This is a genomic window from Stenotrophomonas sp. MYb57, assembly GCF_002966815.1.
Lineage (GTDB): Bacteria > Pseudomonadota > Gammaproteobacteria > Xanthomonadales > Xanthomonadaceae > Stenotrophomonas > Stenotrophomonas indicatrix.
Map to the genome: position 1 here is coordinate 4,632,501 of NZ_CP023271.1, position 56,615 is coordinate 4,689,115.

A 56,615-nucleotide genomic window follows, 5' to 3' on the forward strand; every position below is an offset into this window, starting at 1 on the left:
TGGGCGTGACCTGCATCGGCCTGTCACTGCGCTACCGGGTGCCGGTGGTCACCGCATGGTCGACGCCTGGGGCGGCGATGCTGGTCGTCGGTGCGGGTGGCGCCTCTCTGTCCGAGGCCACCGGTGCGTTCCTGCTTGCGGCAGTGCTGGGCATGCTCGCCGGCTTCTCGGGAGTGTTCGCCCGGCTGATGAAACGCGTGCCCATGGCCCTGGCCGCCGGCATGCTGGCCGGTGTACTGCTGCGCTTCGGGCTGGACGTGTTCGTGGCGATGAACACCCAGCGCGTGCTGGCATTGGCCATGTTCGCTACGTGGCTGCTGGGCCGCCGCCTGTTCCCCCGCTATGCGGTGATCGCCACCCTGCTGGTCGGCATCGCCATCGCTGCGAGCCAGGGTCTGCTGCATGCACAACAGGTGCACCTGCAACTGGCGGTACCGCAATGGGTCACTCCCTCGCTGTCGTGGACGGCGATGGTCGGCATCGCCCTGCCCCTGTTCGTGGTCACCATGGCGTCGCAGAACATTCCCGGTGTGGCGGTGATGCGCGCCTCCGGCTACGACGCGCCGGTGTCACCGGTGATCGGCTGGATCGGCGTGGTCAACACGCTGCTGGCGCCCTTCGGTGCCTACGCATTGAACCTGGCCGCCATCACCGCGGCGATCTGCATGGGCCGTGATGCCCACGAAGACCCGGCACGGCGCTACACGGCGGCGATGGCGGCCGGCGCCTTCTATATCGTCATCGGCCTGTTCGGGGCCACCGTAGCGGCCCTGTTCGCTGCCTTTCCCAAGGAACTGGTGGCCTGTGTGGCCGGCATCGCCCTGTTCGGCACCATCGGCAACAGCCTGGCCAGCGCATTGGCGGTGGAGCGCGACCGCGAGGCCGCGCTGGTCACTTTCCTGGTGACCGCCTCGGGCATGACGCTGGCCGGTGTCGGTTCTGCGTTCTGGGGCCTGGTCGCCGGAACGCTCTGCCTGTGGGTGCTGCGGCCGCGTTCGCCGGCTCAGTGATAGGTCTGCAGGAGGCCCTGGGTGATGTAACGCAGCGCGTAGATCAGGCCCAGGCAGACCACCACGGCCGAGGCGCGGGTGCCACCACGGCGAAGCAGCTCGGCGCGGATGCGGTTCGGCTGGCCGGCGTGGGTCGCCTGCACCCTCGCCAGCAGACGGCTGCAATGGCGCAGGTACAGGGCGTTGGCGAAGATGGCCAAGGCGATACGCGGGAGCAGCATGCCAAAGGCGATCTGCGGTATGCCCGCGTCGGCCAGCAGCATCAGGATCGGCAGCAGCGTGGTGACCAGGTAGAAGCCGATGGCGGCCAGGTACATCCGGCGATGCACCATCCACAGGGTGCCGAACAGGAAGGCGGGCCAGTTCCAGCGGCGCGGAGGCTTCGGCAGTGCACTGTCCACATGCCAGAAACGTCGGTAGGCGGCGGCATTGGGCCCGACCACCAGCGTCAGGTAGTCGGCATCTTCCAGTGCAGTGCCTACATCGGCGTCAGCGCCGGGCGCCAGATAGGGGTTCTCGCTACCGGGCGAGGTCTGCGGATCGAGGGTGCTCATGCTGGCCATCCGTGCCAAGGGGGAAGCCCGCTATAGCGGCGCGCTGGACAGGATCTGAAGCAGAACATGACGCCCACCCGGTGCCACGGTGACCACATCGGGCCCGGCGTTGGCCGCTTCCAGGCAGACATAGTCGCGCCAGCCGTCACCGACATCGGCCATCCTGGCGGCACCTTCGGCGCCAGGGTTCCATGCCACCAGCGAGCGGCTGCCTTCGGTACGGAGGTCGATGCGGCGCTTGAGCACCGGGTCGCGCAGCACATAGTGCCCGCCGGCCTGGGTGTAGATGCGGTCGCTGCGGCCCGGGTCACGCGGATCGCGCAGCGACCAGGGGCCCTGCTGGCGGCGCGGCTGGGCGTAGTTCTCGAACTTGTCGAGGTAGTCCAGGCCGTCGACGCCGTCGACATCGACCTTGCTGGCATCACCGACACGGAAGTAGTTGTGCAGCGCCTGGGTGATGGTGGCCGGAGCCTTGCCGGTGTTCTCAGTGACCAGCTGCTGGCGCAGTTCACGGCCGACACGGACGGTCATGGTCAGGCGTAGGCCGAGGTTGTCCAACGCCGGCGGGGCCAGGGTCAGCTCGATGCTGCCATCGTCGAGCCGGCGCGCCTGCTGCAGTTCCCAGGGCAAGGTGCGCACGAAACCGTGGGCGGGCACGTCGTCGCCCTGCCCCTGGCGGCCGAAGTAGGGCCAGCACACCGGGCTGCCGCCACGGATCGGCGTGGGCAGCGCAGCACGCTTGGGCGAGAGCCACATCACATCGGGCTGGCCCTTGGGCACGAACGACAGGAGTTGGCCGCCGAACACGCTGATCGCGGCGGTGGCCTGGGGAGTTTCCACCAGCCAGGCGTCGAGTCCCTGGAACTGGCCACTGCTGACACCCTGGATCTGTTGCACGCTGGATCGACTCCGGATGGCCGGCGACTGCACGGCACTGTAGTTGTTGGGAAGGCTGAAGCGGGTCGGCGCGGCTGGCGCCTGTGCCTGCGGTTGTGCCTGCAGCGCGCGCAGGATGCGCTGGCCGGCGCGACCGTCTGCGTCGGCCCATCCGAGCCGACGCTGCTCGACCTGGATGGCACGACGACTGGCGGTACCGATCATGCCATCGGCGGCGCCGATGTCATGGCCGCGCGCGAGCAGCAGGGTCTGCAGCTGGCGGCGCTCGTCGCGGCCAAGGCCAGGATCATCGGTTGGCCAGGCGGTGACCAGGCCGTTGCTGCCACGCAGGCGGTCGGCCAGGGTGGCGATGGCCAGCGCATAGCTCTCGGCCGCGTTGTAACTGTAGATCGCGTCGTAATTGCGGAACACCAGCAGCGCCGGGCCTTTTGTCCCGGACGGCAGCAGCAGCGCGGCGCGGGCATCGGCGGGCAGGCCGGACGGTGCCAGCGCGCTGCCGTCCAGGCCGGTCACGCCCAGTGCGCGCCAGTCGGCCAGTGACCGGCGCTGGGTGCGTCCCGCCTGGCTGGCGTTGAAACCGGCGGGGACACGGACTTCCATGCCCCACGGTTCGCCGGTTCGCCAGCCGGCACGCTTCAGATAGTTCGCGGTGGAAGCCAATGCATCGGGAATGCTGCCGACCAGATCGCGGCGGCCATCGCCATCACCATCGACGGCAATGCGTGCGTAGGTGCTGGGCATGAACTGGGTGTGGCCGAAGGCACCGGCCCAGGAACCGGTCAGGCCCTGCGCCTGCAGGTCGCCCTGGTCGATGAGCTTGACCAGCGCCAGCAGCTCGCCGCGGAAGAAGGGCTGCCGGCGGCCGGCACAGGACAGCGTGGCCAGCGACTGCAGCAGTGGGCGTTTGCCGAACACGCGGCCGTAGTCGCTCTCCACACCCCATACGGCGACGATGGTGACTGGATCGACGCCGTACTGCGCCGATACGCGCTGAAGCAGGTCACGGTGCTGCTGCAGCATGGCGCGACCGTCGTCCACGCGCTGGCGATCGACCAGTGCGGCCAGGTAGTCCCAGATCGGCGTGGTGAACTCCGGCTGCGCGTCGAGCAGCGGCAGCACGGTAGGGTCGGGCTGCAGTCCGGCGGTGATCGCATTGAAGCGGTCAGCGGCAATGCCCTGGCTGGCGGCCGTCGCCTGCAGGCCCGCCATGCAGCGGGCAAACGCGGGATCAGCGGTTGCCGCTGCTGCCGGCGGCGCGGCCGCTGGCATGGCAAGCGCGGCGGCCAGGCCGAGCGTGGTCAGAATGGGCATGGCGTCCTCCGTGTTGCCGGTGCTGCAGCCATGGTAACGCGGAGGGAGAGCAAGGTTGGGCGAGATTGCCGGCCAGCGACCGGTACTACCTGTGCCTAGGGTGAGGGGCGCAGGAGGCGCAGGCCATAGGCGGGATCGTCCGCGTTCCAGGATGCCGCCACCTCCAGCCCTGCCTGCTGCAGTAGGTGGCCGAAGCTGGCATCGGTGTACTTGTGGCTGTACTCCACGCGGATCGGTTCGCCAGCGCTGAAGTGGAAGGTACGGCCGTCGAGATGCACGTCCTGCTCGCGCTGGCTGACCAGATCGGTTTCGATGCGCAGGCGCGCGGTGCTGTAACGGGCCTGGTGACGGAAGCCGTCGAGATCGAAATCGCTGCCGACCTCGCGGTTGAGACGCGCCAGCAGGTTCAGGGTGAAGGCGGCGGTGATGCCATCGGCGTCGTTGTAGGCGGCTTCGATCAGTGTCGGGTCCTTGTGCAGATCGATGCCGACCAGGGCCAGGCCGTGCTTGCCCATGGTCTGGCGCATCGCGCGCAGCAGCGTGATCGCGTCCTCATCGGCGAAGTTGCCCAGCGTGGAGCCCGGGAAGAACAGCAGCCGGCGCGCGGCAGGCCGCTCTGGCGCGGGGACCTGCACAGGGCGGGTGAAGTCGGCACACACCGGCAGCATTTCCACGTCCGGCAGCGCCGGGGCCAGGTGGTCGATGCTGGACAGCAACGCCGCGCGCGAGATCTCGATGGGCGTATAGGCCACCGGGTCCTGCAGGGCAGCCAGCAGGCGCGCGGTCTTGCGGCCGCTGCCGCTGCCCAGTTCGACCACATGCACGCGCGGCCCCACCGCCTGCGCGATCTCCGGCAACACCCGGTCCAGCAGGGCCAGCTCGGTGCGTGTGGGGTAGTACTCGCGGGTGTGGGTGATCTGCTCGAACAAGCGCGAGCCGCGTGCGTCGTAGAAGTACTTGGAAGGCAGCTGCCGTGAGGCGTGCGACAACCCCGCCACGGCGTCGGCAAGGATCTGCTGGCGGCCGGGGGTAAGGTCGGTCAGCGCCTGCAGCGCATCCTGGACGGTACTCATGAAAGATCCCTTGCCAGGCGCAGGCCTGAGAACTGCCAACGCGCCGGTGGCATGAAGAAGTTGCGGTAGCTGGCCCGTACATGGCCGCGCGGCGTGGCGCAGCTGCCACCGCGCAGGACCCACTGGCCACACATGAATTTGCCGTTGTATTCGCCGAGGTTGCCGGCGAAGGGACGGAAGCCGGGATAGGCGCCATAGGCGCTGCTGGTCCATTCCCACACGTCGCCGAACAACTGGCGCAGTCCATCGCCCTGCCCTGCCATCGGGTGCAGATGGTCGTCGTCGGCGAAGTGGCCTTCGACAGGCTGCGAGGCGGCGGCCGCTTCCCATTCGAATTCGGTGGGCAGGCGGGCGCCGGCCCAGCGGGCGCAGGCATCGGCTTCGTAGTAGCTGAGGTGACAGACCGGCGCATGCGGATCGAGCTCGCGCCAGCCACCCAGGGTGAACTCGCGCAGCAGGTCGTCATCCCAGTACAGCGGATGCTGCCACTGCTCGGCCTCGCGCAGCGCCCAGCCTTCGCTCAGCCACCAGCGCGGATCGCGGTAGCCGCCGGCGTCGATGAAGGCGCGGTACTCGGCGTTGCTGAGCGGGCGTTCGGCGATGGCATGCGCAGGAAGCAGCACGCGATGCACAGGCGATTCATTGTCATAGGCGAAGGCTGCGTGCTGCGGCCAGGCGGACGCACCGATGCTGACGATGCGCTCGCCCTGTTCGACCCAACCCTGCGTGCCGAGGGCGCTGACGGCGATGGGCACGTCTTCGCGGTACGGCGGCTGCAGCGGATTGCACCAGAAGGCGTGCTTGATGTCGGTGAGCAGCAGTTCCTGGTGTTGCTGTTCGTGCTGCAACCCCAGCTGCAGGTGCTGCAGGGCGTCGCTGCCGAGATCGCCATCGCGCAGTCCTGCCAGCACCTGCTCATCCACATGCTGGCGGTAGGCGTGGACCTGCTGCAGCGAGGGCCGCGACAGCAACCCGCGCTGAGGCCGTGCGTGGGCGGGGCCGAGACTCTTGTAGTAACTGTTGAACAGATAGTCCCAGGCCGGATCCCAGGGTGTGTAGCCGGGCTGGCTGGCCAGCACGAAGCGTTCGAAGAACCAGGTGGTGTGGGCCAGGTGCCACTTGGCCGGGCTGGCATCGGCCATGCTCTGCAGCAGGGCGTCTTCCGGGCTGAGGGGTGCGGCCAGCTGCACGCTGCGCCCCCGCACATGGGTGAAGTGGCGGGCGAGGTCACGCTGCGGGGCAGCGACGGCGGCGGGTACGCTGTCCATGCGACCAGCTTCGACCGCTGCCGGTGAGCGCAATGTCATGGCCCGGTGCCGTGGTGTTCACATCAGGGCGCGCGCATTCAAGAAGGGCACCGTTGCGCCGCTAACGGCAGTGCTGCGGCCGCGTCGTGACCGCGCTGGAATTCCGTGTGTCCCATCATCCGCTTCGACAGCCTGTGCACTATCTGTTCGTGCTGCCCGCCGTGCTGGTCGCGCTGGTGCTGTGGGCGAGCCTGGAAAGCGATGATGTCGGCCGCGCCGGGCAGCGCATCCTGCCGTGGTTGCTGGCCTGCCTGGGTGCAGGGCTGGCGCTGCTGTACAACCAGGTGCGCACGCTGTGCCTGTTGCTGCTGGTGGCGCTGGCCTTCGCGGTGCTGCACCAGGACCTTGGGCACTACCTGCGCGAGGGCCGGGTGACGGCGTTGACGCCACTGCGCTTCCACGCGATCTCGACCTGGCTGCCGTTGCTGTTCGCCGTCCATGCGTTGTGGCCCGAACGTGGCCGCCGCCGCCAGGACCTGCTGCTGAGGGCCACGACCAGTGGTGTTGCGGTGGCGATCTTCATCCTGCTTGCCGCACAACAGCCACAGGGCATGCACGACCTGCTGTCGAACCGGCACTTCCCCTGGATACCGAGTGACTGGAACGCGCTGGCGCAGCTGCCTGCCGTGCTGTTCCTGCTGGCCACCGCTGCGCTGGCATGGCAGGCGTGGCGCCAGCCGCGGCCGCTGCATACGGCGATGCTGCTGGCCCTGCTGTGCCTGTGGTGGATGCTGCCGCGGATCTTCCTGCAGCCGGCACTGCTGCCGGCGCTGAGCGTAGCGGCACTGCTGCTGATGCTGGGCGCGACCCTGCAGGAGTCCTTCCACATGGCCTTCGGCGACGAGCTGACCGGCCTGCCCGGTCGCCGTGCGTTCAACGAGACCCTCAAGCGCGCCACCGGCACTTACAGCATCGCGATGATCGACGTGGATCATTTCAAGAAATTCAACGACACCCACGGCCACGACACCGGCGATGACGTGCTGAAACTGGTGGCCTCACGGTTGTCGCGGGTGGGCGACGGCGGCCGTGCGTTCCGTTATGGCGGCGAGGAATTCGCCGTGGTTTTCCTCGACCGCCCGGCATCGGCCTGCGTGGATGCGGTGGAGGCGCTGCGACAGGGCATCGAGCAGAGCCGCATGCAACTGCGCGACCGCAGCACGCGCACCCGCGACGATACGCTCGGCCAGCAGCAGCGCGGGCGCGGCGGTGGCGGTGCGGTGGTGCAGGTAACCGTCAGCATCGGCCTGGCCGACAGCCGGGTCGATCGGCGCCCTGCCGGGGTGGTCAAAGCGGCCGACCAGGCGCTGTATGCGGCCAAGGAGGAAGGCCGCAACCGCGTGTGCGCGCATGGCGGCCAGCGCGTGCTGGCCGTGCGCGGCAGCCAGGCTCAGACGGCGTCGAGGTAGTACCAGCGACCCTCGACGCGCAGGAAGCGGCTGTGCTCGGTCATTTTCACCGCGCTGCCGCCACCGACGCGGTAACGGGCGGTGAAGCGGACCTCGGCGCTGTCGCTGCCGGTCACCTGATGGTCCTGCACGGTCAGGCCCAGCCATTGGGTACGCTGGCCGGGGGCATCATCGAGCGACAGTTCTGCCGGACGGGTGTCCGGGTGCCAGGTCGCACGCAGGTAGTCCGGCAGGTGGCGCACATAGGCGCTGTAACGCGAGCGCATCAGGCGCTCGGCATCCGGCGCGGCGTCGCCGGCATGGAAGCGCCCGCAGCAGGCGGCGTAGTCGGCGGCCAGGCCACAGGGACAGGGATCGGGGGCGGTTCGGCTCATGCGGGTATTGTCGCGTGGGCGGCGGCAATGTGACAGGCGTATGCTGTCGCGCCCCCACTTCGATCGATCGCCGTGCTGGAACTGATTCCTCCTGAGTTGTGGTGGCTGGTGGTGATCGCCTTCATTGCCGGCCTGGTCGATGCGGCCGTGGGCGGCGGCGGACTGGTGCAGCTGCCCGGCCTGTTCACGGTACTGCCGCAGCAGACCCCGGCGATGCTGTTTGGCACCAACAAGTTCAGCTCGATGTTCGGCACCGGCGCAGCGGCATGGCGCTATGCGCGCAACGTGCGCTTCCCGTGGAAGCCGGTGCTGTTCGCCGCCGGTACGGCCTTCGTGTTCTCCTTCCTGGGCGCTACGGCGGTCAGCCTGTTGCCCAAGGACGCAGTGCGGCCGCTGGTGCTGGTGCTGCTGGTGGCGATGCTGGCCTACACGCTGTGGAAGAAGGACTTCGGTGCGCTGCACCGGCCGCAGGACATCGGCCGCCGCGAGCTGGTGATCGCGCTGGCGATCGGTGCGGCGATCGGCTTCTACGATGGCTTCTTCGGGCCCGGCACCGGCAGCTTCCTGATCTTCCTGTTCGTGCGCTTCTTCGGGCTGGACTTCCTGCGTGCGTCGGCCGCGTCGAAGGTGGTGAACCTGGCGACGAACGTGGCGGCGATCTCGTTCTTCGTACCGACCGGCAACATCCTGTGGCTGTTCGCGCTGCCGATGGCGGCGGCCAACATCATCGGTTCGGTGGTGGGCACGCGGTTGGCGCTGAAGGGCGGCACGCCGTTCATCCGCAAACTGTTCGTGGGCCTGGTGGTGGTGCTGATTGCGCGGATGGCGTGGGATACGTTCCGCAGTGCGTAAACGCGGTTGCCGGCCAGCGGCCGGCACTACCACTATCGGGGTTCATGACCCGGTAGGTGCCAACCTTGGTTGGCACGGCGTTTCCAGAGCGGTCAGGCTTCGGCTTCTTCCGGTTCGTCGGCCTGCTGGCGGCTGCGCTCCGGCAGCTTCAGGCGCTTGCCTTCTTCGTCGTACTCGATGAGCAGCACGCCCGAATCGTGGCGGCCACTGATCTCGACGAAGCAGGCGCCACCGATGAACGGTTCCAGCGTCATCACCGATTTCAGCGGGGTGGCCACCACCATCTGGAAACCGAAGTTGTCGAAGATGTTCATCGCCAGCGCGGTGAACTCGTTGTCGGCCTTGTCGAAGGCTTCGTCGAGCACGACTGCGGCGTAGCTGGGCAGCTGGCTGTCAGCGCCGCCGAGCTGGTAGCGCAGCGCCGCCGCCAGGCAGGTGGTGGCCAGCTTCTGCCGCTGGCCACCGGATTTGCCGGCGCCGCTGCGGTAGATCTCGACCTGCTGGCGCGTTTCCACATCCAGCTCCACGCCGATGAACTCCACGTGCAGGCGCACGTCCAGCACCACTTCGCGCCAGCGCTTGTCTTCGCCTTCCTGCGAGCCGAGGCGGTTGACCAGCTGGCGCAGGACGGTGAACTGCGTTTCGGCCAGGTCGCGCTGCTCGGTCTGCTGCTGCGACAACACCTCGCGCAGCTGCTGGTGGAACTCCTGCACTTCCGGCAGGCGCCGGTCGTTCAGTTCGATGGTCAGCAGGGTGCCACGGTTGAAGGGCACCTGCTCCAGGCTGGCGTTGACTTCGTCCAGGCGCTGGCCGATCGACTTGCGGGCCTCGGCGCTGTGACGCTGCAGCGCGAGCAGGTTGTTCTTGCTCTGGTTCTGCAGCAGGTCGAAGAAGCGTTCTTCGTGCTGCGGCAGGCCATCGCGTTCAAGGCGTTCGAGGCGAGCGAGGAAATCCTCGGCCGAGGCCACCGACACGGTGAAGTCGCCCGATTCTTCCGGCCACTGCTGGATGAAGCGGCGGAAGCAGCCCAGCAGCAGGTTCTCGATGCGGTTGACGTCCTGCTGCGAAGACGAGAGCTGTTCGTTCAGCGCGTTGCTGACCTGGCGCATGTGCGCTTCCAGCGTTTCCAGGCTGAGCGGGCCCTGCTCCTGCAGGCGCTCGGCCAGGCCGGCTTCCTGGTCTTCGGCCAGCGCTGGCAGGACCAGTGCCCGGCTCTGCTGGCGGGCACGGTCCAGGCGGTCGCGTTCGCGCACCAGCTGGCCGCGCTCGACGCGGGTGTCTTCGTAAGTGCGGCGGGCCTGCTCGATATCGGCGCGGGTGGCGTCGATCTGCTGGGCGATCCTGGCCAGGTCGGCATTGCCTTCGCGCAGGGCGTGCAGGCTGGCCTCGATGTCGGCCAGGCGCTGCTGCGGCGCGGCGACGTCGATTTCGTTCCAGCTGATGCCGACCAGCTGATGGCAGGCCAGGCGACGTTCGTTGTCGCGGTCACGCTGGCTGCGCAGGCGCGCGATGTCGGTATCGCAGCTGGCGATACGGGCGGCCAGCTCCTGGGCTTCCTTCTCGAAGACGGCCAGCTTGTCGCGGTTGCTGAAGCCCAGCAGCCAGCGGCGGCGATCATTGACCGCACTGCGGTCGTCCTTCTCGAAGCGATCGCCCGGATGCTTGACCTGGCCTTCGCGGGTGATGCCGCGGTCGACGTTGCGCAGCTGCTTGGCGTCCACGCATTCGTAGTCGAAGCGCTTGCCCAGCTCGCGGCGCAGCCAGCTTTCGAACACGTGATCGCGCAGTTCCAGCTTGTGCAGCAGCGACTTGGCGGACGGTTCGCGGGCGAACGCATCATCGTTGCGACGCACGCGGTAGTAGGTGAAGCGCATCCCCAGGTGGGTGCGGTTCACCCACTCGGCGACGTCGTTGTAGTGCTTGTCATCGACCAGCAGCGATTGCGCGAAGCCGCCGAGCACGCGCTCGATCGCGCCCTGCCAGCTCTGCTCTTCCGAGCGGACCTGGATCAGCTCGCCGACGAACGGCAGGGCCGCTTCGGAGATGCCGGTTTCTTCGGCCAGGCGTGCGCGCAGCTTCTGCATCGGCGCAGGAATGCTGGAGGGTGTGCGCTGCATCGCCTCCAGTTCGCCACGCACTTCGGAGAAGCGCCGCTCGTCGTCGCGCTTGCCGCCCAACCGTTCGCTGATGGCGTCGTCCAGGGCGCTCGACGCACGCTGACGGTCTTCCAGTTCGGACTGCGCCTGCTCGACCAGCTCGGCGAAGCCATGTGCATCCTCGGGCAGCGCGGCCTGCAGCTTCTGTGCGGCGTCACGCGCCTGCGCCTGCTTGGCCAGGCGGCGATCACGTTCGGCTTCGGCGCGGCCCTGCTCGCGTTCCAGTTCCTCGATGCGCTCACCACCCTGCTGGCGGCGCTGCAGTTCCAGCTCGGCCAGTCGTTCGGTGTGGTTGTCCAGCGCCGCTCGACGCTGCGCTTCTTCGCCCAGCAGGCCACGATCGCGCGTGTCCATCTCGCGCAGGCGTGCTTCGATCAGCAACTGGCGGCGGCTTTCGCGGAAGCTGTCGATGCCGAGCTTGAGCGCTTCGTCGTCGCCGCGACGGCGACTCATCGCCTGCAGGTCACTGTAATGTTCGCGCGCGGGCTGCAGGGTTTCGACCTGGCGCCGCGCGGTGACCACGGCCTGGTGCGCGCCATCGAGTTCGGCGAAATCGCTGACCAGTCGTTCGGCAGCGTCGAAGGTCTTCGGCGTGTCGAGCATGAAGTCGCGCAGGAAGACGTTCAGGTCACCCAGGTTCTTCGCCGACTGCGTCTTGTGCAGCAGCCGCAGCGCCATCTCGTTGTCGATGCCGAGCAGGTGGCGGAAGCGTTCGGCATAGCCGGAGAACGTGTCGAAGTGATGGACGTCGGCCAACTTCTGCTTGAGCTTGCGCAGGTCCAGATCGAAGCCGCCCAGATCCTTGGCGATGTCGAACGGACGCTCGGCGATCATGTAGTGCTTGCGCACGTCACCGGCGGAGGTGCTGCTGCCGGCGATCCAGAGCAGGCGTACCAGGCTGACCACGCGGCCATCGCCGGCGCGGTACTCCAGCACCAGCGCGGTCCAGGTCGCGCCCTTGCGCAGGTACTGGGTGGCGATTTCACCGGTGCCACTGTCCTGCTGGTCGGCCCACGCGCCGCGCACGTAGGACACCAGGTTGCGGTCGCGGCCGCTGCGTTCGGCTTCACGCGCTGCGGCGTTGAAGTCGACGATGGCCGGCGGCGTCAGCAGGGCGGACATGGCATCGAGCAGGGTCGACTTGCCCGAACCGGAGCGGCCGACGAACAGGAAGCCGCGCTCGGCGATCGGCACTTCGGTCAGGCCGTTGAAGGTGCCCCAGTTGTGCACCTGCAGGCGGCGCATGCGGAACTGCTGCAGGCGCGGGTCCGGCAGGCCTTCGTTGAACAGGGCGGGAGTGTGCTTGGAAATGGCCATGCGGTGCTCGGGTCTCTCAGGCTTCAGCGGCCGGGGTTTCGCGCAGCTGGCGGTAAACCGCCGACAGCTGGGATACGTCTTCGGCGGAGAACAGCAGCTTCAACGCCGGCGAGACTTCGTGGCGGTCTTCCTGGCCGCCGAGGCGGGTCAGGATGTGGTTGTCCTTCATCTTCTGCACCGCCGAGGCGACACGGCGGTTGAAGCCGGCGCGGTCGGTGGACAGGTTCTTTTCGTAGATGGCCAGTGCTTCGGCCATTTCAGCATCGGCGACCACGGCGCGGTTGCCACGCGCATCGGCTTCGCCCAGCTGCTGGCGCAGGTACAGCAGCAGCACCGAATCGATGAAGGTCAGCGGCGAGGTGCGCAGCAGTACCGGTGCATCGACATCTTCGGTGTCGGCCTGGCGGGTGAACGCCACACCACTGTCACGGTCGAGCACCAGTTCCAGGAACAGGTCCGACAGCGCCGAGCGGATACCGGCTTCGCTGCGGATCAGTGCCGGCCACAGCTTGGCGTGACGCAGCTGGTCGATGCTGGGACCGATCAGCAGCTGGCACAGCGCGCGGCGCGCATCCAGCGGCAGGCGGCCGGTATCGCCCATGTAGTAGACGTCGTTGCCGCGCCGGGGCTGGGCCACGGTCGCCACCGGTTCGGCCTGGTACGCGTCTTCGGCCAGGTCGGCATGCGGTGCATCGATGGGGTCTTCATGCCAGCTCATGGCGTCTCTCCTGGGTAAACCAAACCAGCGGGATGCGGGCACGACGGATCTGTCCGTCGCCACCTCGCCATTCGGCAAGCTCCTGTTCGCCGGCGATCACGCTGCCAAAGCGCGTGCCCAGCGAGAGGTAACCGATGACACTGCCCAGCCCCTGCGGCGCTTCGCGCTGCGACAGGGCCTGGGCAATGCTGAGTTTCGGCTGCCTGTCGAGCAGGTCGTGCAGGTCGCGGCGCAGGGTGCGGAAATCGATTTCCGACGACGCCACCAGATCGCCCACGCTTTCCAGGCTGATGCTGGCTGCATCGTTGTATTCGACGTTGCCATCGACCTGCGCGCTGCGCGGGTCGTGCAGCTTCCACTGCGACCACGAACGCAGGCGGCTGGTGGTCAGCTGCAGGTCGCGGCCAATGGCGCGCTGCGCCGGGAAGTCATCGCGCAGTGCCAGTGCTTCGGACTGCGCCTGCTTCAACAGCTGGTTGAGGCGGCGCTGTTCCAGGTAGCCACGGCTCTGCACGAAACCACGCAGGCTGCGCGCGAAGTTCTGCAGCACGTCATGCACCTGGCCACCACGTTCGAGCATGGTGCTGGTGAAGCCGCGCAGGAAGTTGCGCTCGTTGCGATCCAGCCGCCGGGCGAAGCCACGGGCCAGCAGCGTTTCCAGCGCGGCATCGAGCTGGGCGCTCTGTTCGGCGTCGTTGAGCAGGCGCCAGAACGCCTGGAAACTACGCCCCGCGTCGCTCTCGCCGATCACGTCCACGCCTTCGAACAGCTTGGACAACACGTCGCCGCGCTCGCCTTCGTCATCGATGATGCGTTCACGGAACTCACGGTTGAGCTGTTCAAAGTCGTCGCGCACGCGGCGGAAGTCTTCGGTCAACTCGTCGGCCAGGCCGATGATCTGCCGCGTACGTTCCAGCGCGCGCTTGCCGTCCAGGGCCGTCACGCGACCAGCGCTGACACGGGCGATCTCGGCATCGATGCGATCGCGCTCGTCGCGTAGTGCGGACAGGCGTGCGTCCGGGTCGGCCTCGGTCTGCGCGGCCAGCTGCGACAGCTGTTCGATCACCAGTGCCAGACGGCTCTCGGTGGCGGCCACTCGGGCCTGCTCCATGCTGTCGGCGAAACGGATCGCCTGCAGCGCCTGGGTCGAGAGCTCGTATTGCTCCTGGTCGGCGCCTTCAGGCAGCCGGCGTTCCAGCCAGCCCTGCGCGAGCCAATGGGCAACGTAGGCCTGCGCGGTCCGCGGCAGCTCACGCGACAACTCGTCGCCGTTGAGCTGGTCCAGCGCACGCTGCAGGCGCTCGTTGAGGACCGATGCCGGCAACGTGCGATCGCCGTCCATCAGCAGGCCCTGCAGCAGGCCGATGATTTCCGGTGCGTGGTCGGCGGCGAGCAGCTTCCATTGCGGCTGTTCGCGCAGGTGGCGATAACGGGTGATGCGTTCGCGGTGCTTCATGCAGCGAGATCGGTCGGAAGGGCGCGGCGGCCAGCGCGCGCGCAAAGACGCGGCGCAGGCACGGCGAAAGCGGCGGCCACGCGCGGCCGCCACCGGGAGGCGACGGCGCTCAGCGCTTGCCGCCCACTTCGATGAAGCGCAGGAACTCGGCGCGGGTGCGGGCATCCTCGCGGAAGCTGCCCAGCATCTTCGAGGTGACCATGCTGACGCCGCGCTTGTGGATGCCGCGGGTGGTCATGCACTCATGGGCGCCTTCGACAACGACGCCGACACCGACCGGCTGCAGCACATCCTGGATGCACTGGGCGATCTGCGCGGTCATCTTTTCCTGGACCTGGAAGCGGCGGGCGTAGGCTTCGACCACGCGTGCCAGCTTGCTGATGCCCACCACCTTGCCGGCCGGCAGGTAGCCGACGTGCACGCGGCCGATGATCGGCGCCATGTGGTGCTCGCAGTGGCTTTCGTATTCGATGTCGCGCAGGACGATCAGCTCGTCGTAGCCGGCCACTTCCTCGAAGGTGCGTTCCATGTAGGCGCGCGGGTCGTCGCGGTAGCCGCTGAACCAGTCGCCATAGGCTTCGGCCACGCGGCGCGGGGTATCCAGCAGGCCTTCGCGGGTCGGGTCCTCACCGGCCCAACGCAGCAGGGTGCGCACGGCATCCTCGGCCTGGACCTGGGTCACTTCGCCCTGCGGGGCGGCCTTTTCGTTGTTCTTGCTCATTGCATACAGCGCCCGAACGGGGGGCGAGCATCGTACCCGACCGGGGGGTGGGTCGTCCTCTGGGGACGGTTCATCGGGGGGCCGCCCGGCGCCTCATGGCTGCTGAGCGAGAGGTGGAGGGGCAGGCAGGGCAGGACACGCCGCAAGTACGTCCTTGTAGGCTCGTCCACGTCATCCATGCCGTGGACGGTCCTGCCCTGCCTGCCCCTCCGCCTCTCCGACGGTTGCCTGCGGGCGCGGCCGGTCCGCCCGAAAGCGGGGGTCAAAAGCTGGGGTTCATGGCTTCGGAGAGTGCTCTGGTAGCGCCGGGCCATGCCCGGCGAGCGGAGCGGTGCCACCAGAAGCCGCCGGGCATGGCCCGGCGCTACCGCTCTTGTTCTTGAAGCGCCAACCCTCCGCGCCTGCGGGATGTGGGGTGGGTGGCGGAGGGCCGGGCGGGGTAGGACCGTGAGGCGCATGGATGCGCCGATCGAGCTTACAGGGACGTACTTGCAGCGTGTCCTACCCCGCCCGGCCCTCCGCCACCCCAACCGATAGCCAGCAGGCGCAACGCCTTCCTCAATACACCCCACCCATTCAGCAAAACCTATTGATAGGAATGAAATTAGTAGTATCCTATCTATTACTTATGGACCGACCCCTCGACGAGCGCACCGTGCTGCAGATGCAGCTCAGCTCCGGCCTGCTGTACGCAGGGCGGCAGTGGCAGCGCCTGGCCGACAGCCGGTTGGGCAGCTACGGCATCTCCACCGCCTGCACCATGCCCCTGCTGATGATCGGCCGCTCCGGCGGTGGCATCCGCCAGGTCGCGCTGGCGCAGCAGCTGGGCATGGAAGGCCCTTCCCTGGTGCGCCTGCTGGACAAGCTCTGCGCCAGTGGGCTGGTCCGCCGCGAATGCGATGCCAGCGACCGCCGCGCCAACCTGCTGTGGCTGACCGAGGAAGGCCAGGCATTGGTGCGCGAACTGGAAGACCAGTTGATCGGCCTGCGCCAGGACGTGTTCGGCGAGCTTTCCATGGATGAACTGCATGCCGTGCTGAAGGCATGGCGCCTGCTGGCCGAGGCTGCCGACCGCATCACGTAAGCCCGTTGTCGGTGAATACCGCCGCTGCCGTGCATGCGCCAGCGGCTTTTGCCCGTTGCCGTTGTCCTGTTCCACCTCCCCTTCCCCTACCGTCCCCGCCCCTACCGATGCCCGGTGAATTCAGTCTCCACGGAGTGTTCGTCCCGACCCTGCTCGGGTTGATGGTGTTGGCCTACCTGGTCAACAGCGGCCTGCACGCGCTGCTGCAGCGTGCCGGTGCCTATCGCCACGTATGGCACCCGGCGCTGTTCAACCTGGCCTTGTACGGGATCGTGCTGGGCCTGCTGTTCCACCTCCTGCGTTGGATGCAATCGTGAACAAGATCGTGAAGAAGACTCTGCCGGTGCTGCTTACCTGCGCAGCCGTGATCGTCGCCCTGCTGGTGCTGCGCCAGCTGTGGGTCTACTACATGGATGAGCCGTGGACCCGCGACGCCCACGTCGGCGCCGACGTGGTGCAGGTGGCGCCGGATGTGTCCGGCCTGGTCGAAACGGTGCAGGTAGCCGACAACCAGGCGGTGAAAAAGGGCGACCTGCTGTTCGTGATCGATCGCGCGCGCTACCGCATCGCGCTGGAGCAGAGCCGCGCCAGCCTGGCCGAACGCCAGGCATCGGTCGCGCAGCTGCGCCGTGAGATCGGACGCGACCGCAGCCTGCAGGATCTGGTCGCCGCCGAGGACGCCGAAGTGCGCCGTGCCAAGCTGCAGGCCGCACAGGCCGCATTGGCCACCGCACAGGCTGCGGTCGACCTGGCCGAACTCAACCTGGCCCGCACCGAAGTACGTGCACCGGCCAATGGCCGGGTCAACGACCGCACCATGCGCGTGGGCGACTACGTGGTGGCCGGCAAGCCGGTGCTTGCGCTGCTGGATACCGGTTCGTTCCGCATCGATGGCTACTTCGAGGAAACCCGCCTGCGCGGCGTGGCCCCGGGGCAGCGCGTGGACATCCGCCTGATGGGCGAGGACACCCCTCTGCACGGCCATGTCGAGAGCATCGCCGCCGGCATCGAGGATCGCTACCGCAGCAATGGCAGCACCCTGCTGCCGAACGTGACCCCGGCCTTCGACTGGGTGCGGCTGGCGCAGCGCATCCCGGTGCGCATCGCCATCGACGAGGTGCCTGCCGGCGTGGAGCTGATCGCCGGGCGCACCGCCACGGTGACCGTGGATACCGGCCGCCACGTGCAGAACAAGAAGGCCGGCGCTGCGCCGACACAGGCGGGCCTGTGAACGCCGCCCTGCCCCGCCTTGGCCTGATCGTCGCGCTGGCCAGCCTGGCCGCGTGCAGAACCGTCGGCCCGGATTACGCATTGCCCGAGGGCTCGGCGTTCAAGCGGCCGCAAGCGAATGCCGCGTTCATCGATACCCACAACCCCGAAGTGGCTGCCAACCAGGCACTGCCGGCACGCTGGTGGTCGCTGTACAACGACCCGATGCTGGATGGGCTGATCACCCAGGCGCTGCGCGACAATGTCGAACTGAAGGCTGCCGACGCGCATCTGCGCCGCGCTGCTGCGGTGTACGAGCAGGCGATGGACGCCGGTGGCTTCGAGTACGAGGCCGAAGCCGGCGTCAGCCGCGCACAGTTGTCGGCCGAGTCGTTCCTGCAGGAGCACGAGCTGCCGGTGATCAACCTGGCCGACGGCAAGTTCGCGGTGAGCTACCAGTTCGACCTGTTCGGCAAGCTCAAGCGCGGTGCCGAAGCAGCCCGCGCCGACGAACAGTCGGTGGCCGCTGCACGTGACCTGGCCCAGGTGAGCGTGGTGGCCGAGGTGGCCGACAGCTACCTGGAGATCTGCCATGCCAACCACGAACTGCACGTAGCCGAGCATTCCCTGCAGCTGCAGCAGCGCAGCCGTTCGGTCACCCAGCGGTTGATCAGCGCAGGCCGCGGCACGCCGCCGGAACTGGCGCGCGCCAATGCCCAGGTCGCGCTGCTGGAAGCCGCATTGCCCCCGCTGCAGGCGCAGCGTTCGGCCGCCGCCTATTCGCTGGCGGCACTGCTTGGGCAGACCCCGGGCCAGCTGCCGGCCGGAGTGATCGACTGCGCGCACGCACCCACCCTTGCCCAGCCGCTGCCGGTCGGTGATGGCCGCGCGCTGCTGCAGCGCCGTCCCGACATCCGCCAGGCCGAACGCAAGCTGGCCTCGGCCACCGCGCGGATTGGTGTCGCCACTGCCGAGCTGTACCCGGACATCCGCCTGGGCGCTTCGGTCGGCGCCGCCGGCCTGCTGGAAGACTTCGGCCAGCCGATGACCCAGCAGTGGTCGTTCGGCCCGCTGATCTCATGGACGCTGCCGTCCTCGGGCACGCATGCACGCATCCACGCCGCCGAGGCTGGCGCCGATGCCGCGCTGGCCGAGTTCGACCATGCCGTGCTGCAGGCACTGCGCGAAACACAGACCGCACTGGACCGCTATGCGCAGGATCTGCGCCGCCTGCAGTCGTTGCGCGTGGCGCAGGAGCAGGCTGCGATGGCCGCAGAGCAGAACCGCCGGCTGTACCAGGGTGGCCGCACGCCGTACCTGTCCAGCCTGGATGCCGACCGCAGCCTGGCCAGCAGCGATGCCACCCTGGCCGCGGCCGAAGCCCAGGTCTCGCGCGACCAGATCCACCTGTTCCTGGTACTGGGCGGTGGCTGGCAGGACAGTGCCGCGTCTGCGTCTGCGCCGACGACGGCGAGGTAAGCGATGAACGGGCTGACCGACCGCCAGGCCTGGCTGTTCTCGATCAAGACCTACCTGGCAGCGATCGTCGCGCTGTATATCGCCATGGCCGGCAACCTGTCGCGCCCGTACTGGGCGATGGGCACGGTGTACATCGTCAGCCAGCCGCTGCTGGGCCCGACCCGGGCCAAGGGCGTGTACCGCATCCTCGGCACCCTGGCCGCCGGCCTGGCCACCCTGCTGATGTTGCCCGCCCTGGTGGAAACACCGCTGGTGCTGAGCGCGGCGATGTCGATCTGGCTGGCCGGCTGCCTGTTCCTGGCCCTGCTCAACCGTGGCCCACGTGGCTACGCGTTCCTGCTGGCCGGCTACACCACTGCATTCATCGGTTTCCCGGCGGTGACCTCGCCGGAGACCATCTTCGACACCGTGGTGGCGCGCAGCGAGGAGATCATCCTCGGTACGGTGGTAGCGGTGCTGTTCGCCTCGCTGCTGTTCCCGGCCTCGGTGCGGCCGATGCTCGGCGCGCGCATCGGCAACTGGATGGAGGACGCGGCGCAGTGGTGCCGGCAGATCCTCGAGCGCGGCCGCGCGCATGCCCCACGCAACCGGCTGGCCGCCGACCTGGTGCAGTTCGAGGCGCTGATCGAGTTCCTGCGCCGCGATGACCCACGCCATGCCGGCGCGGCGGTGTCGATGGAGCGCCTGCGCGAACGCATGCTGTTGCTGCTGCCGGTGCTGTCATCGATCGCCGACCGCCTCAGTGCGCTGCGCAGCGATGGACAGACCCTGCCCGAGGGCCTGCCGACGCTGGTCGATGACATCCACGACTGGATCGATACGCCATCCAGTGCCAGCGACTACGCGCGCCTGCGCGCACGCATCAGTGCGCTGAAGCCACAGGTGGACCGCGATCTGCAGCACCTGCAGCTGGCCAGCCTGCTGCTGCGCCTGGAGGAGCTGGTGGACCTGTGGCAGGACTGCCGCACCCTGCAGCACGCGATCGACCAGGGCACCGCGCCGCTGGACCGCGCGCACTACCGCATCCGCACCGAACGCGCCGCCACCGACAAGCACGTCGACTACGGCATGGCACTGTTCTCCGCGCTCAGCGCCGGCGTGGCGCTGATGAGCTACTGCGTGCTGTGGATCGGCCTGGGCTGGGAGGGCGGTGGCAACGGCGCGATGATGGCCGCGGTGACCGCCGCGTTCTTCGCGGCACAGGACGACCCGGCGCCGAGCATGGTCTCGTTCCTGGTGTGGGCGATGGTGGCTTCGCTGGTCGCCGGCGTGTACCTGTTCGGCGTGTTCCCCGCCGTGCACGACTTCGGCCTGCTGGCGCTGGTGCTGGCAGTGGTGTTCCTGCCGTTGGGCCTGCTGCTGCACCACCCGAAGAGCGCGCTGTTCGCGCTGCCGCTGACGGTCAACCTGGCCGCGCTGCTCAGCCTGCAGAACACCTACAGTGCCAACGTGCAGACCTTCGCCAACTCGTCGATCGCGATGTTCATCGGCATTGGCTTTGCGGTGGTGATGACCCGGCTGTTCCGCTCGGTGGGTGCCGAATGGACCGCGCGCCGGCTGGTACGGCAGGGCTGGACCACGCTGGCCGAGGCGGCCGAAGGCCGTGGCCAACAGGACCGCCAGCGCTTCGCCGCGCGCATGCTGGATCTGCTCGGCCTGCTGGCACCGCGCCTGGCGGCGACCCCGGAAGGCAGCGACATCGCCTCGGTGGACATGCTCAACGAGGCGCGCATCGGCCTGAACATCCTGCAGCTGCGCCGCGCCCGCCTGGAGCTGCCGGAGCGCAGCCGCGAAGCGGTCGAGCACATCCTGGAGGAAGTGGCCGTGCACTATCGCCGGCAGATCGCCGCACGCAAGCCGATTGTGGCGGCCGAGGCGCTGCGCGAGCGGCTGGACACCTCATTGGGCCGGGTAGGCAGCGTGGCCGCCTGCAAGGCACGCGACGAGGCGCTGATGGGCCTGGTCGGCCTGCGGTTTGCGCTGTTCCCGGACGCGAAGGCGTTGGCGCCGGGATTGGCGGACGCCGCAGCGCCGTCCGTCTGATGCGATCCGCCGGGCATGGCCCGGCGCTACCATCGTCATCCGCTAGCGCCGGGCCATGCCCGGCGTCCTTACGCCACGGCAACAGGATGGTTCAATGAGTTACGACATGATGGTGTTCGAGGCCAGCGTCGCCCCGCGTGAAGCGGCGGCGTTCATCGCCTGGTTCGAGAAGCAGGCGCAGTGGGGCGAGAGCCACGAGTACGACGACCCGGCGGTCAGCAGCCCGGCGCTGCAGGCATGGTTCGCGGAGATGGCGCAGGAGTTTCCGCCGATGAACGGCCCGCTGAGCAATGACGATGATGATCGCGCCGAGGTGACCGAGTACAGCATCGGCCGCCATGTGATCTATGGCGCGTTCGCGTACTCGGTGGCCGAGCGCGCGCATGGGCGGGTGCAGGACCTGGCCGAGAAGCACGGCGTGGGGTTCTTCGATGTCAGTGCGGATGAAGCGGCGATCGTGTATCCGGATGGGTTGGTGTTGATGCCGGAATAGGTTTGGCGGCAGGGCTGCGCCCTGCACCTGCCGAATCAACGGCAACGGCAAAAGCGGGCGATCCGTGGGATGGCGGGGTGGGTCCGGTTGCGGGGGACGCTGCAAGTACGTCCCTGTAAGCTCGGTCGCCGCATCCATGCGGCTCACGCCCCCGCAACCGGCCCCACCCCGCCTTCGACAGATTTCCGCGATCTGTCGGAATGGCATGGCCTGCTTCTGGTGGGTGTCGACCTTGGTCGACACGGTAGATCCACGCCGTGCGTGGATGAAGGTGACCGACGTGATGGTAAGGCTGGCGTTTAGAACAACGTGCCTTGCACGGTGGGTTCTTCACCGCGCGCCGGTTCCTCGGTCACCTCTTCCGCACCCAGTCGCCACGCCAACCCACCAAGGCGGCTGGCATGTCGTTTCAATGCCGCCTCCAGCACCTCGGCGCTGCCGGCCACCTGCAGGCGCTGGCGGGCGCGGGTCAGGCCGGTGTAGACCAGTTCGCGCGACAACACGCGGCTGTCCTGCCTTGGCAGCTGCAACCACACTTCATCGAACTCCGAACCCTGCGCCTTGTGCACGGTCATCGCGAACGCGCTCTCGTGTGCGGGCAAGGCTGCCGGGTGGAAGGCGCGCGGCTGGTCGGCGGTCTCGCCGGGGAACCAGGCCACCATCGCACCGCTGCCATCGCGCAGGCAGATGCCGATATCGCCGTTGAACAGGCGGTGGCGGTAGCTGTTTTCGGTGATCAGCAGCAGCCGGCCCTGGAAGTAGCCCGGGGTGTTGCCAGCCAGCAGCTGTTCAATACGGCTGTTGAGGCCACGCGCGCCCTGCGGGCCTTCGCGCAGTGCGGTCAACACGCGCAGGCGGCCGGCCTGCTGCAGTGCCTGCGCCGGGTCCACTGCGTCGGCCAGTGCGCGCCAGTGGTCGAGCAGATGCTCGCGCTGGCCACGCAACGGGTCCGCCTCGCCTTCATGGAAGCGGACACCAGCCAGCCCGCCACTGCGCAGCAGGCGCAGGGCGGTACCACTGTCACCGCCACGCACGGCCTGCGCCAGCGGCGCCAGGTCCAGCGCATCACTCTGCCGGTAGCCACGCTGCAACTGCACGCGGCGACCTGCGAACGCGCGCGGCGGTGCCTGCGGCTGCAGCGTGGCCGCTGCCAGCAGTCCATGCAGCGCCTGCGCATCGTCGGCACGGGTGCCGATGCCATCGCCGCTGGCGCGCAGGATGGCGCTGAGCACATCACCGGCTTCCACTGACGGCAACTGGTCGGGATCGCCGAGCAGGATCAGGCGGGTACCGCTGGCGATCGCGTCGACCAGCTTGGCCATCAGCGGCAGGTCGATCATCGAAGCTTCGTCGACCACCACCACGTCCACCGGCAACGGGTTGTCGGCGTGATGGCGGAAGCGCGGTGAATCGGGAATCACCCCGAGCAGGCGATGCAGGGTGGTGCCTGTGCTGGGCAGCGCGGTGCACAGCGCCGGGTCCAGCCCCTGCTCCTGCAGCCGCTGTACGGCCAGGCGCAGGCTTTCGGCCATGCGCTCGGCAGCGCGGCCGGTGGGTGCGGCCAACGCCACCTTCGGCACGGGCAGGCCCTGGTGCTGCGCCTGTGCCGCCAACAGCAGCAGCAGGCGCGCGATGGTGGTGGTCTTGCCGGTACCGGGCCCACCGGTGACCAGGGCCAGCGGGTGGCGCAGGGTTACGCCAGCCGCACGGGCCTGGTGGTCCTCACCCGTTGCGGCGTGCGGGAACAGACGCGCGAACAGGGGCGCCACGGCGGCCATGTCCGGTGCAGGCAGCGGATGGCGGCCGATGCGTTGCAGGCCGACAGCCAACTGCCGCTCGTATTCGCGGTAGCGGCGCAGGTACAGCAGACCGTTCTCGAGCACCAGCGGCGCTTCCGCGGCGGCGGCGTTGGCATCCTGCGGGGTCGCCACCCAGGGTGAGGCCTGCAGCTGCGCCAGCCACTGCGCAGGTTCGGGCCATGCCGGAATGCCATCGATCACGCGCTGGGGCTGGCGCGGATCGAAGCCAGCGTGCCCCTGCGCCACGGCCAGCGAGGCCAGTGCGGCGGCCAGTGCCACGTCGTCCGGCGTGTCTTCGCGCAGGCGCTTGAGGCTGATGGCCAGGGCGTGGTCCAGGGTGCGCAGCTGGCCACTGCGATGCAGATCGCGCAGCAGGTTCATGCGGTTTCTCCGCGCGCGCGCGCCGCCATCTCGGCCTGGGCTGCTTGGCCGCCCGCAAACAAGGCATCCAGCGCATCCACCAGCTCAGGCGCGAAGCGCTGCACGTGCACGCCATTGCCGGCAATATCCAGGCCCCGGCAGAACAGGTAGCGGATACCGCCCATGTCGCGCGCGTAGTCGTATGCCGCGCCCAGGCGGAAGCGCAGCCAGCGATGCAGGGCCACGGTATAGATCAGCGCCTGCAGGTCGTACTCGCTGTGACGCATCGCGATCTCCAGCAGGTCCGGGCTGTAACCCGGCAGCCGGTTGGATTTGTAGTCCAGCACATACCAGCGGCCATCGCGCACGTAGGTCAGATCGATCTTGCCGGTCATCAGGCCTTCCAGCCTTCTGCGCAGGCCGAAACCGCGCCGCGCGCTGGAGATGCCGTGCTCGTGCAGCAGCTGCAGCAGCACCGGTACTGCGGTCGGCTCGATGGCGAAGTGGAACTCGATTTCGGCCCGGCGCTCATGCTCGGGCACGCTGCACAGCGCACCGCCTTCGGGCAGCGGTACGGTGAGGGTGTGGCCGACCAGCGGCACCAGCACCGCCACGCCATCGTCCAGATCCTCGTCGGCATAGCCTTCGTCGTGCAGCGAGCGGCGCAGCACGTCGGCCTGTCCCTCCGGTGCCGGTTGCTGCGGCTGCCAGTGCGACCACAGTGCGAAGTCGACGTTCTCCAGTGCATCGTGCAGCACATTGCCGAAGCGGCTGCCCATGAAGCGCGGATCCGGCGGCGCAGTGTCTTCTGCGGCAGCGTCCGGCAGCGCCGGTTCCAGCGGCAGCTCGGCACCGGCGGGTTCGTCGGCAGCCGGTGCCGGCAGTTCGGTGGCCGCCGCTTCGATATCGTCGCCGTTGCCAGCGTCGGCATGCGCCAGCTGGGTGAAGCTGTAGACCCACCAGTCATGTGGCACACGGCGGGTCAAGGCACGCACCGCAGGCAGCTCACCTTCGGTTTCGGCCAGCAGCTGCGGCAGGCGACCCGGCGGCGCACTGTCATCCAGGTCCACGTCCGCGTGCGCTCGCAGCGCCTGCAGGTCGCCCAGCAACGGCGCCAGGCGGGTCTTCGCATGGCCTGCCAGATCGCCGGTGGCGATCCACAAGGCATGCTCGGCGCGGGTCAGGCCCACGTACAGCAGGCGCGCGTCTTCTGCACGCTGTTCGCGCTCGCGCTGGCTGCTGGCCGCGTCCCAGGCATCGTCCCTGTCCAGCTTCCAATGCAGCTGGCGCTCACCCTGCAGGTGCACGGTGCAGTGCGTGGCGGTGTTCGGCGCGCCGCCATCGATGCCCACGAACGGCAGGAACACCAGCGGGTATTCCAGGCCTTTGCTCTTGTGCAGGGTGATGATCTGCACCCGTCGGGCGTCGGACTCCAGCCGCAGCAGCTGCTGCTCGTCATCCTGGTCGGCGTTGGCCATCTGCCCCTGCAGCCAGTCCAGCAGGCCGTGCATGCCCAGTGCCTGCGCGGAGGCTTCCTGCAGCAGTTCGCCCAGCTGCAGGTAATTGGTCAGGCGCCGCTCGCCGTCGATCAGTGCCAGCAGGCGCTCGCCCTGCGCGGCGCAGACATCAGCCACCACCGCGAACGGGCCGCCACGCTGCCAGCGCTCGCGCCAGTGCAGAAGCTGTGCCTGGAACCCGCGCTGCAGGTCCCCCTCACGCTCCATGCTGGCAATCGCGCTTGCGCGCTGCCCCAGCAGCACCGTTGCCAATGCAGTACGCAGTCGCCCTTCGTCGGCCGGTTGCAGCAACGCCAGCAGCAACGCACGCAGGTCACGGGCCTCGCTGGTGGCAAACAGGCTCTGCTTGCCGGCCGCCACCGCGGGAATGCCGACTGCGGCCAGCGCACGCTGCACCAGCGTGGCTTCGCGATGCGAGCGCACCAGCACGGCGATATCGCCGGGTTGCACCGGGCGCCCACGCAGCAGCGCGGTGCCGGCACGCGCCTCCAGCAGGATCTGGTGGATCGCGGCCACACAGGCCTGGGTCGCCGCGTCGCGCGACGCATCGGCGCCAAGGGCCTTTTCACCGTCGCTGCGCAGCAGGCGCAGGGTCAGCGCCGGTGCGGCCCGGCCATCGCGCAGGTAGTCCTCATCGACACGCACGCCACCGGGCCGCACCGGCTCGAACCGGATGTCGCGTTCGAGGAAGGCATCTTCGCCAGCGTTGTCGTACAGCGCCTGCAGCGCGCGCAGCACGGCCGGGCGCGAGCGGAAGTTCTGGTCCAGCGCCGGTGCCTGCTCGGCCACCTGCTTGGCTTTCAGGTAGGTATGGATGTCGCCGCCACGGAAGCCATAGATGGCCTGTTTGGGGTCACCGATCAGGAACAGCGCCGGCTGCAGCCCCAGTTCGTCCACCTCCGGCGAGGCGCCGAACACGGTATGGAAGATGCCCCACTGGCGGTCATCGGTATCCTGGAATTCATCGACCAGGGCGATGCGGTACTGCGCCCGCAGCTGCTTGACCAGGGCCAGCCGCTGCGGGCCTTCCAGCGCGCGGGCGACGCCGTCGATCAGATCGTCGTAGGTCTGCACGCGGCGCACGCGCTTCAGCACCGACAGGCGCTGGGTGGCTTCCTCGCGCAGGGCGTGCAGGAAGTTCAGTGCCGTGGCACGCAGCCATTGTTCGCGCTGGGCCAGCAGTGCCACGTAGCGCTCAAGCGGTGCCTGCAGCGGCGAGGACGGTGTGCGGTCGGCGAACTTCTTGTTGGTCTTGGCCACCAGCGCATCGGGCAGCAGCACCGGCAAGCGGTCGCTGGACAGCAGTTCGGCTGCGTCGCCGCGCTCGGCCCAGCCCAACAGCTGCCGGCCCAGCGGGTGCAGCCAGCCCAGCTTGTAGGAAACGCCGTTGATCCACTTGTTGTCGACCGCTTCGCACAGGTCCAGGAAGAAGCGCTCACCGTGCTCGCGCACGGCCATCGACAGTTCCGCCGCCGTGCCCTGCAGCGCCGGGCGCGGATCGTCCACGGCCGGCGGCTGCAGTGGCGGGTGCAGCGGTGGCGATGCCAGCAGCGCGCGCAGGTCAGCCGCCAGCGCATCCGGGTGGGACCACAACCAGGTCAGCGGTTCCAGCGTTGCCGGGTCGTTGGCATGCACACGCCAGAGATCGGCCGCCAGCTCTTCCAGCAGCTCGCGATCGCTGGCCAGCAGCTCGGGCGGGTCGAAGGTATGCCCGCTTTCGAGCGCATGTTCGCGCAGCACGCGGGTGCAGAAGCCGTGGATGGTGAAGATCGCAGCCAGGTCGATCTCGTCGGCGGCTACCTGCAGGCGCCGCTTCAACGCTTTTGCGGTTTCCGTGCCGTCCTGCAGATGACGTTGCAGCACCTGCCGGGTCAGCAGCGCATCGGGTGTTTCATCGTCGCCCGGCGGCAGATCGACCAAGCGCGCAGCCAGGGCCAGGCGCTCGCGGATGCGCTTGCGCAGTTCCTGGGTGGCGGCGTCAGTGAAGGTCACCGCCAGGATCTGGCCGATACGCAGGCCCTGCTCGACCACCAGACGGGTGAACAGCGTCGCCAGGGTAAAGGTCTTGCCGGTGCCGGCACTGGCTTCGATCAGTCGCGTGCCGTGCAGCGGCAACGCCAGGTAAGGGTCGGGGCAATGCGTGTTGATGGAAGCGCCCTCGGCACCGCTGCTCATGCGTGGCCCGCCTGTGGATCATTGCCGAAGCTGCGCCCTTCGCGCACGGCGCTGAAGACCACCTGGCTGTTGCGCAGCAGGTCGGCGTAACTGGCGTCGTCGGCGAACGGGTCGGCGCCACGCAGCAGCAGCTGCCAGGCATCACTGTTGGCTTCACCCCAGCTGCGGTCGCTGCCATGCCATTGTTTCCAGCCTTCGCTGCGCTGCTTTTCCACCGGCGCGTTGAACAGCACCCAGCCGGTATAGGGCGCAAAGCGCAGTGGTTCGCGCAGCCCACGCTGGCGCAGCTGCAGCAGCGCGCGCAATGCCGCGCGTGCTGCGGGCACGGTCAAGGCAGGCAATGCATGCGGACCGGGGCCGGCATCACCGCCGTCGTAGAACTGCACGAGCGGCAAGGCATCGCCGGCGGCGTTGGCCAGCAGCCAGTCCAGCCCCTGGCGGATCACCGCGTTGCCGTTCAGGGCGCCGGCGCGCAGGCGCACCAGGCCTTCGGGATGGCGATCACCGACCCGGCCATGCAGGCGAACGCCGTCGATCTCCACTTCATAGCGGCGGCTCTCCAGCGGCGTGTCCTGCAACCAGCCCAGCATGGCCGTGGCATACGGGCGGGTCTTGAGCCGCTCCACTTCAAACTGGCGCTCGCCGAGGATGCCCGACGGCAGCAGCCCGCGTGCGCGCAGCCGCGGGTACAGCGGCTCGCTGTCGCCGGCCAGGGTGGCCTGCACCACGGCCAGCTGCACACTGCGCTTCTCCGGCCCACGCGAGGACAGCACCAGCGGCTCCAGGTCGTCGACGTCCTCGACGTCGTCGGCCAGGCGCAGGCCCAGCGACTGTGCGAGGAACTGCCCGGCCGGATCACACAGGAAACGACGCAGGCTCTCCAGCGAGACCTCTTCTTCCACCGCGTCGTCCACCGGCGGCAGTGCGGCGTCGAACCACGGCAGCAGGCCGCCGCGCTGCCCGCCCAGCCGCCCGGCGGCCGGGTGCCACTGCCGGCGGTAGCTGAAGCGGCGTGGATCGCCGTCACCGAAGGCGGCCGGCGAGAACGGCTGCAGCGCGTGGCGCACGGTGAAGTCCCGCGTGGCGGTCGACGGATCGAGGTGATAGGCCGCGGCGGCATCGATCAGTTCGCTGACCAGCACCGAGGGTTCGCGCACGCTGCCATCGCGCGGGTCCGCGCCGAGGTAGCTGAGGTAGAACACGTCCTGCGCAGCAGCAAACAACTGCAGGAACAGGAAACGATCGTCTTCGCGGGTGGAGCGGTCACCGGGACGGCGGCGCGGCGTATCCAGTTCGGCGGTGAGCTGGTTGAGGCCAGCGGCCGGGTCGCGACGCGGGAAATCACCATCGTTGAGGCCGAGCACGCAGATCACCCGGAACGGCAGCAGGCGCATCGGCACCATGCGGCCGAAGCTGATGCCACCGGTCAGCAACGGCGCGCGCGTATCGGCCTCGGCAAGCGCACCGGCGAAGTGCGCACGCACCACCTCTGGTGGCACGCCATCGGCGAACCCGGCCTTGTACGCATCTTCGGCGAACTGGTTGAGCAGCTTGCGCAGGCGCTCCAGCGCGCGCTGGCTGTTGGGCGAGCTGGGTGGTGTCGGCAGCAGGGCATCGAGCAGCGACAGCAGGCGCTGCCGCCACTGTGCCGGGGTCAACAGTTCGCCCAGCCGGCGCTGGTAGACGGCCAGCACGCGCAGCAGGCGCAGCAGCCGGTCCAGCGCATCCAGCGCCCCGCCTTCCAGTTCGATCCACGGCGCCACCCCGACCAGATCCACCTCGCTGCCGGTGGCGTGGCCCAGCAGCAGGCGATCCAGCGCGAACTGCCAGGTGTAGGCGTCATCGCTGGGGGCCTGCAGCTGGTCGCGATGCTGGGCATCCAGGCCCCAGCGTGCGCCTGCCTGCTGCAACCAGCCATGCAGTCGGTCGAAGTCCACCGCTTCCAGGCCGGCGGCCTCGGCCAGGGGTGCACTGGCCAGCAGATCCAGCACCTCGTTCAGGCCGAAGCGCGAAATCGGCAGGCCAAGCAGGTGCACGAACACGTCGGCCAGCGGCTCGCCAGCCAACGGACTGCTGTCGGCCAGCGCGTAGGGAATGTGTTCGTCCTCGCCCCCCCGTCCGCCGAACACCGCTTCCAGATAGGGCACATACGGATCGATGTCCGGCGCCAGCACGGCGATCTCGCGCGCCTGCAACGGCGGGTCGAAGCGCGGGTCCTGCAGCAGGCTGCGCAGCTGGTCGTGCAGCACCTGCAGCTCGCGCAGGCGGGTGTGGCAGGCGTGCACCTGCAGGCTCGGGTCGTCGCTGCGCAGGCCATCGCGCAGTTCACCGGAAGGCAAGGCACGACGGTGGAACAGGTCGCGCTGCAGGCGATGCAGCAGGCTGTCGGACAGCCCGCCCTGGTCCATCGTCGGCCGCGTGTCTTGCTCGGGGTCGGAATAAGCCGCGATCTCGCCGGCCGGATGCACCACTTCATAGCTGCCCAGCACCGCCATGAAATCGCGGCCGGCCGCACCCCACGCTTCCAGCAGGCGGTTCTCGCCGGCGGCCTCGCCGAACGGGTCCGGCGCACCGCTGCGCAGGCGCTCTGCCAGGGTCTGCAGGTCGCCCCAGTAGGACTGCACCGGCGTGGGCAGATAGAAATGCAGTTCGCCCACCCGCGACTGGGTGGCCATCACCCGCAGTACGTCGGGCGAGATGTTGAGGGTGGCGAACGCCGACATCCGCGGCGGCAGGCCCTGCGGCAGCGGTTGGCCGGCGCCCTCGAAGCGGTCCAGGTACGCCTGGATGCGGCGCGCGCGGTAACCATGGCCGGCGGCGATGCTGCGCCACAGGATGGCCTGCGGATCGGCCGCATCGGCGCCGGCTTCCCAGCGCAGCAGCCAGTCGCGGCGCCAGGCCTGGTACTTCTCGAACACCGAGGCCAGTTCGCCGGCTAGGGCCCAGGGTTTGAGCGCGTCGCCCCCGGCAAGATAGGACTGCAGCGCGCGCATCGGTGGCTGTGCCAGCAGCTGCGGATCGCGCAGGGCCTGGTACAGGCGCCAGTGCAGGGCGGCCGCGTCCAGGTCGTCGGCTTCGCCCTCGACATTGGCGTTCAAGGCACGGGCGACGAACTCACCGGGGGTCAGGAATTCCAGGTTGGCGGCCACGCCATACTCGGCAGCCAGTGTCGCCTGCAGCCAGCGCCGCATCGCCACCTGCGGGATCAGCACCACCTCCGGCGCCAGCAGCGGCTGTCCCGGCACCGGCACACGCACGTTGCGCGCCAGCAGGGCAGCCAGCACGTCCAGCGAATTGGAATGGTAGAGGCGGAAGTCGCTGCCCGGGTCACTCATCGTGCACAGTGTGCAGCACACCCGCCCGTATTCAATCCCGGGGTACGGTGATCGCGACGGATTGTTCCGGTCGTTTTCGGAATTGTCCCGGTCTGGCGACGGTCCGACCGTGCAACAATACTGCACCGTCCAGTCTGCTTATGTTCAGCAGTCTGACCCGATGCTTCAATGTCGAAAAAACGTTAAGGGTGCCCATGTCGGCTTCCACTCCCAGTCTGGTGCAGTTGTCCAACGTCCGCATCGACCGGAGCGGGCGCACGATCCTGCGCGACGTTTCGCTGCAGGTGCCCAAGGGCAGCATCACCGCGGTGCTCGGTCCGTCCGGCAGCGGCAAGTCGACCCTGCTGGCGGCGCTGACCGGCGAACTGCGTCCGGTTGCAGGCGACGTCACCCTGTTCGGCAAACCCATCCCGCAGCGTACCGCCGAGCTTCTGGAGATGCGCAAGAGCGTTGGCGTACTGCTGCAGGGCAATGGCCTGCTGACCGACCTGACCGTGGCCGAGAACGTCGCCCTGCCGTTGCGCACCCACACCCGCCTGCCGGCACCGGTGCTGCGCCGGCTGGTGCAGATGAAGCTGCATTCGGTCGGCCTGCTGGCCGCCGCCGATGCCTGGCCGCGTGAGCTGTCCGGTGGCATGGCCCGGCGCGTGGCACTGGCCCGCGCGTTGGCCCTGGACCCGCCGCTGATGATCTACGACGAGCCGCTGACCGGGCTGGACCCGATCGCCTCGGGGGTGATCATGAGCCTGATCCAGCGCCTCAACCACAGCCTGGGCCTGACCAGCATCATCGTCAGCCACCACGTGCACGAGACCCTGCCGATCTGCGACCAGGTAATCGCGATCGCCAATGGCGGCATCGTGTTCCAGGGCACGCCGGAGGCGCTGCAGACCAGCCAGGACCCGCTGCTGCAGCAGTTCCTGCATGGCCAGCCCGATGGTCCCATCCCGTTTGATGCCGCACCGCGCGCGAGGGTTGCCTGATGCCGTTCGTGCAAGCCACCCGCTCGCTGGGTCGTGCCGGCCTGTTCTCGCTGACCGTGCTGCGCGGTTCGCTGCCGACCCGTGATTTCCTGGCCGAGCTGACCCGCGAGATTTACAAGATCGGTGCGCGCTCGCTGCCGATCATTGCCGTCGGCGGCGCCTTCGTCGGCCTGGTGCTGACCCTGCAGGGCTACCGCACGCTGACCACCTTCGGTGCGGCCGACGCGCTGTCCACCCTGCTCGGCCTGTCGCTGTACCGCGAACTGGCACCGGTGCTGACCGCGTTGTTGTTCATCGGCCGCGCCGGCAGTTCGATCGCCGCCGAGCTGGGCCTGATGCGCGCCACCGACCAGATCAAGGCGCTGGAACTGATGGCCATCGACCCGGTGGCCAAGGCCGTGGCACCGCGCTTCTGGGCGGCGGTACTGACCGTGCCGCTGCTGACCGGCATCTTCTGTTCGCTGGCGATCAGTGCCAGCTACTTCGAAGCCGTGCACGTGCTGGGCCTGGACAACGGCGTGTTCTGGTCGGCGCTGCGTGGCAGCGTGGACTTCTGGGACGACTTCGGCGTGGCGATGCTGAAGTCGGCGATCTTCGGTGGTACCGCGGCCCTGGTGGCCGCCTATGTCGGTTTCCACGCCGAACCGACCATCGAAGGCACGTCCGTCGCCACCACCCGTGCGGTGGTCAACGCCTCGCTGCTGGTGCTGATGTTCAACTTCGTACTGTCGGCAATGTTGTTCACCTAACCCCTCCATCGGCGGTGCGCATCGGCGCGCGGCCACCACGACTGATCAGGTAATCCACATGGCCATCCGCGGTCCCAGACTCGAATTCTCCGTCGGCGCCTTCCTGCTGCTGGCCCTGGCCTCGCTGATGGTGCTGGCCGTAGCCTCGACCAACCAGCGCTGGAGCTGGGGTGGCGAAGGCTATGAACTCAAGGCACGCTTCTCCCAGGTCGGCCAGCTGCGCAAGCAGGCGCCGGTGAAGATCGGTGGTGTCACCGTCGGCCAGGTCGCAGCGATCGACCTGGACCCGGTGAAGTTCGAATCGATCGTGACCCTGCGCATGGACAGCAAGGTCAAGGATCTGCCGGCCGATACCTCGGCGGGCATCTTCACCAGTGGTTTGCTCGGCGAGAGCTATATCGGTCTGCAGCCCGGCGGCGATCCCGACGTGCTCAAGCCCGGCGAAGAGATCGTCTTCACCCAGCCGGCCGTGGACCTGATCCAGCTGGTCGGCAAATACATGTTCAGTGGCGGCGCCGGTGGCGGCGCTGCTCCGAAGCCCAACGATGGCGCGCAGGCGCCTGCAACGGAACCGCAACCATGAAGATGAAACTGATCCCGGCCCTGCTCGCCTCGTCGCTGCTGCTGGCTACCCCGTTCCTGGCCCAGGCGCAGGCCGCCGCCCCCGCTGCTGCCGCCCCCCAGGGCCAGGCCGGCAAGGTGGTGATCGACGCCAGCACGCGCATCCTCACCACCCTGCAGCAGCGCCGTGCCGAATTCAGCGGCAACCCGGCCAGCCTGCGCAGCTATATCGACAGCGAGCTCAACCGCACCTTCGACCGCGACTATGCCGCGCGCCTGGTGCTGGGCACGCACGCCCGCGGCGCTGCGGACGCTGACATCAAGCTGTTCGCCAATGCGATGGCCGACAACCTGATGCAGCGCTATGGCTCGACCCTGCTCAACATCCAGGGCAAGCCGAGCTTCCGCCTGAAGGGCGAAAGCCCGCTGCCGGGCAACCGCGGCGTGCGCGTGAGCACCGAGCTGGTGCGTGCCGGCAGCGAGCCGACGCCGGTGGAGTACTGGATGCGCAACGAAGGCGGCCAGTGGAAGATCTTCGACGTGAACATCGAAGGCATCTCCTACGTGCAGACCTTCCGCAACCAGTTCGATGCCCCGCTGCGACAGAAGGGCATCAAGCAGGTGGCCACCGAACTGCGCAGCGGCAGCATGCAGGCTGGGCCGGCCGGCAATGGCAAATAAGGCGCTGGCGCTGCTGGAAGGTGACACCCTGCGCCTGCGCGGGGTGCTCGACCGTGCAGCGGTGATCGCGCTGTGGCCGCAACTGCAGGCCTTGCCTGCGCAGCTGTCGCGGCTGGAACTGGCGGAGGTCGAGCGCGTGGACAGCGCCGGCCTGGCGTTGTTGGCCGAGTTGGCCGCACGCGCGCGCCAGGGCGGCCATCCGCTGACAATCTCCGGCGCCCCCGCCGGCTACAACGAGCTGAGCGCGGCCTACCGGCTGTCGCCCGACCTGGACTTCAACGCTACTTCTGCTGCGAGCTGACATGAACGTCGTGCGCGTTTTCCCTCTGATCCTCCTGGCCGCCGCGCTCAGCGCCTGTGCCGGCAAGCCGGCGCGCAGCGACGCGCCGACCGCCGACACCGTGGTGCCGGCGACGAACACCACCACGGTCGACAACGCTGCTGGTGCGGATGCGCCTGCTGCGAGCATCGCAGCCGACGCCCCCGTACCTGCTGCAGCCGCGCCGGCACCGGCTACCGCCTCGCAGGGTGCAACCGGCAGTGATGCCACCGCCGCCGCACCGGGCGGCGATGACGACTTCGACGCGCTGTACGGCGCCAATGGCAGCACCACCAGCACTACCGCGTACGACCCGTGGGAACCCTTCAACCGCAAGGTGCACGGGTTCAACAACGCCGTCGACCGCGGTATCGCTCGCCCGCTGGCAACCGCCTATACCCACGTGGTGCCGCGCTTTGCCCGTACCGGCGTGAGCAACTTCTTCAGCAACCTGCGTGCGCCGCTGACCATCACCAACCAGCTGCTGCAGGGCCGCCCCGGCGACGCCTGGGACAGCCTGGGCCGGTTCCTGATGAACAGCACGCTGGGCATCGGTGGCCTGTTCGACCCGGCCAGCAAGGCGATGGTGCCGCGACGCAACGAGGACTTCGGGCAGACCCTGGGCGCCTGGGGCTGGCGTCGTTCGCGCTACGTGGAACTGCCGTTCTTCGGCCCGCGTACCGTGCGTGATGTGTTCGGCCTGGCCGGTGACATCCCGCTGTCGCCGATCCGCCGCATCGAAAGCGACAAGTACCGCATCGGTCTGCAGGGCCTGCAGCTGGTCGATACCCGCGCGCAGCTGCTGGCGATCGACGACCTGCGCGATACCGCGGTGGACGAATACGCCCTGGTCCGCGATGCCTGGATGCAGCGCCGCAACTACCAGATCGAGAACGACCTGCGTGGCAAGCGCGAGCGTGGCAGCGACGATGCGAACTCGCCGATCCCGGTCGATGCGATGCCGATGCCGCAGTGGACCAATTGACCGCTGCCGGCAACGCATGAAAAAACCCCGCCTCGGCGGGGTTTTTTGTTTTACCGACGTCCACCCACCTTCCGGCAGGTGCCAACCTTGGTTGGCACGTCGTCTTCAGGCCGCCAGTGCCGCCTCGACCGCTTCGCGCAGGCGCGCGTCATCGGCGGCAACGTCCGGGGCAAAGCGGGCGATGACCTTGCCATCGCGGCCAACCAGGAACTTCTCGAAGTTCCACAGCACCGCCGGTGCCGGGTGGATCGGAATCTCCTTGCTGGCCAGGCGCTCGCGCAGCGGGCCTTCGCCGATCGCCTGCGGCTGCGCGGCAGTCAGCTGCTGGTACAGCGGGTGGGTGTCTTCACCGGCCACGCTGATCTTGGCGAACATCGGGAAGCTCACATCGTAGGTCAGCTGGCAGAACTGCTGGATCTCCGCCTCGCTGCCCGGCTCCTGGCCGAGGAAGTTGTTGGCCGGGAAGCCCAGTACTTCCAGCCCCTGCGCGTGCTTTTCCGCATACAGCGCCTGCAGGCCTTCGTACTGCGGGGTCAGGCCGCACTTGGACGCCACGTTGACCAGCAGCAGCACCTTGCCCTGGTAGTCGGCAAGAGAGGACGGCTGGCCGTCGATGGTGGTGAGGGAAATATCCTGGATCAAGGTGCTCACGCGGGGCTCCGGCTGCAGCGGGGAAAGGCCCACCAGCATACCGCCGCACGCGACCGGTAGTGCCGGCCGCTGGCCGGCAGCCTCATGAATCTTCGGGAACGGTCGTGCAGCTGCCGGTCAGCGGCCGGCACTACCGTCAGTCGACGCAGAGGGTGCCTTGTGCCTTGCCACCGTCGATGCGTTGCCGGCAACCGAAGTTCTGGCTGACATCACGCTGGCAGGTGCCGGTTGCCACCGCGCCTGCGGTCACCTCGGCGGACGCCAGGCACTGGCCGCTGCAGTCGCTCTTGCTGCTGCAGGACTTGCCCGCGTCAGCATAGGGAATCACGCACTGCACCCGTTGCAGGCGGCCCAACGGCTGCAGGGTACCGCCCGCCGCGCGGCAGTCCACATCGCGTGCTTCTTCATAGGCTGCAGCGGCTTCAGGGCTGTCGGCCACCGTGGCTGCCGCGCCTGCATCGTCACTGGCCGGGGGTGCACTGCTGCAGGCGGCAAGCAGCACGCCCAGGGCAGCGCTGGCAAGGAATCGGAGGCGCATGGCGGTACCTGGTCAGTGAGGACGGCGCCAGCATACGCACCCGGCGATGCAGGTGGCGTGTCAGCCGGCGTTGCCGTCTTCCTCTCCGTCGGCAGAGGTCAACTGCTGCAACGGATCGGGGGTCAGCTCAGGGGGCAACGTGCGCTTTGATTTGCTGCCCAGTTCGGCAAGTCGGCGGGCACGGCTGATGGCTGACTGCGGCGAATCGATCAGGCGGTTGCGCGCGTCGGCGTAAGCCTTGCCTGCATCGTCGAGCTTCCTGCCCATGGCATTGAAGTCCTGCAGGAATCCGGTCAGGGCGTCCAGCACCAGTCCACCGGCTTCACTGATCTTCAATGCCTGCTTCTGCACCTTGTCACGTGTCCACAGACGCTCGGCCACCCTCAACAGGGCCATCAGCGTATTGGGCGAGGCGAACACCACGCGGTTGTCGAAGGCATAAGCCTGCAATGCCCCATCTGCGCCCAGTGCCGCCGACAGTGCGCCTTCGATGGGAACGAAAGCGATGGTGATATCCAAGGTCTCGCTGCCAAGAGCCTTCGGATAGTTCTTTTCGCCCAGATCCTTGACGTGCTGGCGCAGCGCCACCGCATGGCGGCGCAGTGCATCTTCGGACTGTTCCGGCGTGGCGGCGTTCATCGCTTCCTGCCAGGCGATCAGGTTGACCTTGCTGTCGATCACCACGCTGCGCTCATCGGGGAACTGCACCACCACGTCCGGCCGCAGGCGCGCGCCCTCATCATCCACCGCGTGCTTCTGCCGCTGGTAGTGGACGCCTTCCTCCAGGCCTGAGCCACGCAGCACGTTGTCGAGCATCAGCTCACCCCAGTCGCCGCGTACCTTGGCACTGCCTTTCAGTGCATTGGTCAGCGCCGAGGCCTGTGCGGCCATGTCCTGGTTGAGGGTCTTCAGTTCGCCCACCGCGCCAAGCAGGCTGGCACGCTGCCGCGCCTCTTCCCCGTACAGCGTGTCGACCCGGTTGCGGAAATCCCCCAGCCTGTCGGCAAAGGGTTTGAGCAGCCCTTCGATGTCCGCGCGTGACTGCACCGTGGCCTGGCGCACGTTCTTTTCGAACTGTTGCCCGCGTTCGTCGAAAACCTTGCCCGCCAGTTCCGCGAAGGCACCGGACAGTTTTTCCTTGGCGGTATCCAGATAGCTGCGCAGCTCGGTGCTAGCGCGTTCGGAATGCTGCAGGTTGGCCAGGGCGCGCGCGTGTTCGCCATGAAGTTGCTGGTAACGCTGCTGCGCCTGCTGCAGCTCCGTGCTGGACTGGGCCAGATCGGCCCGTACCTGCGCCAAGGCAGCTTCGCGCTCGGCCAACATCGCTTCACGACTGGACGCCAACGCGGCCTCCCGCTCCACGCGTGCGGTCAGGGTAGTGACAAGCTGGGCGTGCTGCTGGCTTCGGCCGCGCTCGCTTTCCAGCTCCGCCAGCAAGGTTTCCAGCCGCCCTCTCAGTTGGCCGGCGTCAACCAGTGCGAGGCGATGCTGTTCGCGTTCGGTAACCAGCTGTTGCTGTACTTCGGCAGCGGGTGCGCTGGGGGATGCGCGACGCCACAACAGCACCAGCACCAGCAGCGTCGCCAGCAGCAGCACCACGGCGACAATCATGAGGACTTCGATGTTCATGCGGCCAGTGTAGCCCCGCTGCGCTAGCCTTGGTTGGACCACGACGGACCCGCCCATGCTTGCTCTCTACGGAAAGCCCACCTCGATCAACGTGCGCAAAGTGCTGTGGCTGTGCGCCGAACTCGATCTGTCGTTCTCCCATGATCCGGCACCTGCGCTGGACGTGCTGTCCACGCTGAATCCGAACCGGCAGGTACCGGTGCTGCGCGATGGCGACTTCGTGCTGTGGGAGTCCAACAGCATCTGCCGCTACCTGGCCGCTCGGCAGGCACGAGACGATCTGCTGCCGGCCGCTGCACAAGCCCGTGCCCAAGTCGAGCAGTGGATGGACTGGCAGGCCACCGACCTCAACAGCGCTTGGCGCCACGTGTTCATGGCCCGCGTGCGCCAGCACCCCGACTTCGCGGACGACGCACGCGCCGAGGCAAGCCTGGAACAATGGAACCGCCTGATGACCGTGCTCGACCACCAGCTTGCCGCCAGCAATGCCTACGTGGCGGGCACCGACTTCAGCCTGGCCGACATCGTCCTCGGCCTGTCGACACAGCGCTGGCGCAGCACCCCCGGCAACAAACCTGTGCTGCGCCACGTAGACGCCTGGTTCGAACGCCTGCGCCCCCGGCCGGGCTTCAACGAGCATGTAGACAACGGCGTGGCGTAGCACGCTTGCTTGGCTTCATCCACGCATGGCGTGGAGCTACTGTGTCGACCAAGGTCGACACCTACCAACAGCGGCGGGAAACCGTCGAAGGCGGGGCGGTGTGGGTTGGCAGGACCGTTGGCGCCATGGATGGCGCCATCGAGCCCCCATGGACGGGTTTACGGCGTGTCCTGCCAACCCACACCGTCCCGCCAACCCGCAGGAGCCCCGCTTTGGCTTTGGCTGTTGCTGTCGCCTCTGCGGGTGCCGGGCGCAGCCCGGCGTTACCAGCCTTCCAGCACGATCTTGCCCTTGGCCCGGTGGCTCTCCAGCAGCGCATGCGCGCGCCGCAGGTTGGCCGCGTCGATGCGCCCGAAGTGCTCGCCCAGCGTGGTCTGCAGCACGCCGGCATCGACCAGATCGGCCACCCGGTTCAGCAGTTCGTGCTGGCGCTGCATGTCCGCGGTCCTGTACAGCGGCCGGGTGAACATGGATTCCCAGTGCAGCGACAGCGCCTTGCGCTTGAGCGCCATCACATCGATCTGGCCCGGATCATCGATCAACCCCAGCTGCCCCTGCGGCGCCAGCAGCTCGACGAGCTGCGCGTAGTGCTGGTCGGTGTGGGTCAGGCTGGCCACATGGTCCACCTGGGTGATGCCCAGCCGGGCCAGGCCCTCGGCCAGCGGCCGGGTGTGGTCGATCACATGGTGCGCGCCCATCGCCTGCACCCAGTCCTGGGTCTCCGGGCGCGAGGCGGTACCGATCACCGTCAGCTTCGTCAGCCGGCGCGCCAACTGCACCAGGATCGAACCCACGCCACCCGCTGCACCGATCACCAGCAGGGTCTGGCCCTCGCCGCCGCCTTCGGCAATACGCAGGCGGTCGAACAGCAGTTCCCATGCGGTGATCGCGGTCAACGGCAGCGCCGCAGCGGCGGCATCGTCCAGGCTGGCCGGCTTGCGGCCAACGCTGCGCTCGTCCACCAGCTGGTACTCGGCATTGCTGCCCGGGCGATCGATCACACCGGCGTAGTACACCGCATCGCCGGGCTGGAACAGGGTCACCTCGCTGCCGACCGCATCGACCACACCGACCGCATCCCACCCCAGCACGCGCGGGCCGTCGGTGGCGGCGCCGCGCCGCACCTTGGTGTCGACCGGATTCACCGCCACCGCGCGCACCGCCACCCGCAGGTCGCGCGGGCCCGGCTGGGGCAGGGGCAGGTCGAGATCGATCAGGGCCTGCGGGTCGTCGATCGGCAGGCCGGCTTGGGTGTAGGCAATGGCACGCATGGGGGATATCCAGGGAGGAGAGACCACAGCGTGCGCCGTGCGCAGGGGGGCGGAAAGGCGCAGAATCGGTCAACACTTTCACTGCAGCAATGAAAATGGTCCGCTTCGACGATCTGCAGCTGTTTGTCCGTACCGCCGCGCTGGGCAGCTTCTCCCAGGCCGCGCGCGAGGCCGACCTGCTGCCGGGCCAGGTTGCCGCAGCGGTGGCGCGACTGGAACGCGAACTGGACCTGCGCCTGTTCGTACGCACCACCCGCAGCCTGCGGCTGACCGCCGAAGGCGCGCTGTATCTGCCCTACGCACAGGAGGTTCTGAGCACCCTGCGCGAAGGCCAGGCGCGGGTGCAGGGCGAGGACGCCGAACTGCACGGCACCCTGCAGTTGTCGGCGCCGTCGGACTTCGGCCGCAACCTGCTGCTGCCGTGGCTGACCGCGTTCCGCGCGGCGCATCCACGGCTGCGCCTGCACCTGCGCTTGTCCGACGAAGTGGCCGACGTGTTCCGCGACCCGGTCGACGTGGCCATCCGCATCGGCCACTTCGACGACGCCAGCTACGTCGCCCTGCCCTTGCTGGAACAGAACCGGCGAGTGCTGGCTGCGTCGCCCGGGTACCTGCGGCGGCGTGGCACGCCCAGCCGCCTGGAAGATCTGCGCGAGCATGATTGCCTTGTCTACCAGCTCGGCGGCCGCGCCTACGATCGCTGGTCGTTCGAGATTGAGGGGCGCCGCGTGGTGATCCCGGTGCGCGGGCCGCTGGTCTGCGACGACGCCGACGTGGTGCGGCGCTGGGCGGTTGCCGGCGAAGGCGTCACCTACAAGTCCTGGCTGGACGTCCGCGACGACGTGCTGGAAGGGCGCCTGCAGGTGCTGCTGGATGGCATCGGCAGCCACATTCCCCTGCAGCTCGTCTGCCCCCATCGCAAGCAGTTCTCACCGGCGGTGCGGCAACTGCACGCGCAGCTGCGCCAGCATCTGCAACCGCTGCTGTCCGCCATGCCCGGCAATGGCGACACGCCCCTGTCGCCTGCGCCAGCACTGGCCGACAATGGCGCTCCCCCGTTGTAAGAGAGTCGCGCCATGCCGTGGATGGGCATCCAGGACCTGTGGACCTTCCTGCTCGCTGTGCTGGTGTTTCTGGCGCTGCCCGGGCCGGGCACCTTCACCCTGCTGACCGCTACCGGTCGCGGCGGTGTGCGCGGCGGCTACACGGCGCTGGCCGGCCTGCTGGTCGGCGACCAGATCCTGATGTGGCTGGCACTGGCCGGCGTGGCCGCGCTGCTGAAGGCCAATCCGACGGTGTTCCATGCCGTGCAGTATCTGGGCGCGGCGTATCTGGTGTGGGTAGGCATCAGCCTGCTGCGCACGCCCAAGGGTGACGGTGCCGACGTTGGCCCGGTGCGCATGCAGCCCGGACGCTACTTCCACCAGGCGATCCTGGTCAGCCTGCTCAATCCGAAGGCGATCCTGTTCTACATGGCCTTCCTGCCGTTGTTCATCGACCCGAAGGCCCACCAGGGCATCGCTACGTTCGCCGCGCTGGCCGGGATCATCTTCGTGGTCAGCATCGCCTACTGCTCGCTGCTGATCTGGGTCGGCAACCTGGCCCGCCGCCGGTTGATCCAGCACCCGCGGGTCAGCGATGCGCTACGGCGCGTGGCCGGCCTGTTCCTGGTCGGCTTCGGCATCCGCCTAGGCCTGAACGGCTGAGATCCCGTCGGCTTGGCAGGCCGCGCGCAGGTGGTCGATGAACACCCGCAGCTTGGGCGCCATATGCTCGCGCGCCGGGTGGTACAGATGAAAGCCGGGGAACGGCGGCTGCCAGTCCTCCAGCACGCTGCGCAGGCGGCCGGCAGCCAGGTCGTCGGCGACCAGTGAGGCGAACCCCTGCGCCATGCCCAGCCCAGCCAGCACCGCCGCATAGGCCAGTTCGGCGTCGTTGAACACCAGCCGGCCCTCGACGGCTACGTCCAGGTCACGCCCCTCACGGCTGAATTCCCAAGGCATCAGCCGGCCATTGGCGCGGCGATGGACGATACAGTCGTGGCCCTGCAGCTCCTGCGGGCTCTGCGGCACACCGTGGCGCGCGAAGTAGCCCGGCGTGGCCACCACCACCTGGCGCTCGGGCGGCCCGATCGGCACCGCGATCATGCCCTGCGCCAACGATTCCCCCAGGCGGATGCCTGCGTCGAAACCCTCGGCGACCAGATCGGTCAACGCCGGTTCCACGCACAGTTCCACCTCCACCTGCGGATACCGGGCCAGGAAGGACGGCAGCGCCGGCAGGACCCGGCGCTCGGCAACGATGCGTGGCAGGGTGATGCGCAGCCGACCGGCCGGCACGGTCCGCGCGCTGTCCAGGTCTTCGAAGGCCGATTCGATCTGTGCCAGCCCGCCACGTACGCGCTGCAGGAAGCGCGCACCGTGCTCGGTCAGGCCCACCCGGCGCGTGGTCCGTTGCAACAGGCGCACGCCCATCCGCGCTTCCAGCGCGCGCACGCTCTGTGACAGTGCCGAGGTCGAGACACCAAGCGCATCTGCGGCGCGGGTAAAGCTGGCGTGGTCGGCCACATGGACAAACGCGACCACCGCCGACAGCGGTGCGGAGGGATCCATTGTGAAGCCTTTCTTCATTGTCAGTTCGGATGTGTCCAGTTTATCCACAGGATCATCGGGCGGATGCTTTCCCTCCCGGCGGCACACCGCCTCCTCCGATGGAATGCCACATGTCACTTGATCACTACCGCCTGCTCGGTCGCTCCGGCCTGCGTGTCAGCCCGATGGCGCTGGGCACGATGACCTTCGGTGCCGATTGGGGGTGGGGCGCGGACGAAGCCGAGGCCCGCCGCATCTTCGATGCCTACGTCGAACGCGGTGGCAACTTCGTTGATACCGCAAACAACTACACCAATGGCAGCGCCGAGACGCTGCTCGGGCGATTCGCCCAGGGCCGCCGTGAACGGCTGGTGATCGCCAGCAAGTACACCCTGGCGACCGTGCCCGGCGATCCGAACAACGCCGGCAACCACCGCAAGAGCATGATGCGCTCGGTGGAGGACAGCCTGCGCCGACTCGGCACCGACTACCTGGATCTGCTGTACCTGCACGCCTGGGACAACACCACCGGGGTGGACGAGGTGATGCGCGGTTTCGACGATCTCGTGCGCAGCGGCAAGGTGCTGTATGCCGGCATCTCGGACACGCCGGCCTGGCAGATCGCCCGCATGCAGACCCTGGCCGACCTGCGCGGTTGGGCGCCGCTGGTGGCCCTGCAGATCGAATACAGCCTGATCCAGCGCAGCGTCGAACAGGAGCTGCTGCCGATGGCCGAGGCGCTCGGGTTGGGCGTGGTGGCGTGGTCGCCGCTGGGCAGCGGGGTGCTGACCGGCAAGTACAGCGCGGCTGATCTCACCACGGCCGAGCCGCCGGAGGCTACGCCGGGCGGTTCCCGGCGCAACGTGGCCCTCATCAATGGCGCGTTGACGCCACGTTCGTTGAACATCGCCGGGGAAGTCGCTGCCGTCGCGGCGGAACTGTCGCACTCGGCTGCGCAGGTCGCTCTGGCCTGGCTGCTGCAACGACCCGCGGCCGGGGCCATGCCGATCGTCGGTGCACGCACCCTGGACCAGTTCGAACACAACCTGGCGGCGCTGGATCTGGCGCTGCCGGCTGAGGCGCTGGCACGGCTGGATGCGATCAGCGCGGTCGCGCCTGCCTTCCCGCACGACTTCCTGCAGATGCCGCTGCCACGCATGCTGATGAGCGGTGGTACGCGTCTGCAGCCACGCGCGCTGGGCAGGTAACAGCGGGGGCGCGCTATGCTGGCGCCCCTCGTTGGACAAAAGCGCCATGGCCGCAACACCAACGCTCGCGGTCGCAGCAGCCCTGGTGCTGCTGCTTGCCAGTGGACCGGCCACGGCCGCACCGGACCACCGCTGCCTCAGCGGTGGCCGCGACAACACGATCCACCTGGAATGGCGCTGGCTGGACGATGGCCGCGCCGATGTGCGCTATGCCGGGCACAGCGAGCGCCTGCCGCTGCGGCGGGTCTCCGAACAGACCACGGTGCTGGACGAAGACCGCCCCTACCAGTTCGACACCGTCTGGGAAGAGCGCGTGGACGGTCGCATCAACGGTCACTACACACTGAGCACGCAGGGCGCACGGATCTACAGCTTCAGCTACGTGCGTGCCCGGGACGGTCGCCGCACGGACTTCGACGAAGACGTCAACGCCTTCCAGGACGACGGCTGTCACTGGTAGGCGCCTGCGCTGAGGCTGTTTGTGCCGTTTCCGGCAGAGTGCCCAGCGTCCAGCGCGCGCTGTGTCGGCCATGACCCCCGTCAGTGGCAATGCTGCGCTGCGTTCGGTCACACTCGGGGACTTGTCGTTCTCAGTCACCCCTTCCGAGGCCTGCATGTCCCTGCTCCGGCGCAAGTCCCTAGATTCCGTCACCGTCCATGAAGCCGGCCGGCGTCTGGTCCCGACCCTCAGCTGGCCGCACCTGATCGCGCTGGGCATCGGCGCCATCGTCGGCACCGGCATCTATACCCTGATCGGCGTGGGTGCCGACCGCGCTGGCCCGGCCGTGCTGATCTCCTTCGCCATCGCCGGCGCGGTGTGTGCCTGCGCGGCATTGGCCTACGCAGAGCTGTCCACGATGATGCCTGCCGCCGGCAGCGCCTATACCTACAGCTACAGTGCCCTGGGCGAAGTGTTTGCCTGGGTGGTGGGCTGGAGCCTGATCCTGGAGTACTCGCTGGTGGTGAGTACCGTGGCGGTCGGCTGGTCCGGCTATTTCGTCGGCTTCCTGGAATGGGTACATACCCAGTTCGGCTGGGACCTGCGCCTGCCGGCGATGCTCGCGGCAGGCCCGCACGTCGATGGCGGCATGATCAACCTGCCCGCCATCGTCATCACCTGGCTGGTGGCCCTGATGCTGATGGCCGGTACCAAGGAAAGCGCCACCCTCAACGCGATCCTGGTCGTGTTCAAGCTGATCGCGCTGGCGATCTTCGTGGCGGTGGCCCTGCCGGCGTTCGACGCCAACAACCTGCAGCCGTTCATGCCTTACGGATTCGCCAAGACGCTGGGCCCGGATGGCGTCGAGCGCGGCGTGATGGCGGCGGCGGCGATCATCTTCTTCGCGTTCTACGGCTTCGACGCGATCTCCACCGCCGCCGAAGAAACCAAGAACCCCGGGCGCGACCTGTCCATCGGCATCATCGGCTCGATGGTCGGCTGCACCATCGTGTACGTGCTGGTGGCGCTGGCTGCGATTGGTGCGATGAGCTACACCGTGTTCGGCCAGAGTGCCGAGCCGCTGGCATTGATCATGCGCCAGCTGGGCCAGCCCACCGCCGCGATGCTGATCGGCGTGATCGCCATCATCGCCCTGCCGACCGTGCTGCTGGCCTTCCTGTACGGCCAGAGCCGCATCTTCTTCGTCATGAGCCGCGATGGACTGCTGCCGCGTGGCCTGTCCAAGGTCAACGCACGTACCGGCACGCCGGTGGCGACCACGCTGTTCACCGCCCTGGTGGTGTCGGCACTGGCCGGCGTTGCACGCCTGGACGAGATCGCCGCACTGGCCAATGCCGGTACCCTGGCCGCGTTCACCGCCGTTGGCATCTGCCTGGTGGTGCTGCGCGTGCGTGAGCCGAACCGCGAGCGCACCTTCCGCACGCCGTTGGCCTTCATTGTCGGCCCGCTGGCGGCACTGGGCTGCATCTACCTGTTCATCAGCCTGCCGCACACCACCCAGCTGTACTTCCTGGCGTGGAACGTGGTCGGCCTGGTGCTGTACTTCGCCTACAGCCGTCGCAACGCGCTGATCGGCCGGTAAAGGCAGCGCCGGGCCATGCCCGGCGGTCTTTGGGTCGTGCCGGCACTACCGCAGGGCGGCTAAACGCCCTGCTTTGCCGCGTAGTCCTGCGCCTGGCGCATCACCCGCAGCAGGTTGCCGCCCCAGATGGCGGCGATCTGTTGTTCGCTGTACCCCTTGCGCAGCAGCCACGCGGTGATCTTCGGCAGCTGGCTGACATCGGGCAGGTCGCTCAGGCCACCACCGCCATCCCAGTCCAGACCGATGCCGACGTGCTCGGGGCCGACCACCTTCAGGATGTGCTCGAAATGGGCGAAGAAGTCGTCCAGGCTGGCGTGGCGCACCGGGTGTTCGTGGTCCAGTGCCTGCTCGGCCTTCTGCAGCGCCACGCCCTGTTCGATGGTCATGCCTTCCCAGCCACCCAGCTGCTTGCTCAGGGCTTCTTCGGCCTGCTTGCGCTCGGGCGACTTGGCGGTGTCGATCAGGTAGCCGCCATACGCGTTCACCTGGATCACCCCACCAGCCTTGGCCAGCTTGCGCAGGCGCGCGTCATCAAGATTGCGTGGGTGGTCGTAGACCGCCTTGGCCGAGCTGTGCGACAGCACGAACGGCACCGGCATCATCGCCAGCAGATCGTCGAACACGGCATCGGAGGCGTGCGACTGGTCGATCACGATGCCCAGCTTCACCGCCTCGCGCACCAGGTCCTTGCCAGCCGGGCTCAGGCCCTTCCATTCAGCCCCCTTGGGATCGGTGGCCGAATCGGCGAACTCGTTGTTGGCGAAGTGCACGGTGCTGAGCAGGCGCAGGCCCGCACGGTGATAGAACGACAGCAGGCTGGGATCGGCCACCAGCGGACTGGCGTTCTCCATGCTGATGTAGACCACGCGCTTGCCGGCGGCCTTGATCCGCGCCGCGTCATCGGCGGTCAGCGCCAATGCGAAGCGCTCGGGATTGGCGGCCAGCATCTGCCGGATCTCCAGCAACCGCTGCAGGCCGTGGTCGCGCTCGGCCAGATGCGCGGCGGCCGTGCGGTCGCCCTGGTCGGTATAGATCGCCCAGAAGCCGCCATCAAGCGCACCTTCGACCATGCGCGGGTAGTCCACCTGCGAGAGTGCATTGCGGTCGTGCCGCTGCTCGATGTCGAAGCCGGTGCGGCCGAAATTGGCCGGCGTATCCAGATGACTGTCCAGGGTCAGCAAGCGCTGCTGCAGTGCCTTGGCACGGGCCAGCTCCTGCGCGCTGAAGTCGATGGCATGGGCGGACAGCGGCGCACTCAGCGCCAGGGCGAGCAGCAGGGACAGACGACGCAACGACGGCATGGGCATCCACCGGCAATGGGAAGGACACGACCATAGCGCCGCGACGGCCAACGCCGGTAGTGCCGTATTGACCCGCCAGCTCCATTACACTCGCCGGCAGCCGATAAGTCAGCGTGCAGCACCGCGTGCTGCGTCGACCATGGAATGGAAGCATCGATGTCGAACTCCCAGCCTCCGGCGCTGCCCGTGCATGGCCAGGCGCCTGTCCCCGCCAACACGGTCACCGTCGAACAGCTCAAGCGTGATGTGCTGCCAACGTTGTTTGCCGGGCGTACCGACATCGGCCGCTATGGCCCGGCCGACCTGGCCAGCGCCAGCGCCGAGCCGGCCTGGCAGGATGGCAGCGCCAGCGCACTGGCCCAGGCGCTTGCCGAACTGGTCAGCCGGCTGTCCGAACACGATCCCAATGCGCTGCTGCAGCGCGCGGGATGGTGGGAGCGGTTCACCGGTGCCGATATCGAAGAACGCCTGCGCCGTCGCATTGCCATGGGCAGCAACGGCGATGTCCTGGCCAGGATCGAGCGCGAAGCCATCGCCGTGCGGGCCAGCGTCGATCGACTGGATGCGCAGCTGCTCGAGCATGACGTGCAGGGGGTGCGACTGCAGGTGTACATCGATGCAGGCGTGCAGTTCCTGCAGGAGCTGCCAGCGGCCGTCGACAGCGACGATGGCGCGCCGGTGCTCGACCGTCCGGTCGAGCGGCTGCAACGCCGCGTAGCCAACCTGACCGCGCTGCTGGCCAGCCATTCGATGAGCCGGATGCAGGTGCAGCTGGCACGCAGCCATGCCATCGACCTGCTGGACCGTTACAGCGAGACGGTGCAGATCCTGCTGCCGATCTGGCGCCAGACCATCCAGGCGCTGCACAACAGCGACAACGCCAGCCCGCAGATGATCGCCAGCGCGGCCCAGGCACAGGACCAGCTGAAACAGGCCCTGCAGCAGTTGCTGCGCACATCGGCGGTGCCGGCATGAGCGCGCCGGTACGCGATCCGCTGCAGATCCCGCCGGATCTGCAGGCGCGGGTGGAAGCTGTTCCGGGCCTGCGCGCGTTCTACCGGCGGGCCTCGCTGCTGCGGGTCTTCGGCCTGGCCTGCCTTCCGCTGGCGGCAACGGCGCTGTCCTGCATGGCGCTGGCATTTACCGGCACCGAGCTGGGCCCCCCGTCGTGGGCACAGGTGCCGGCCGGCTATGGGTCGAAGGACACGGGCAGGCAGTTGCTCATCCTGCTGGTCATGACCCCCTTGCTGCTGGTGTGGATGTTCTTCGGCGTGCGCGACCTGCTCAGCCGCCATCGCCTTCGCCGCTTCGCCTGGTCATTCGCGCTGGGTTCGATGCTGCTGTGCGGTGCCTGGGGAAGCATGGGCATCACCGCACCCGCCATCGGCCAGGGCGATCGCCTCGACTATCGCCAGCTGGACGCGCTGATCGCCAGTCCAGACTTCAGCGGCTTCAGCCCCCAGTGGCAGGCCTATCTGCGTGCACAGCAGGAGCTTCCCTACGGCGTCGCCTCGTCGGCCGTGGTCGCCACTGCCCGTGCGTTGGCCAATGGCGAAGACATCGGTGTTCCGGTATCGCCGGCAATGCAGTCCCGCTTCGAGAAGGCAGCAGGGCTGCCCCGCTCTGAACGGTCGCAGCGATGGCATCAGCAGCGTCTGCTGGGCTGGCTTCTGTTCGACGTCGGCTGGGTGCTCGCGCTGCTCGCGGTTCCGGCGCTGCTGGCGCTGGGCGCGGTGGCGATCGTGCTCGGCCACCATCTGCGGCGCAGGTCCGAGGTGATCAACGGGTTGCTGCAGCAGCTGCAGCCGGTTCCTGCGCCGCCACGCGCGCAGCCCTGAGGCTGGCGCGGGGGCAGTCTTCGGCGCTGTGTGGGGGAGCCGGGCATCGCCCGGCTCCACACCCCGTAGGTCAGTCCACCACGCGGCAGAACACGGCCTTCAGGTAACGCGATTCCTGCACGTGGGCCATGAACGGATGGTCCGGGCCGGCGCCGGCCACCTTCAGGATCTGGATGGTGCGGCCGGAGAAGTACGCCGCACGACGCAGCATGTCCAGGAACTGGTCCTCGGCCACCAGGCCGGTGCAGGAGAACGTGGCGAACAGGCCACCGGGCTTGACCACGCCCAGCGCCAGCTTGTTCATGTCCAGGTACTTCTTCAGCGCGGTGATCACCTGGTCGCGGTCGCGGGTCATCTTCGCCGGGTCCAGGATCACCACGTCGTACTGCTCACCGCGGTTGGCCGCATCGCGCAGCCACGGGAAGATGTCGGACTGGACGAACTTCGGGCGCACGTTGTTCAGACGTGAATTGCCCTTGGCGATCTGGATGACGTCCTCATCGATGTCGATGCCGACCACTTCCGATGCACCGCGCGCGGCCGCGTACACGGCGAAACCGCCGGTGTTGCAGCACAGGTCGAGCACGCTCTTGCCTTCCACCTGCTGGCTCAGCCACTCACGGTTCTCGCGCTGGTCGGCGAAGAAGCCGGTCTTGTGCGCACCGGCCGGGTCGGCGCGGAACTTGATGCCGTACTCGGTGATCACCGACGCTTCGGTGGTGGTGTTGCCGTGGAAATCGAAGCTTTCCTGCTTCTGCACGTGTTCGTCGGCGAAGCTGTGGAAGCGGCAACCCGGGAACTGTTCACGCAGGGCGTCGTAGATCCATTCGCGGTGGCGGAACATGCCGGCGGCGAAGAACTCCACCACCACCAGGTCGCCGTAGCGGTCGACCACCAGGCCGGACAGGCCATCGCCCTCGCTGTGCACCACGCGCCAGGCGTCGGACACCGCATCGAGCTTGAGCACCTCACGACGCAGCGACACCGCCTGGGCGATCTTGCGCGAGAACCAGCCGGCATCCAGCGGGATCTGCGGGTCGGTTTCGAGGATGCGTACAGCAATACGCGAATGCCCGTTGTAGAAGCCACGGCCGATGAACTCGCCATCCACGCCGACGACATCGACGAGGGAGCCGGGCTTGGGCCGGACGGTCGGCTTCTCGACCAGTTTCTGGAAGATCCACGGGTGGCTGGAACGCCACGCGTTCTTGAGGCGGACAACGGGAAGGGGGGTATTCATCCACCTATTGTAAACCGGGCGCCGGGGTCAGATCCCCACAGGGGCTCTGACCCCTTGGTCGTTGTGGGAATGGGGTCGGAGCCCCCTGCGGGGATCCGACCCCGGCCAGCATTTGACGCCGGCCCGGCCAGGCCGCAGAATCGGCGGCAGAAGGGGAGTAGCTCCCAGACGTTGTCGCCGTCAATTCGAGCCCGCAGGCTCCGGTGCAACGGCAGTTCCGGCCCATCGGAACTGCGAGCGAGACCTTCGCCGTACTGGCGAAGCTCTGTCCCTGGATCCCCTCCCGATCCTCCGTTGCAGATCCTCGCCGTCCGGCTTGAGGCATTTTTCATTTCCCAACGGACAAACCCATGCAGACGATCGGTAATTTGTGGTTGTGGGGCGGCTTCGCAGCGGTGGTGGTCATCGCCCTGCTGGTCGACCTCGTATTGATGCGCCACGGTGGCCCGCACAAGGTCACTTTCAAGGAAGCCCTGTGGTGGTCCATCGGCTGGGTCGCGCTGGCGCTGGCCTTCAACGGCGGCCTCTGGTTCTACCTGAACGAGACCGCCGGCCAGGTCGTGGCCAACAAGGTCGGCCTGGAGTTCCTGACCGGCTATCTGGTCGAGAAGGCGCTGGCGGTGGACAACATCTTTGTCTTCCTGATGATCATGAGCTACTTCGCGGTGCCGGAGGAACAGCGCCAGAAGGTGCTGATCATCGGCATCCTGGGTGCGATCGTGCTGCGTACGATCATGATCTTCGCCGGTAGCGTGCTGATCACCCAGTTCCACTGGCTGCTCTATGTATTCGGCGCCTTCCTGCTCTTCACCGGCTGGAAGATGTGGTTCGCCGCGGGCCAGGAGCCTGACCTGGAAGCCAACCCGGCCCTGCGCTGGATGCGCAAGCACCTGCGCCTGCTGCCGGACTACGAAGGCAACGCGATGAGCGTCAAGCGCGACGGCGTGCGCTGGTTCACCCCGCTGTTCGCGGTGCTGATCCTGATCGCAGTGACCGACGTGATCTTCGCGGTGGACAGCATCCCGGCGATCTTCGCGATCACCACCGACCCGTTCATCGTGCTGACCTCCAACGTGTTCGCGGTGCTCGGCCTGCGTGCGATGTTCTTCCTGCTGGCCGGCATGGCCGACCGCTTCCACCTGCTGCCGTACGGCCTGGCCCTGGTGCTGGCCTTCATCGGCATCAAGATGATGATCATCGACCTGTTCAAGATCCCGACCCCGATCTCGCTGGGCGTGGTCGCGGTGATCATCGCCGCCACGGTGGTGCTGAGCCTGAAGAACCCGCCGAAGGAAGGCGGCGCCTGATCCTGGCCGATTGAACGCTGCGGCCGGTGGATTGTCCCGCCGGTCGCAGCCACTCTCCCGCGGCGGTGGCCTTGGTTTCGCGCCGGCCACCGCCATTGCTGAGGGTATGAACACGAACGCGCCCCTGCCCGCCGGCGACGCGCCGGCCGCACGCAACGACCGCACGCGCATCCTGCGCGCCTTCAATGCCAGCCTGGCCGCCGTGCTGGTGCTGGTGGCCGTGTTCGCCCTGCAGGACCATTTCGACTGGCGGCCCTGGGCGGTTGCACCGCTGGAAGCCAAGGGCCTGCTCGGCCTGATCGGCGGACCGCTGCTGCATGGCTCGGTCGAACACATTGCCGCCAACAGCTTCGCCATCCTGATCCTCGGCACCCTGGCCGGCAGCGTCTATCCCAAAGCCACGCTGCGTGCCCTGCCCCTGCTGTGGCTGGGCTCGGGCATCGGTGCGTGGATGCTCGGCAACCCCGGCAGCTTCCATCTCGGCGCAAGTGGCGTCACCCACGGCCTGATGTTCCTGCTGGCCAGCCTTGGCCTGCTGCGCCGCGACCGCGCGGCGATCGCCACCGGGCTGATCGGCATGCTGTTCTACGGCGGCATGCTGATGACCGTGCTGCCGCATGCCGACGGTGTGTCCTGGCAGTCGCACATGGGTGGAGCCTTCGCCGGCATCATCGCCGCGCTGCTGTTCCGCAACTCCGACCCGCTGCCGCCGCGCCCGCGTTACAGCTGGGAGGACGAGGAAGACGAGGTCGAGCCGCTGGCCGATGACGAACTCGAGCCGCCGTCGCCGCAGCGCGTGCCGGTGCTGTGGCAGCCGCGCGAAGGGCAGGACTATGTGGTGATCCCGTTCCGCCGGCCGGAAGACCCGCGCGGTTGATCGGGTGGATACGCCGGGCATGGCCCGGCGCTACCGCTTCTGGATGCCTCTGGTAGCGCCGGGCCATGCCCGGCGGCATTGACGCCGGTCAGTCCGCCGCGTTCGCCGCCGCGCCCATTCCATCCACCGCCTGCCGGCCCAATGCCGGGTCATCGGTGAAGAAGGCATCGATGCCGGTCGCCAGGTAGGCACGCATCTCCGCGATCGACCCCTCCGCGTTGCGCGCATTGTCCGCGCCCTTGCGCAGGTTGCTGGCCTGGAAGTGGTTCTCCGGGCGGAAGGTGTACGGAATCACCATCAGGCCCACCGCGTGCGCATCGCGCACCAGCGACGTCGGCGTGCCCAGCGCACCGTTGGCATCCAGCGGGATGATCGAGCGCAGCTCCGGGCCTATGCCGTCGGCATAGGCCGCGATGTCCTTCAGCCCCGCCGGGGTCATCATCTGCGTATAGGTCAGCGCGCCGCCGGCCTTGGCGATGTCGGCCGGCTGGGTATCGCCCTTCCACAGCAGCTGCAGCAGGCGGATGTTGCTGCCACGCGGGATCTTGCCGCGCAGGTAGCGCAGGTTGGCTGTTTCGAACGACTGGATGGTGACCGGGCCGACGTTGGTATAGGCGTTGCCGCGCAGCGCGGCCAGCAGCGTGTCTTCCATCGGCAGGCCGATCGACTGGAAGTAGGTCGGGTGCTTGATCTCCGGCACCAGGCCGATGCCACGGTTGGCACGACCGGCCTGCTGGACCAGGAACGCCAGGATCTCGTCCAGGCTGGCAATGCGGAACTGGCCGTCGTAGGCAGTGCTGCGGAACTCCGGCAGGCGCTCGCGGGCGTACAGGGTCTTCAGCTCGGCCAGGGTGAAGTCTTCGGTGAACCAGCCTTCGACCGTCTGCCCGTCGATGACCTTGCGGGTCTTCCGCTTGGCGAATTCCTTGTGCTCGGCCACATCGGTGGTGCCACCGATTTCGTTCTCATGGCGGGCCACCATCACCCCGTCCTTGGTCATCACCAGGTCCGGTTCGATGTAATCGGCACCGTCGGCGATGGCCTGCGCATAGGCCGCCAACGTATGCTCGGGCAGCAGCGCGCTTGCACCGCGGTGGCCGTAGACCGACACCTTGTGTGCGGCCGGAGGGGAGGATTCAGCACTCATGGCCACCGATGGTGCCACGGCCAGCGACAACAGCAACGCACGACCCCACGACTTCACTGCGACTCCCCCAAGCGGTTTGTGATGGGCGTCAGTATGCGGCGGGAATGTGACAGGTTGGGGGAGCTGGGGTCGGCTGCCTGCGGTTGGCCAATGATCGCGGTGACCGCCATTCGGATTGGATTCTGCAATTTTTCCGATTGAACCGCGGAAACGATGGGTCATAGCCTCGACTGACCAACACCGATGTTGGCGGAGGATCGGACCATGGAGAAAACAATGTACGTGCCTATCCTGAAATGGCGACAAGGTGAGTACCTCGCGGTAGGTCGTACACGCGAGACCATAAAGGACTGGATGTATCCCTTGTTCGAGATCCCGGTCGAACAGTGGGACTTCGAGAACGAGACACCCGCCAAGTCGCTTGATGATCACCTGAAGAATGTCGGCAAGCGACTGAGCACCAATTGGAAGAAACGCCGTTGCCTGTTCGATTCACCGCATCTTGCCGGCGACGACACGATGGCCAATGGAGACCATCACCTCGCGCGCGTCTTCGATCTCGCACGGGCGTCGGGCTGCCAGGCCATTCCGGTAACCGGTATCGGCCGGCATCTGGCGTATCAGCAGGCAGTCGCCAGCATCATCGCCCAGGATGATCGTGGGTGCGGACTGCGCCTGGTTCCCGATGATCTGGAAGGCAGTCCTCTGGCGAAGATCGACGGCTTGTTGCATCTCCTGGGTGTAGCCCCGGAGCAAGTGGACATCGTTCTGGACAGTACGGCAGATGTCGCAGATTCTCCGACCCTGCAGGCATCGGTCTGGCAGGCATGGATCGCTGGATTGCCCTACATCAGCCGATGGAGATCGCTCACCGTGGCCGGTGGCAGCTTCCCTGCAAGCCTGAGCCCGTCAGCAGGCTATCGCCCTCATGGTGACGTTCACCGTCGCGAATGGCGGGGGTACACCCGACTGACAGCCGGTGCCCTGCAGCGTCAGCCATGGTTCGGTGACTACGGATGCGCGTCACCACAGACGGAGATGATGGACCCACGCCTGTTCGACCCGAATGCAAAGATCAAGTACACGATCGATGACCAGTGGCGGATCATCGTCGGCACCCAGGTCAAGCGCAATGGCCGAGACCAGTATCGCGACCTGTGCAGGCACCTGATTTCTGATCGCCCGGTGGTATTCATGGGGCGAACTTACAGTGCTGGCGACGAGTACATCGAAGATTGCGCCAACAACGTCGCCAGTACAGGCGGAAGTTCGACCTGGCCAACGGTGGCGACCAATCACCACCTGACTAAGGTTGTTCGCGACCTCGCCAATCTGTCCGGCGCTTCAACTGTTCCCTGACCAGCGTGCGGATCTCGGCGAGGCTGTATACCTCTCCAAGCCGCTCACACAGCGCTGTGCGATTGCCGCGCAGCGCTGCCTTGTCCGGGTTCCGTGCACAGATCAGTGTCGTGATCTCATCACGCCAGAGAAGGGCGGCAACGTCCATCCCATTGACCGACGGATTGAGCCTGGCGGGTCGCAAAAGCTCCATTCGCACCGCTTTACGCGCGCCGCGCGATACAGTGCGAACGCCCCACCACTCCGGCAGGACCTCCATCGCGTGGTCAAGATGCCGCTGCCCCACGACAATCGTCGCTTTGTCGAGAACGTTTGAATAGAACTGCTGCTGCATGGGAAGCCTGCGCAGCGTGTCCACGTCGCTCTTGATCTCGTAGCCGTGCAGGTGACCGTTGATGACGCAGACATCAACCCGACAGGCACCGCGAGCAAGCCCCATCTCCTCCACGACCAGCGTATTGGGATTGGCAACGTGCTCAGCGATCACCTTCCGAAGGAGCGCGGATCTGACGTCGCTGTCGGTTATCGGGTCCATTGTCGAATCGTACCAAGAGGGAGTCGCTGTACTGCATGAAATCCAGGCATGTCGCAGTTCATCGCGGCACTACTTGCCGATGCAGAAGCTGGAGAAAATCCGACCCAGCAGGTCATCGGCACTCATCTGCCCGGTGATTTCGCCCAGCGCGTCGTGCGCCAGACGCAGCTCCTCGGCCGCCAGCTCCAGGTGCTCGTGCACCAGCTCGCCATCCGCCCGCTGCGCGTGCTCCTGTGCGCGTTCGATCGCATCGACGTGGCGGGTGCGTGCGGAGAATTCGCCCTCCACCTGCTCCCCTGCCCCGGCCGAAGCGATCGAACGCAGGCGCGCATGCAGCTCGTCCAGTCCCGCGCCGGTGGCAGCGGAGACGAACACGCGGTCCGGGTCGTCCCGCACCGGCATCGCATCCAGCAGATCCGACTTGTTGTGGATGTAGACCTTGTGCGGCACCGCCAGTACCGCTTCGCCGATCGCGGCTTCGCCGGCTGCCGGATCGCGTGCATCCAGCACGATCAACGCCAGGTCGGTGCGCTCGATCTCCGCGCGCGCGCGACGCATGCCTTCGCGTTCAATGGCATCGCCGCCATCGCGCAGACCGGCGGTATCGACCAGGGTCAATTCCAGCCCATCCAGACGGATGGTCTCGCGCAGCGTGTCACGGGTCGTGCCGGCGATGTCGGTGACGATGGCACGCTCGCTACCGGCCAGCGCGTTCAACAGCGAACTCTTGCCAGCGTTCGGTGGGCCGATCAGCACCGCATGCAGGCCATCGCGCAGACGACGGCCACGCTCTGCGTCGCGACGCAGCAGGGCCAGATCGCTGCGCGCCTGTTCCAGGCCACGCCGCACCTGTGCACCGCCGAGTGTGTCCAGCGGCTCATCGGCGAAATCGATGGCCGCTTCCACGTGGATGCGCAGCAGCACCAGCTGTTCGACCACCGCATCGATGCGGCGCGAGAACACACCGTCCAGCGAGCGTCGTGCTGCGCGCGCTGCTCGGTTGTCACCGGCCGCGATCAGATCGGCGATGGCTTCGGCCTGTGCCAGGTCGAGCTTGCCGTTGAGAAACGCGCGCTCACTGAACTCGCCGGGCCGCGCCTGCCGCGCCCCCAGTGCAATGCAGCGTGCGACCAGCTGCTGCAGCAGTACCGGGCTGCCATGGCCCTGCAGCTCCACCACTTCTTCGCCGGTGAAGCTGTTCGGCGCCGGGAACCACAACACGATGCCATCGTCGATCACCTCACCGTCTGCATCGCGCAGGCGCGCGTAGTGCGCGTGGCGCGGGCGCAACGTCGGTGCGCCGAGTGCGTTGGCAATGGCTGCGGCACGCGGGCCTGACAGGCGCAGCAGGCCGACGCCGCCCGCACCGGGTGCGCTGGCAATGGCCACGATGGTTTCGGTGCGCTTCATATCGTTCATCGCTCAGAGCTTCTCCAGCTGCGCGCGGGCCTGCGCCGCACCACTGCCCTGCGGCTGCAGTGCCAGGTAGGTGG

49 protein-coding genes (2 of these 49 cut by a window edge) are annotated in these 56,615 nt (G+C 67.8%); 26 read left to right on the forward strand and 23 right to left on the reverse strand.

Annotated features, from left to right (window positions below; translation table 11 throughout):
- On the forward strand, positions 1–1,010 hold the 3' portion of the coding sequence (locus CLM74_RS21145; protein ID WP_099786370.1) for a benzoate/H(+) symporter BenE family transporter. The gene continues 181 nt to the left of window position 1, outside the view; the window shows 1,010 of its 1,191 coding nt (coding positions 182–1,191); the start codon falls outside the window, past its left edge; the stop codon is at positions 1,008–1,010.
- Here the strand turns inward: CLM74_RS21145 and CLM74_RS21150 are convergent.
- The 4 genes from CLM74_RS21150 to egtB form a co-directional block, all read right to left on the reverse strand.
- On the reverse strand, positions 1,004–1,564 hold the full coding sequence (locus tag CLM74_RS21150) for a DUF2628 domain-containing protein (protein ID WP_025875676.1): 561 nt from the start codon (positions 1,562–1,564) through the stop codon (positions 1,004–1,006). The genes CLM74_RS21145 and CLM74_RS21150 overlap by 7 nt on opposite strands.
- 30 nt (positions 1,565–1,594) lie before the next feature.
- The gene (locus CLM74_RS21155) at positions 1,595–3,730 is read right to left on the reverse strand and encodes a lytic murein transglycosylase (protein WP_105165064.1); all 2,136 of its coding nucleotides are present in this window, start codon (positions 3,728–3,730) and stop codon (positions 1,595–1,597) included.
- Between the two features lie 137 nt (positions 3,731–3,867).
- Positions 3,868–4,845 (reverse strand): L-histidine N(alpha)-methyltransferase, encoded by a 978-nt coding sequence (egtD, locus tag CLM74_RS21160; RefSeq protein ID WP_105164889.1) that lies wholly within the window; start codon positions 4,843–4,845, stop codon positions 3,868–3,870.
- Entirely contained in the window at positions 4,842–6,113 is a 1,272-nt protein-coding gene (egtB, locus tag CLM74_RS21165) for an ergothioneine biosynthesis protein EgtB (protein ID WP_105164890.1), read from the reverse strand. The genes egtD and egtB overlap by 4 nt, the downstream gene beginning before the upstream one ends.
- A 146-nt stretch (positions 6,114–6,259) precedes the next feature.
- On the opposite strand from egtB, the gene CLM74_RS21170 reads away from it, so the two are divergent.
- Positions 6,260–7,561 carry a GGDEF domain-containing protein gene (locus CLM74_RS21170; RefSeq protein WP_105165065.1) on the forward strand — a complete coding sequence of 434 codons (1,302 nt, stop codon included), beginning with the start codon at positions 6,260–6,262 and terminating at the stop codon, positions 7,559–7,561.
- Here CLM74_RS21170 and CLM74_RS21175 read toward each other — a convergent pair.
- Complete coding sequence (locus CLM74_RS21175) at positions 7,543–7,935, reverse strand: YchJ family metal-binding protein (RefSeq protein ID WP_032978546.1); 393 nt, start codon at positions 7,933–7,935, stop codon at positions 7,543–7,545. The two genes, CLM74_RS21170 and CLM74_RS21175, sit on opposite strands and share 19 nt — an antisense overlap.
- 72 nt (positions 7,936–8,007) lie before the next feature.
- Here CLM74_RS21175 and CLM74_RS21180 point away from each other — a divergent pair, with 72 nt between their 5' ends.
- Positions 8,008–8,787 (forward strand): TSUP family transporter, encoded by a 780-nt coding sequence (locus CLM74_RS21180; RefSeq protein ID WP_025875666.1) that lies wholly within the window; start codon positions 8,008–8,010, stop codon positions 8,785–8,787.
- Between the two features lie 92 nt (positions 8,788–8,879).
- Here the strand turns inward: CLM74_RS21180 and CLM74_RS21185 are convergent, their stop codons facing one another.
- From CLM74_RS21185 to folE, 4 genes are all read right to left on the reverse strand, one after another.
- Positions 8,880–12,260, reverse strand: coding sequence for an ATP-binding protein (locus CLM74_RS21185; protein WP_025875663.1), 3,381 nt, complete (start codon positions 12,258–12,260; stop codon positions 8,880–8,882).
- A gap of 16 nt (positions 12,261–12,276) precedes the next feature.
- Positions 12,277–12,978, reverse strand: coding sequence for a DUF4194 domain-containing protein (locus CLM74_RS21190; RefSeq protein WP_025875661.1), 702 nt, complete (start codon positions 12,976–12,978; stop codon positions 12,277–12,279).
- Positions 12,965–14,434 carry a DUF3375 domain-containing protein gene (locus CLM74_RS21195; RefSeq protein ID WP_059065679.1) on the reverse strand — a complete coding sequence of 490 codons (1,470 nt, stop codon included), beginning with the start codon at positions 14,432–14,434 and terminating at the stop codon, positions 12,965–12,967. The genes CLM74_RS21190 and CLM74_RS21195 overlap by 14 nt, the downstream gene beginning before the upstream one ends.
- Positions 14,435–14,543: 109 nt before the next feature.
- Complete coding sequence (gene folE / locus CLM74_RS21200; RefSeq protein ID WP_025875657.1) at positions 14,544–15,155, reverse strand: GTP cyclohydrolase I FolE; 612 nt, start codon at positions 15,153–15,155, stop codon at positions 14,544–14,546.
- A gap of 628 nt (positions 15,156–15,783) precedes the next feature.
- Here folE and CLM74_RS21210 point away from each other — a divergent pair.
- From CLM74_RS21210 to CLM74_RS21235, 6 genes are all read left to right on the forward strand, one after another.
- Complete coding sequence (locus CLM74_RS21210; RefSeq protein WP_025875653.1) at positions 15,784–16,239, forward strand: MarR family transcriptional regulator; 456 nt, start codon at positions 15,784–15,786, stop codon at positions 16,237–16,239.
- A gap of 107 nt (positions 16,240–16,346) precedes the next feature.
- Entirely contained in the window at positions 16,347–16,556 is a 210-nt protein-coding gene (locus CLM74_RS21215; RefSeq protein ID WP_025875651.1) for a DUF1656 domain-containing protein, read from the forward strand.
- Entirely contained in the window at positions 16,553–17,470 is a 918-nt protein-coding gene (locus CLM74_RS21220; protein WP_025875649.1) for an HlyD family secretion protein, read from the forward strand. Before CLM74_RS21215 ends, CLM74_RS21220 begins: the two co-directional genes overlap by 4 nt.
- Positions 17,467–18,927: an efflux transporter outer membrane subunit gene (locus CLM74_RS21225; protein WP_105164892.1), complete on the forward strand. Its 1,461-nt coding sequence runs from the start codon at positions 17,467–17,469 to the stop codon at positions 18,925–18,927. The genes CLM74_RS21220 and CLM74_RS21225 overlap by 4 nt, the downstream gene beginning before the upstream one ends.
- A gap of 3 nt (positions 18,928–18,930) precedes the next feature.
- Positions 18,931–20,970 (forward strand): FUSC family protein, encoded by a 2,040-nt coding sequence (locus CLM74_RS21230; RefSeq protein ID WP_025875645.1) that lies wholly within the window; start codon positions 18,931–18,933, stop codon positions 20,968–20,970.
- A 94-nt stretch (positions 20,971–21,064) separates the two neighbouring features.
- The gene (locus CLM74_RS21235) at positions 21,065–21,463 is read left to right on the forward strand and encodes a hypothetical protein (RefSeq protein WP_032978532.1); all 399 of its coding nucleotides are present in this window, start codon (positions 21,065–21,067) and stop codon (positions 21,461–21,463) included.
- 299 nt (positions 21,464–21,762) lie between these two features.
- Here CLM74_RS21235 and recD read toward each other — a convergent pair whose 3' ends face one another.
- The 3 genes from recD to recC are packed head-to-tail and all read right to left on the reverse strand — an operon-like array spanning position 21,763 to position 30,649.
- A complete protein-coding gene (gene recD / locus CLM74_RS21240; RefSeq protein WP_099844475.1) occupies positions 21,763–23,643 on the reverse strand; it encodes an exodeoxyribonuclease V subunit alpha in 1,881 nt (626 codons plus the stop codon).
- Positions 23,640–27,314 carry an exodeoxyribonuclease V subunit beta gene (gene recB / locus CLM74_RS21245; protein ID WP_105164893.1) on the reverse strand — a complete coding sequence of 1,225 codons (3,675 nt, stop codon included), beginning with the start codon at positions 27,312–27,314 and terminating at the stop codon, positions 23,640–23,642. The genes recD and recB overlap by 4 nt, the downstream gene beginning before the upstream one ends.
- The gene (recC, locus tag CLM74_RS21250; protein WP_105164894.1) at positions 27,311–30,649 is read right to left on the reverse strand and encodes an exodeoxyribonuclease V subunit gamma; all 3,339 of its coding nucleotides are present in this window, start codon (positions 30,647–30,649) and stop codon (positions 27,311–27,313) included. Before recC ends, recB begins: the two co-directional genes overlap by 4 nt.
- A gap of 194 nt (positions 30,650–30,843) precedes the next feature.
- Between recC and CLM74_RS21255 the strand changes: the two genes are divergently transcribed.
- The 6 genes from CLM74_RS21255 to CLM74_RS21280 are packed head-to-tail and all read left to right on the forward strand — an operon-like array spanning position 30,844 to position 34,927.
- Complete coding sequence (locus tag CLM74_RS21255) at positions 30,844–31,632, forward strand: ATP-binding cassette domain-containing protein (protein ID WP_025875633.1); 789 nt, start codon at positions 30,844–30,846, stop codon at positions 31,630–31,632.
- Positions 31,632–32,381: an MlaE family lipid ABC transporter permease subunit gene (locus tag CLM74_RS21260; RefSeq protein WP_006404088.1), complete on the forward strand. Its 750-nt coding sequence runs from the start codon at positions 31,632–31,634 to the stop codon at positions 32,379–32,381. Before CLM74_RS21255 ends, CLM74_RS21260 begins: the two co-directional genes overlap by 1 nt.
- Positions 32,382–32,439: 58 nt before the next feature.
- Positions 32,440–32,964 carry an outer membrane lipid asymmetry maintenance protein MlaD gene (gene mlaD / locus CLM74_RS21265; protein WP_006404090.1) on the forward strand — a complete coding sequence of 175 codons (525 nt, stop codon included), beginning with the start codon at positions 32,440–32,442 and terminating at the stop codon, positions 32,962–32,964.
- Complete coding sequence (locus CLM74_RS21270) at positions 32,961–33,623, forward strand: ABC transporter substrate-binding protein (protein WP_025875629.1); 663 nt, start codon at positions 32,961–32,963, stop codon at positions 33,621–33,623. Before mlaD ends, CLM74_RS21270 begins: the two co-directional genes overlap by 4 nt.
- Positions 33,613–33,924 carry an STAS domain-containing protein gene (locus CLM74_RS21275; RefSeq protein WP_025875628.1) on the forward strand — a complete coding sequence of 104 codons (312 nt, stop codon included), beginning with the start codon at positions 33,613–33,615 and terminating at the stop codon, positions 33,922–33,924. Before CLM74_RS21270 ends, CLM74_RS21275 begins: the two co-directional genes overlap by 11 nt.
- Position 33,925: 1 nt before the next feature.
- The gene (locus tag CLM74_RS21280; RefSeq protein WP_025875627.1) at positions 33,926–34,927 is read left to right on the forward strand and encodes a VacJ family lipoprotein; all 1,002 of its coding nucleotides are present in this window, start codon (positions 33,926–33,928) and stop codon (positions 34,925–34,927) included.
- A 105-nt stretch (positions 34,928–35,032) separates the two neighbouring features.
- Here CLM74_RS21280 and CLM74_RS21285 read toward each other — a convergent pair whose 3' ends face one another.
- From CLM74_RS21285 to rmuC, 3 genes are all read right to left on the reverse strand, one after another.
- Positions 35,033–35,578, reverse strand: coding sequence for a glutathione peroxidase (locus CLM74_RS21285; protein ID WP_105165066.1), 546 nt, complete (start codon positions 35,576–35,578; stop codon positions 35,033–35,035).
- A gap of 136 nt (positions 35,579–35,714) precedes the next feature.
- The gene (locus CLM74_RS21290; RefSeq protein ID WP_032978518.1) at positions 35,715–36,116 is read right to left on the reverse strand and encodes a hypothetical protein; all 402 of its coding nucleotides are present in this window, start codon (positions 36,114–36,116) and stop codon (positions 35,715–35,717) included.
- Positions 36,117–36,176: 60 nt separating this feature from the next.
- Positions 36,177–37,745, reverse strand: coding sequence for a DNA recombination protein RmuC (gene rmuC / locus CLM74_RS21295; protein WP_105164895.1), 1,569 nt, complete (start codon positions 37,743–37,745; stop codon positions 36,177–36,179).
- Between the two features lie 55 nt (positions 37,746–37,800).
- On the opposite strand from rmuC, the gene CLM74_RS21300 reads away from it, so the two are divergent.
- Positions 37,801–38,406, forward strand: coding sequence for a glutathione S-transferase N-terminal domain-containing protein (locus tag CLM74_RS21300; RefSeq protein ID WP_105164896.1), 606 nt, complete (start codon positions 37,801–37,803; stop codon positions 38,404–38,406).
- A gap of 263 nt (positions 38,407–38,669) precedes the next feature.
- Here the strand turns inward: CLM74_RS21300 and CLM74_RS21305 are convergent, their stop codons facing one another.
- Positions 38,670–39,677, reverse strand: coding sequence for a zinc-binding alcohol dehydrogenase family protein (locus CLM74_RS21305; protein WP_080150189.1), 1,008 nt, complete (start codon positions 39,675–39,677; stop codon positions 38,670–38,672).
- Positions 39,678–39,766: 89 nt separating this feature from the next.
- On the opposite strand from CLM74_RS21305, the gene CLM74_RS21310 reads away from it, so the two are divergent.
- Together CLM74_RS21310 and leuE are read left to right on the forward strand one after the other, a co-directional pair.
- Positions 39,767–40,741 (forward strand): LysR family transcriptional regulator, encoded by a 975-nt coding sequence (locus CLM74_RS21310; protein ID WP_105164897.1) that lies wholly within the window; start codon positions 39,767–39,769, stop codon positions 40,739–40,741.
- 12 nt (positions 40,742–40,753) lie between these two features.
- Complete coding sequence (gene leuE, locus CLM74_RS21315; protein WP_025875614.1) at positions 40,754–41,383, forward strand: leucine efflux protein LeuE; 630 nt, start codon at positions 40,754–40,756, stop codon at positions 41,381–41,383.
- Here the strand turns inward: leuE and CLM74_RS21320 are convergent.
- A complete protein-coding gene (locus tag CLM74_RS21320) occupies positions 41,366–42,289 on the reverse strand; it encodes a LysR family transcriptional regulator (RefSeq protein ID WP_105164898.1) in 924 nt (307 codons plus the stop codon). The two genes, leuE and CLM74_RS21320, sit on opposite strands and share 18 nt — an antisense overlap.
- 98 nt (positions 42,290–42,387) lie before the next feature.
- Here CLM74_RS21320 and CLM74_RS21325 point away from each other — a divergent pair, with 98 nt between their 5' ends.
- The 3 genes from CLM74_RS21325 (at position 42,388) to CLM74_RS21335 (ending at position 45,518) form a co-directional block, all read left to right on the forward strand.
- Positions 42,388–43,476 (forward strand): aldo/keto reductase, encoded by a 1,089-nt coding sequence (locus CLM74_RS21325; protein WP_105164899.1) that lies wholly within the window; start codon positions 42,388–42,390, stop codon positions 43,474–43,476.
- A gap of 46 nt (positions 43,477–43,522) precedes the next feature.
- A complete protein-coding gene (locus tag CLM74_RS21330; RefSeq protein ID WP_025875608.1) occupies positions 43,523–43,936 on the forward strand; it encodes a hypothetical protein in 414 nt (137 codons plus the stop codon).
- A 154-nt stretch (positions 43,937–44,090) separates the two neighbouring features.
- The gene (locus CLM74_RS21335) at positions 44,091–45,518 is read left to right on the forward strand and encodes an amino acid permease (RefSeq protein WP_032978503.1); all 1,428 of its coding nucleotides are present in this window, start codon (positions 44,091–44,093) and stop codon (positions 45,516–45,518) included.
- A 59-nt stretch (positions 45,519–45,577) separates the two neighbouring features.
- Here the strand turns inward: CLM74_RS21335 and CLM74_RS21340 are convergent, their stop codons facing one another.
- On the reverse strand, positions 45,578–46,819 hold the full coding sequence (locus tag CLM74_RS21340) for a dipeptidase (protein ID WP_105164900.1): 1,242 nt from the start codon (positions 46,817–46,819) through the stop codon (positions 45,578–45,580).
- A gap of 156 nt (positions 46,820–46,975) precedes the next feature.
- On the opposite strand from CLM74_RS21340, the gene CLM74_RS21345 reads away from it, so the two are divergent.
- Complete coding sequence (locus CLM74_RS21345; protein ID WP_105164901.1) at positions 46,976–47,794, forward strand: protein klaA; 819 nt, start codon at positions 46,976–46,978, stop codon at positions 47,792–47,794.
- Entirely contained in the window at positions 47,791–48,657 is an 867-nt protein-coding gene (locus CLM74_RS21350; protein WP_105164902.1) for a hypothetical protein, read from the forward strand. Before CLM74_RS21345 ends, CLM74_RS21350 begins: the two co-directional genes overlap by 4 nt.
- A 70-nt stretch (positions 48,658–48,727) precedes the next feature.
- On the opposite strand, the gene CLM74_RS21355 is transcribed toward CLM74_RS21350, so the two are convergent.
- Positions 48,728–49,897 carry a class I SAM-dependent rRNA methyltransferase gene (locus tag CLM74_RS21355; protein ID WP_025875598.1) on the reverse strand — a complete coding sequence of 390 codons (1,170 nt, stop codon included), beginning with the start codon at positions 49,895–49,897 and terminating at the stop codon, positions 48,728–48,730.
- Between the two features lie 350 nt (positions 49,898–50,247).
- On the opposite strand from CLM74_RS21355, the gene CLM74_RS21360 reads away from it, so the two are divergent.
- Complete coding sequence (locus CLM74_RS21360) at positions 50,248–51,204, forward strand: TerC family protein (protein ID WP_025875596.1); 957 nt, start codon at positions 50,248–50,250, stop codon at positions 51,202–51,204.
- A gap of 106 nt (positions 51,205–51,310) precedes the next feature.
- Positions 51,311–52,081, forward strand: coding sequence for a rhomboid family intramembrane serine protease (locus CLM74_RS21365; protein WP_105164903.1), 771 nt, complete (start codon positions 51,311–51,313; stop codon positions 52,079–52,081).
- Between the two features lie 88 nt (positions 52,082–52,169).
- On the opposite strand, the gene CLM74_RS21370 is transcribed toward CLM74_RS21365, so the two are convergent.
- The gene (locus CLM74_RS21370; protein WP_105164904.1) at positions 52,170–53,285 is read right to left on the reverse strand and encodes a glycerophosphodiester phosphodiesterase; all 1,116 of its coding nucleotides are present in this window, start codon (positions 53,283–53,285) and stop codon (positions 52,170–52,172) included.
- Positions 53,286–53,504: 219 nt separating this feature from the next.
- Here CLM74_RS21370 and CLM74_RS21375 point away from each other — a divergent pair, with 219 nt between their 5' ends.
- On the forward strand, positions 53,505–54,587 hold the full coding sequence (locus tag CLM74_RS21375) for a beta family protein (RefSeq protein ID WP_234003403.1): 1,083 nt from the start codon (positions 53,505–53,507) through the stop codon (positions 54,585–54,587).
- On the opposite strand, the gene CLM74_RS21380 is transcribed toward CLM74_RS21375, so the two are convergent.
- The 3 genes from CLM74_RS21380 to CLM74_RS21390 form a co-directional block, all read right to left on the reverse strand.
- Complete coding sequence (locus tag CLM74_RS21380; protein WP_105164905.1) at positions 54,535–55,122, reverse strand: sce7726 family protein; 588 nt, start codon at positions 55,120–55,122, stop codon at positions 54,535–54,537. The genes CLM74_RS21375 and CLM74_RS21380 overlap by 53 nt on opposite strands.
- A 69-nt stretch (positions 55,123–55,191) precedes the next feature.
- Positions 55,192–56,541 carry a tRNA uridine-5-carboxymethylaminomethyl(34) synthesis GTPase MnmE gene (gene mnmE, locus CLM74_RS21385; RefSeq protein WP_105164906.1) on the reverse strand — a complete coding sequence of 450 codons (1,350 nt, stop codon included), beginning with the start codon at positions 56,539–56,541 and terminating at the stop codon, positions 55,192–55,194.
- A 3-nt stretch (positions 56,542–56,544) separates the two neighbouring features.
- Positions 56,545–56,615 carry the final stretch of a polysaccharide deacetylase family protein gene (locus CLM74_RS21390; RefSeq protein ID WP_105165067.1) on the reverse strand. 2,599 nt of this gene lie beyond the right edge of the window, so 71 of the gene's 2,670 nt are visible here — the last part of the coding sequence; its start codon lies beyond the right edge, outside the window; the stop codon is at positions 56,545–56,547.

Excerpts from the sequence above, each read along its gene's own strand:
- CLM74_RS21155 (WP_105165064.1), bottom strand. The coding sequence starts at position 3,730 with ATGCCAGCGGCCGCGCCGCCGGCAGCAGCGGCAACCGCTGATCCCGCG.
- mlaD (WP_006404090.1), top strand. The coding sequence starts at position 32,440 with ATGGCCATCCGCGGTCCCAGACTCGAATTCTCCGTCGGCGCCTTCCTG.
- CLM74_RS21340 (WP_105164900.1), bottom strand. The coding sequence starts at position 46,819 with ATGCCGTCGTTGCGTCGTCTGTCCCTGCTGCTCGCCCTGGCGCTGAGT.
- CLM74_RS21330 (WP_025875608.1), top strand. The coding sequence starts at position 43,523 with ATGGCCGCAACACCAACGCTCGCGGTCGCAGCAGCCCTGGTGCTGCTG.
- recB (WP_105164893.1), bottom strand. The coding sequence starts at position 27,314 with ATGAGCAGCGGTGCCGAGGGCGCTTCCATCAACACGCATTGCCCCGAC.
- rmuC (WP_105164895.1), bottom strand. The coding sequence starts at position 37,745 with ATGAACATCGAAGTCCTCATGATTGTCGCCGTGGTGCTGCTGCTGGCG.
- CLM74_RS21185 (WP_025875663.1), bottom strand. The coding sequence starts at position 12,260 with ATGGCCATTTCCAAGCACACTCCCGCCCTGTTCAACGAAGGCCTGCCG.
- CLM74_RS21380 (WP_105164905.1), bottom strand. The coding sequence starts at position 55,122 with ATGGACCCGATAACCGACAGCGACGTCAGATCCGCGCTCCTTCGGAAG.
- egtB (WP_105164890.1), bottom strand. The coding sequence starts at position 6,113 with ATGGACAGCGTACCCGCCGCCGTCGCTGCCCCGCAGCGTGACCTCGCC.
- CLM74_RS21275 (WP_025875628.1), top strand. The coding sequence starts at position 33,613 with ATGGCAAATAAGGCGCTGGCGCTGCTGGAAGGTGACACCCTGCGCCTG.
- CLM74_RS21335 (WP_032978503.1), top strand. The coding sequence starts at position 44,091 with ATGTCCCTGCTCCGGCGCAAGTCCCTAGATTCCGTCACCGTCCATGAA.
- CLM74_RS21305 (WP_080150189.1), bottom strand. The coding sequence starts at position 39,677 with ATGCGTGCCATTGCCTACACCCAAGCCGGCCTGCCGATCGACGACCCG.
- recC (WP_105164894.1), bottom strand. The coding sequence starts at position 30,649 with ATGAGTGACCCGGGCAGCGACTTCCGCCTCTACCATTCCAATTCGCTG.
- CLM74_RS21300 (WP_105164896.1), top strand. The coding sequence starts at position 37,801 with ATGCTTGCTCTCTACGGAAAGCCCACCTCGATCAACGTGCGCAAAGTG.
- recD (WP_099844475.1), bottom strand. The coding sequence starts at position 23,643 with ATGAACCTGCTGCGCGATCTGCATCGCAGTGGCCAGCTGCGCACCCTG.
- CLM74_RS21290 (WP_032978518.1), bottom strand. The coding sequence starts at position 36,116 with ATGCGCCTCCGATTCCTTGCCAGCGCTGCCCTGGGCGTGCTGCTTGCC.
- CLM74_RS21350 (WP_105164902.1), top strand. The coding sequence starts at position 47,791 with ATGAGCGCGCCGGTACGCGATCCGCTGCAGATCCCGCCGGATCTGCAG.
- CLM74_RS21195 (WP_059065679.1), bottom strand. The coding sequence starts at position 14,434 with ATGAAGCACCGCGAACGCATCACCCGTTATCGCCACCTGCGCGAACAG.
- folE (WP_025875657.1), bottom strand. The coding sequence starts at position 15,155 with ATGAGCAAGAACAACGAAAAGGCCGCCCCGCAGGGCGAAGTGACCCAG.
- egtD (WP_105164889.1), bottom strand. The coding sequence starts at position 4,845 with ATGAGTACCGTCCAGGATGCGCTGCAGGCGCTGACCGACCTTACCCCC.
- CLM74_RS21230 (WP_025875645.1), top strand. The coding sequence starts at position 18,931 with ATGAACGGGCTGACCGACCGCCAGGCCTGGCTGTTCTCGATCAAGACC.
- CLM74_RS21270 (WP_025875629.1), top strand. The coding sequence starts at position 32,961 with ATGAAGATGAAACTGATCCCGGCCCTGCTCGCCTCGTCGCTGCTGCTG.
- leuE (WP_025875614.1), top strand. The coding sequence starts at position 40,754 with ATGCCGTGGATGGGCATCCAGGACCTGTGGACCTTCCTGCTCGCTGTG.
- CLM74_RS21355 (WP_025875598.1), bottom strand. The coding sequence starts at position 49,897 with ATGAATACCCCCCTTCCCGTTGTCCGCCTCAAGAACGCGTGGCGTTCC.
- CLM74_RS21345 (WP_105164901.1), top strand. The coding sequence starts at position 46,976 with ATGTCGAACTCCCAGCCTCCGGCGCTGCCCGTGCATGGCCAGGCGCCT.
- CLM74_RS21235 (WP_032978532.1), top strand. The coding sequence starts at position 21,065 with ATGAGTTACGACATGATGGTGTTCGAGGCCAGCGTCGCCCCGCGTGAA.
- mnmE (WP_105164906.1), bottom strand. The coding sequence starts at position 56,541 with ATGAACGATATGAAGCGCACCGAAACCATCGTGGCCATTGCCAGCGCA.
- CLM74_RS21365 (WP_105164903.1), top strand. The coding sequence starts at position 51,311 with ATGAACACGAACGCGCCCCTGCCCGCCGGCGACGCGCCGGCCGCACGC.
- CLM74_RS21320 (WP_105164898.1), bottom strand. The coding sequence starts at position 42,289 with ATGGATCCCTCCGCACCGCTGTCGGCGGTGGTCGCGTTTGTCCATGTG.
- CLM74_RS21190 (WP_025875661.1), bottom strand. The coding sequence starts at position 12,978 with ATGAGCTGGCATGAAGACCCCATCGATGCACCGCATGCCGACCTGGCC.
- CLM74_RS21260 (WP_006404088.1), top strand. The coding sequence starts at position 31,632 with ATGCCGTTCGTGCAAGCCACCCGCTCGCTGGGTCGTGCCGGCCTGTTC.
- CLM74_RS21360 (WP_025875596.1), top strand. The coding sequence starts at position 50,248 with ATGCAGACGATCGGTAATTTGTGGTTGTGGGGCGGCTTCGCAGCGGTG.
- CLM74_RS21175 (WP_032978546.1), bottom strand. The coding sequence starts at position 7,935 with ATGAGCCGAACCGCCCCCGATCCCTGTCCCTGTGGCCTGGCCGCCGAC.
- CLM74_RS21280 (WP_025875627.1), top strand. The coding sequence starts at position 33,926 with ATGAACGTCGTGCGCGTTTTCCCTCTGATCCTCCTGGCCGCCGCGCTC.
- CLM74_RS21325 (WP_105164899.1), top strand. The coding sequence starts at position 42,388 with ATGGAATGCCACATGTCACTTGATCACTACCGCCTGCTCGGTCGCTCC.
- CLM74_RS21310 (WP_105164897.1), top strand. The coding sequence starts at position 39,767 with ATGAAAATGGTCCGCTTCGACGATCTGCAGCTGTTTGTCCGTACCGCC.
- CLM74_RS21215 (WP_025875651.1), top strand. The coding sequence starts at position 16,347 with ATGCCCGGTGAATTCAGTCTCCACGGAGTGTTCGTCCCGACCCTGCTC.
- CLM74_RS21210 (WP_025875653.1), top strand. The coding sequence starts at position 15,784 with ATGGACCGACCCCTCGACGAGCGCACCGTGCTGCAGATGCAGCTCAGC.
- CLM74_RS21255 (WP_025875633.1), top strand. The coding sequence starts at position 30,844 with ATGTCGGCTTCCACTCCCAGTCTGGTGCAGTTGTCCAACGTCCGCATC.
- CLM74_RS21375 (WP_234003403.1), top strand. The coding sequence starts at position 53,505 with ATGTACGTGCCTATCCTGAAATGGCGACAAGGTGAGTACCTCGCGGTA.
- CLM74_RS21150 (WP_025875676.1), bottom strand. The coding sequence starts at position 1,564 with ATGAGCACCCTCGATCCGCAGACCTCGCCCGGTAGCGAGAACCCCTAT.